A 56036-nucleotide genomic window follows, 5' to 3' on the forward strand; every position below is an offset into this window, starting at 1 on the left:
ACCCGCTGGACCTCAGCGGCGGACGAAGTCAAAGCCATCATCGCCCTGGTCCAGACCACCCTGGGCACCAACGACGACACCGCCACCACCGCCGCGACCTCTGCCCGCAACGCCGTGCAGAGCATCGGCTAACCCGGCAGCCTCTCACTCATGGCTGTGTGGAGTGTTGATGTTGGCACCGCGCGGGCGGTGATCTCCTCGACTGCCGGCTCTGTTTCGGCGTTGGAGGAACCGTTGACACGGTTGCGGGGCGCGGTGGAAGGAATCGCCGCGGCCGTGCCGTCGGCCCAGGTCCAGGAAGCGTTGGGGGCGTTGATCGAGAACGGGGTGGTTCCGGCCACCACGGATGTGCTCGAGCGCAGCACCGCGGCCCTGACCGGGACCTCCCAGGCCGTGGGCCATTACGCCAACGGTGACCTGGCCATGGCATCAACAGCGGCGTCCAGTGCCTCAACCGTGCACCTGTCCGTTTCGGCGTCAGGGCGGTAAGTATGGACTTCAGTCAGGTGTGTGTCGCAGGTCCGGGCGCGTCCGGGATCAGTGTTGACGGGCTCCCGCCGCTGCCGGACCCGGACGCCTTGGACAGCCAGGGCCAGGCCCTCGCAGCGTCCGGGAACGCCGTTCATTCCGGGGTCAACGACGCCGCAAAATCCTGGGCCGGTCTTTCCAGCGCCTACGAGGCCCCCGAAGCCGGGCAGGTCCTGACCGCTTTCAACCCCGTGTTCTCCCGCTCCCAGGAACTGGCCAACCTGACCAGCAACGCCGCGACCGTGCTGGCCGCGTACGCGGACCGGGCCAGGGAACTGAAACAACGCATCAACACCCTCCGTACAGAAGTCCATGCCCTGGACGAGCTCATCGGCGGTAACGATGACTGGCGCTCCAACCTCAAAATCGTGGACCAGCACCGTAACACCATGGACAAAGCCAGCGCCCTGGCCCAAGCCATCCTCGACTCCGACGCCACCTGCGCCACCGCCCTGGCCGCCCTGACCGGCGGGCAAAGCTACGCTCCCCCGACCATCCCCAGGGCGAACCTGAACAGCTCCACCGACTTCATCTCCAACGCCTTCACCCACGTCCAGCACTACCTGGGCAACGACGAGAAACTCCCCGACCTTCCCTGGGGACCACCGAACATCTCCGTCCGGCTGGCCGGGCCCGCCTCGGCCGCCCAAGGATTCACCAGCGCCCTGATCGGCGCCGGGCAAGGCCTGCACACCCTGCTGTTGACCACCGACAAAGTCAAACAAGCCCTGGCCTGGCATGGGATGTTCGCCATCGGCGCCGCGGCGCTCACCACCAGAAACGTGTTTGCCCGCGGTGGCAAAGACATGACCGCCGACGAGGCGCAAGCCATACTGACCACCGTCAACGTGGCCAAGGAAACCATCCACTACGACGAATGGGGCACCAACCCCGGCTATGCCATCGGCGCGACCACCTTCGACGTCGCGACGCTCCTGGCCGGTGGTGCCGGCGTCGGGGTCAAAGCCGGGTCGACCGCCGGGAAGCTGGGCCTGGTGGCGCAGCGACTCAGCACCGCAACCATAGACAGTCCACGGCTGGGAAGGCTTTCCTCGGCACTCGGTAACGCCGCCAACGGCCTCCACCGGACCGGACTGTTTCTGGATAAGCCCGGCTCGCTGGCACTGAAACTATCGGACTTGGTGATGCCATCCACCACGGCCAAGGTGCTCGACAAAATCACCCAAACGAAAGCGGCTTCGTGGGCCGCTCTCGCCAACGCGAAACTTGGCGCAGCAGATCTCATCAGTGGAGGCAAAAACCTCACTGCCGACGGGATGAGCTCCCTTGCCCAAGGCCTACGAAACGCCGACGCGAGCCTTCCCGCCACCTTTCACCCCGATCCCAGTGGCTTCCTGACACGGACCGCCGATAACACAGCAGTACCGAACTGGCTGGACAAGAACGCTGCAGACATCCGAGGGAACACCCCTCAGACACAGGGCGGCTCCGGTGCACTCGCTGAAAACGGCTCACGGGCGGCGCATGCACCCGTGGTCCCTGACCCTTTCCCGCCCCAGAACAACATCACCAACACCGTCATCCTTCAACACGGTCACGATTTCTTCCCGGTCAGCCGCAAAGACAACTTCGCAGCCAAGACCGGGCTGGAACCCAACACCTTGTACATCGTGGACAACCGCACCAAAATGCCAGATAGCACCGGCGGCCTCACGGCCGACAGTCTTGAACGGTTCTATACGGACGCCACAGGCCGGGTCGAACGCGTAGACACGTACGCTGGTGTCAAGGGTGCTTGGTCCGTTGAACTGAACAAGCGGATGCCCAATGTCACCTATAACGTCGTCGCGAAAACTGACGGTGGCTTGGAAAACCACTTCACGATCATCACCGATGACTTCGCCAAGCCCAAGAGCGTCGAAGCACACATCACCGGGTTGCTAAAAGGCGACATCAACCGCAGCACATGGCAGCAGATACTGGCCGGTATCCGTGTCGGCGGACGCGGCTACGAGGGCGGCCACCTCATCGCATCCCTCTTCGCAGGACCAGGAGAAGGCGCCAACCTCCTGGCCCAACTCATGTTCCAAAACCGCGGCCACGGAACCCCCAACGTACCCGCCAACACCCTGGCGTTCTACCAACTCGAACGAGACCTCATGACCAAGGCCCTCCACCGCGTCGACACCGGACAACCCCTAGACTTACACCTAAAGGTAGAAGCCGTCCCAGGACCAAAACCCGGGCTGCCCGACAGTATTGAAGTCACGCACAAGTTCGATTCAGAGACACCCATGTTTCACGAGTTTCCGAATTTGCCCTTGGACCTAGAGGAGACATCTTGAGTAGCGGCCAACTTGCGTGGAGCCCGTCCGTAACGTCTGGCCTCCGTCGCCTGCAAGCTGAAACATTCGAAGAAGGCGGCCTTGGCTCCTGCGCCCAGGAAGTCGTAAGCACCTCCGTGATCCATCAGGCATGGTCCAGGCGCACAGAGGAAATCTTGCGGGATGGTGTTTGGGGGGCGCGCAGTTTTTCCTTGGATTTCTCACGAGAGGCAATGAGTCAGTGGCTCAAGCAAATCCGCCGCGAGTCGTATGTGCTGGGGGCCGGAACGTGGACCAGCTGCAAGGTCCATCTCTATCCAGATTCGGACGGCAGACTTGAGATCTTCGACATGGAACTCCTCAGACCCGCCCACGAAACAACCATTCCTGATCGTCCGGCGGACGCACTGACATTGTTCCAAGACCTCAAAGCGTTCCCACGCACGCTGGACAACATCCCGCAGTGGATGTGGACGGTGTTCCGCGCCGAAGGCATCACACCCCCTGTCTACAACCCCCAACTCAAAATGGTCGAGTGGGCCAACAAACGCCTACCCGTCACCGAAACCGGCACCGACTTCTCCGCCCAACCCCAAATCATCGACCCATCCAAAGAACCAGGCGTCTTCGCGAAAATCAGCCGAAAGCTCTTCGGCTAGACAACACCAGCACCTCGAGCAGCCACAATCCAAACTCCCCAAAGAAGCGGAGCTGCGTACACCGTCGTCGAGGTTCACCTGCTCAAGGCGACATCAACCGCAGACCATGCCAGCAGATACTCGCCGGTATCCGTGTCGGCGGACGCGGCTACGAGGGCGGCCACCTCATCGCATCCCTCTTCGCAGGACCAGGAGAAGGCGCCAACCTCCTGGCCCAACTCATGTTCCAGAACAGCGGCCACGGAACCCCCAACGTACCCGCCAACACCCTGGCGTTCTACCAACTCGAACGAGACCTCATGACCAAGGCCCTCCACCGCGTCGACACCGGACAAACCCCAGACTTACGTGTAAAAGTAGAAGCCGTCCCAAGACAAAAATCCGGGCTGCCCAGTGGACTCAAAGTGTCCCATTCGTTTGACAAGGACTTGATTCAAGATAATTTCTTCCCAAATCTTGAGTCCCCGAAATAGTGAGGCCCTGATGCAAGATTCCGTGGTGGATAGCCCTCTAATTCGACAGGGACTAGCTCGCCTCCAGGAGCATACTTTCTCCAAGGCCGGGCTAGGCTTCGGCGCACAGGAAGTCATAAGCACCTCGCTGATGTTTCAAGATACATCGAGGCGCTACGTCGATGTTTGCCGCGACGGTCAGTGGGGTGGTCGGGACTGGCAAGCCGATTTTCCACCCGAGCTGCTTGACTACTGGCTGATGGAAGTCAGACGTGAACTCTATGTTCCAGGCCTCGGCACATGGAAAACCTTCAGAGTATTCCTTTTCCCGTCCAACGAAGGGCGCATAGAGGCATTCGACTACGAGATTCTGACTCGCGGCATGTTCGGTGATCCGAAAGATTCCACCGGCCCAGCATCAGGGCAGGCCGTCAAGATGGATCTCCTGACATTCCCCCGCACATTAGACAATATTCAGGAATGGATGTGGACTGCTCTGCGTACAGATGCTCAGACGCCCCCGTTGTACAACCCCCAACTGAATACTGTCGATTGGGACAACAAACGCCTCCCCGTCACCGAAACCGGCACCGACTTCTCCGCCCAACCCCAAATCATCGACCCATCCAAAGAACCAGGGGTCTTCGCAAAGATCGGCAAAGAACTCTTCGGCAACTAAACACACCACCACTTGAAACGAAGGCACCTGTCCGTAGCTGCATCGTCGTGCAGCACTCCGGAGGTCAGGAGAGAGGTTGACAATGACGGATCAAGAGATGTTCACCTCTGAGCGTGAGGTCTTCAATCCGGGCGAACTTCTGTACGTAGTGTTGTCATAGTGGGTTTCACAGATCCATTGAGTGAACTGGAATCACGAATTTGCGCGACCTCCCGCGAGGCCGGTATCGATGTCGGACAAAACCCCTTAGATGGCACATGGTTCTTCACGTCCGATGACGTTCGCTTGCATCTCAAGATTGAAAATGAGAGCTTCGTCTTAGGTGCCTCCGACAGGGGACAAGCGGAGAATCATGTATTCACGACACCCCTCCTGGAAGATATGGAGAAGTATCTTACCTACACGTTTTGCACTATATCAAGGTTCGATAAGCAGCTCCCAATGCTATTAGTTGTTCCCATCCCCGTCACCCTCGATAAAGTGGCGCCCGGCTTTCGAATCGAAGCTATAGGCAGGAATTCAAGGCTCATTCATCACTCGTCAGATATTGTCCGGTTAGGGAGTATTGTTGATCTCGTTGAATTTTCCCGCTATATCAATCTCTCAGGAAATGAACTGCGGACGGCTTGTATTGAGCCGAACGGCAAGTTGCCATTTTTTCCGCGATCGTAGGCCCTACGAGCCAGTGCTTGGAAGGAATCCCCAACCATGTGGAACCGCTATCCCGCTAACGACGGCGCCGTCCTCGACAGCCGTCAGACCCATGACCTACCCCAGTTCAGACACCAGTTCGGCGAAGTTCTCGACCGTGTTGGATTCGAAGACGGTTCGTATCTCTACGCACTCAAGGACGGCGACCCGGAAAGTTTCGAAGCTCGGTCGCTCCCTGTCAGTGATCTGGAGCTGCCATACGCCCGCTATCGCCTAGCGAATGAATGGCCCAACGGTGCTCGTGGGTGGCTCGTCGAGTCATCCGTTGCGGCGCCCGACTTCGGACGGCGCGGCGGGGCAACCCTAGTACTCTTCTTCGACGAACAGCATTCACTTCTGACTGTTGAAGAATTATTGAAGTCGGGAGTCCTGTCCTATGAGCAGTGAAATAAAGCCGATGATTGATCGGTTGCTGGCAACAATCAGCGCGGCCGGATACTCGATCGTTACGTCCCAGGATGAGCCGTGGTGTTTGTATAACCTCGGTGGTGAAGTCAAGATCTACCCTCGGTGGGTGGATGACCGTTATGAATTGAGTACTACGGAGCGCTCACGCGGAGAGCAGCTGTTGTTTTCATCTCCACAACTGGTCGATATTGAGCTGGTACTCCTCTACCGGTTCACGAATCTCTTCCGCAGCCGTGAGGGCATGAGGAACCTCATGCCAACAACGGTGCCTGTAACGGCAAGCAAGGCAGCTCCCGGCTACACAGTAACCAAGGACGTCAGCGGCACTTGGCTGCTCCAATCACCCAAAGGCCAGCCACGGACCGGCCGACAGATCACACTTATTGAGTTCTCTCACTTTGCAGACATGAGCCCTTACGAACTCTGGACGGCCATGAACGTGCAGGAGAATTCACCTTTCCGTGTCCTGACCTAGCGCCTGGCGGATTATTTGACAGAGCCCATCCGCTGATGTGCCCATTCAGGGAGTGTGCCAAGCTTTCGGATCCGACGCGTTTCACCGAGGCACGCGGCCTTCGTCGGCTCGGTGAGCCATTCCGGTTCTTTGTCGTAATTGAACTCGGTTTTGTATCTCCCGGGATCCGCTGGATTGAGTGTAATGGTGGCCGCGAACCACGTATTGCCTCCGGCGCCGCGCATGATGTTCCTGGCCTCAGACATCTGGTCAGCCAAGTGTGCTGGGACTTCCGTGGTGAACCGCGCCCCTGCCGTTTCGACGTTGAAGACGCATTCGCGATGAGAGCCGATTTCCCTGAATTCCAGCCCCGCCGAAGACCACGTCGGCGGGAGGGTGGGGAACAGTTCAACTAGAACAGCGGTGATGTTCTGCATGGCGTCGATGGAGCTATGCAGCCCACCCGGCGCCCCGGCGGAGGATGGTCCGGACCGCGCAACGGCTGCGGGCGTCAGAGGAGCGCGCTGGCGGAAACACCAAGCGGCCGCGACGGCCAGTAAGGGTCCAAGTATGTGCGCAAGGAGGGAGTACATAGGGTCGACGGTGCCTCTTCCTTGGGAGGAAATGGCGCTGACGATGAGCAATAAAACGATTCCAAGACCGATATACCCCTTGGTGCGCCTCGCCCATCTCCTCAAGAAGACGTAAATAAGAAAAGCAAGGAGAAGTGGCGATCCGATAACCCCCAGAAGGATTCCTCCCTGAATGATCGAGCCAATGACCATCGAGGCGAAGGCAGCGAGGGCAAGGACCGGCCCCAGCCATTCCGGTGGAACAGGGCCCGTCACCTTGCGGTCGGGCTGATCATCTGTCTCTTGCGCAGCAGAATTGGCCTGATTCTCCATGGTTGCCCCATCAACTGGATTTGGCCCTTTGAGTCTAGGCCAGCACCGTGAGCCGCCCAAGCCAACCACCCTTTCGGCCCAGAATCCCGCTACCATCCACATCATGGGCATCCGCATTGGCACCTCGGGCTGGAGCTACGACCACTGGGAGGACGTGCTGTATCCCCCGGGCCTTCCTGTGGCCAAGCGTCTGATCCGTTACATGTCGAGATTTAACACAGTTGAGCTGAATGCGAGTTTCTACCGATGGCCTCGCGACACTTCCTTCGCGAGTTGGAGGGAGCGGCTTCCGGCAGGCTTTGCCATGTCCGTAAAAGCGCCGCGAGGTCTTACGCACGGCAAGAAGCTCTATAGTCCCGAAGTTTGGGTGGAACGGATTGTGCGCTGCTGGCACGAACTCGGCGACAAAAGGGCTGTCCTGCTGGTCCAGCTACCACCCGATTTTCAAAGAGACGACGCCCGACTCAACTACTTCCTGGCCACCGTTCCCCAGTGGGTTCGCATCGCCGTCGAGTTTCGTCATGACAGTTGGGACCACCCGGACGTGTACGCTCTGCTGGAGCGTCGAGGCGCCGCCTACTGCATCATGAGCGGCGCCCATCTGCCCTGCATCCTCCGGGCCACCGCACCATTCGTGTACGTTCGACTGCACGGCCCGGACCATGAGCACCTCTACGGCGGCTCATACTCCGATGATGATCTGCGATGGTGGGCGGACCGGATTCGCGAGTGGGACGGCAACGGCAAGGACGTATACGTCTACTTCAACAACGACGGCGGTGGTAACGCCGTGCGCAACGCTGACACTCTGCGGTGGCTGCTTGGGGTCAGTTGACTCTCTACGCCAGGCGACCCCGGACGATCTCGCTGACAGTCTTGCCATCAAAACGGCCAGCAACCTTGGCGGTGACGGGCTTCATGACGGCTCCGATGGAACGCATGGACAACTCCTGGCCATCAGCCTTCAGAGCCTTGATGGCATCGTCAACGATTGCTTCCACTTCTTCCCGAGTGAGGGCTTTCGGCAGGTAGGCCTCGATGATTTCGGCCTCCGCCACCTCGGCTGCGGCCCGATCTGCCTCGCCCGCCTCGGTGTAGATCCGAGCCGTATCCCGACGCTTTGCGGCTTCCTTCTGAAGCAGCGAGGTGACCTGCACGTCGTCGAGCTCCACCGGGGTCTTGCCTGACTTCTCACGGGTGGTGATCTCACCCAGCACGTTGCGCACAGTGGTCAAGGCAACCTTGTTGCCTGCTTTCATGTGGTCAACGACGTCTGCTTTGAGGCGTTCTTTGAGTGTCATGATGCTCCTTGTTTGGGTTCCTCCTGTTATCTTCCCAGAATGAGTGCATGGGGGATGTTTCGCGGAGCCGAGCCGCGGGTGGTTGGGCTTTTCCTATGGCGCGCCCTCGCCGCACTAGTGCTCGTTGCCGCCGTAGTCGGTTCCTTCATTCTGGTATCAACCCAGATCCAGGTCGCCGCCAGCAGTGTCCACGTTCAGGACTCCGTGGCCAGCGGCAGTGCTGCTGATCAGCGGAGCATGTATTCACCTGCACTGGGCATCCTCGGCCTATAAGCAAAGTCGACTGGCGGTTTCTGCCAGCCGGGCATCACAATTGACCCAGCATGGCGAGTAACACCTCGGCCGGGACTCAAGTGCTGGGCGGATCCTGCTCCGTTGTTTCCTTCTCAGTGGGCCCGCTGACTACAACTTGTGCTGGGCTATGGAGGAGGTACCCGTTGAGCCAGGAGAACAAGGCACGGATTTTCTGTTGGAGGCCGGACAACAGGGCAAGGTGCACTAACAGCCAGGACAGGAAGGCAAGGATGCCCTGGAGCTGGAGCCGCTTGCGGCCCAGTTCTGCTACCGCAGCTCCGCGCCCCACCATCGCCATGTAGCCTTTGTCCACGTAGCGGAAGGGCGTGCGGTTGCCGCCGCTGAGGTCCGCAAGGACGTTCTTGGCCGCCCACTTTCCAGCTTGCTGAGCCACCGATCCCAGCTGCGGCAGTTTTGCCCCCGTTGAGTCCGTGATGTTGGCTGCATCTCCGACGACGTAGACGCCGTCCGCGTCAGGGGCGGTGAGGTCGGTGCGGACATCGATTCGTCCGCCTCTCCCCTGGGTGAGGCCCGAGCCGGCGATGAGGTCGCCCGCCTTCAGTCCACCGGCCCACACGACAATTTGCCCGGGTACGGAGTTCCCATCCGCCAAAGTCACTCCGTCCGGCCGGACCTCGGTCACGCCCACTCCCATGTGGAGTTGGACGCCCACCTTCTTCAAATGATCGGTGGCGTAGCTCTGCGACTTCTTGGAAAACATGTTCAGGACTGTGGGCACCATGTCCACCAAATGAACCCTGCAGCGTGCCGCGAGTTCCGGCGAGAAGTACTTGCTCACCACGTATTTGACGTTCTCGGCCATTGCCCCGGCAGTTTCAACTCCGGTGGGTCCGCCGCCCACCACCACTACATCCACGGACCCGTCGGGGTTTCTGTCGGCCTGGTCCAACAACCGGGTGAGGCCGGTCCCCAGCTTCGTGGCATCCGTGACGGAATACAGCGGGAAAGCATGCTCCTCGGCGCCGGGCGTGTTGAAGAAGTTCGGTACCGCACCCACCGCGATGACCAGGATTTCGGCGTGGAAGACGCGGCCATCAGTAGTCCTGACCACTCGCTCGGCGGCGTCAACGGAGTCCACTTTCGACGTCAGAACCTTCACTGTCTTGTAGCGCCGGAAAACGGAACGCAGTGGCCGGGCAATGGCCGAAACCCCAATTTGCGAGGTAGCCACTTGATAGAGGAGCGGCTGAAACTGGTGATAATTATTCGCGTCGATCAACAGGACGCTGACGCCCTTGCGCCCCAACTCCTTCGCTGCTGCTACACCAGCGAATCCGGCACCGACAATGATGACTGGGTATGAGTCCTCCATGCGAGCAACTTACTTCACTCCACGTCCGGACAACAGAGGCCCGTGACCCGCCGTCGAGCGTTTATGTTCTTCTCCTCTGGGTACGCAGTGGGTAGTGTTCTGCATTCGGCAACGCACGCGGAAGGGTGATCTTGTGAACGAGGACGGGCTGACGGACGCAGTGCAGGAAGCGGGTGCCGTGGAGTTGCTCCTGATCCGGCACGGCGAGAGTGAAGGCAACGTGGCCGCAACCGAGGCACGTTTGGCGGGCGCCGAAGTCATTGATGTTCCGGCCAGGGACGCTGACGTGAATTTGTCGAGCACCGGGCAGGACCAGGCGAAGGCCCTGGGGACGGCACTCGCCCGGATTGCTGAAGAGCTGAGACCGGACGCCGTGGTCTCGTCCCCCTACGCCAGGGCACGGCAGACCGCGGAAATCGCTGTCGAGGCGGCCGGCTGGCCGGTCAAGGTGCTCACCGATGAAAGACTCCGGGACCGGGAACTAGGCATCTTGGATCGGCTGACGAGCCTGGGCGTAGAGACCCGATATCCAGACGAGGCCGAGAGGCGGCTCTGGCTGGGCAAGCTGTACTACCGGCCGCCGGGCGGTGAATCGTGGGCCGATGTGGCGCTCCGCCTCCGCTCAATCCTGGATGAGCTCAACACCTTGGGTACAGGTCACCGGGTGATGCTGGTCTGCCACGACGCCGTCATCCTGCTGGTCCGGTATGTTCTTGAGGGCATGTCCGAGGAGGAAGTCCTTGACCTCGCAGCCACCACGTCAGTGCTGAATGCATCCATCACCCGGTACGTGCGGCCTACCGGCGCGGGGCCTTGGCAATTGGAAAGCTTCAACGTAGCGGACCACCTCACAGAGCAGGGTGTCACCATCACCGAGCACGCAGGAGACGCAAGTGTCCACCCACAGTGATTCCACCTCCCCCACACTGGTTACACCATCCCTTCTGCGTGACTGGCCATTGCCGGCTCCCGGAGACGACAAGTACTCGCGCGGTGCCGTGCTGGTCATCGGTGGAGCACGTTCAACCCCTGGCGCGGCGTTGCTGGCGGGGACGTCAGCACTCCGCGCAGGAGCCGGGAAAATCACCCTGGCTGTTGCCGAATCCGTAGCAGCGCAGGTAGGAGTCGCGCTGCCGGAGTGCGGCTCCATGGGACTGCCCGAGAACGCCGACGGTTCCGTGACCGGCGAAGGACTCCACCGCATCTCCTCCTACGTGGAGCGCGCCGACGCCATCCTGGTGGGGCCGGGCCTGGATGATCTTGACCTGACCGAATCTCTGCTGCGAGCGCTGCTGGAGCAGGAGGAATCCGGAACCGAAGGAGGTCCCGCCGTCGTACTTGATGCTTTTGCTTTGGCCGGGCTGGTGAAGATGGAGGATGAGGTGGCGCCGTGGCGGGGCAGGCTGATCCTCACCCCCAATCCGACGGAGGCAGGTATTCTGCTGGGCCGCGACGTGGAGGATCTGGGAGGTGCCGTGCTGGACATCGCAGAACGCTTCGATGCTGTGGTGAGCTGCCAGGGTTTCATTGCGGGGCCATCGCCCGCGAACTCCGGGGAGTCCCGGCTGTGGAAGATCACCACCGGCTACGGCGGACTGGGCACATCTGGAAGCGGCGATGTTTTGGCGGGCGCTATCGCGGGGCTCCGGGCGCGCGGCACCAGCGACGCCCAAGCTGCATGCTGGGGTACCCATCTTCACGCGGCGGCAGCAGACCGTTTGGCCAGCAAGCTAGGGCCCTTGGGGTTCCTTGCCAGGGAACTCGCCGACCAACTGCCCGCCCTCATGCTGGAGCTCAATACCTGATGCGAATAGGCTGCCTGAATGGGGACCAGGGGAAGCAGCACGCAAACATCACGCGTCATCGTCAGCATCGTTGGGCTGATGGCAATAGCGGCATACGGGCTCACCTCAGCGTTGCAGATCCTCGTGTGGAATCCGCTCGCCGCTGTGCCGGGGGCCACCTTGGACGAAATCCACGAGGGGCTGGCCCAAGCCAACGAGTCCGTCTCGTTGACCGCGGTGGTGACGTGGTCAAGCATTGGAACCCTTCTTGGTGTGCTTGTGGTTCTGCTGACGGCAACCCGGGCAATCTCACGGCTGAGGACGGTCGTGATTCTCCAACTCTTGATCCTGGTGCTGGGCGCACCCATGTATTTCTTTGCATCTTTCTCTGCCGGTATGGCCTTGGCAGATGCCTTTTTCATATCTGGTGGTGATTACACTCCATGGGGAGGTCTGCTGGGCTTGGTGAGCGGGGCGGCATTGATCGGCCTCCTGCTAGTGATGACCTTTCGTGGAAAGTCGGGGGTGGAACCGGCCCGCAGTTAAGCCGGCTTGAGCAATTCATGCTCGACGACGGCGGTACGGGACAGGGTCTTGTAGCCCTCCTGTTCGAACAGGACAGTCAGGACATCGTCCTCGTGCCGCATCACCAGGCCGGGACCCCACTCTTTGTGGATCACGGTGGACTGCAAGGGGAACTGATTCTCCGCAGCTGAGGCGGGCTGGCCGACGCGACCCGACCCGGCGGCGTCGGGCGTTTCCTCGCAAGCATCACAGTTGCCACAGGGCTCCGGAAGGTCTTCCCCGAAGTAGCCCAGCAGGAACTGACGACGGCAAGCATCCGTCTCCGCGTAGCCACGCATCATGGTGAGCCGGGAGTGGTCCACGCGTTGCCGGGCCTCAGCCAGTTCCACTGCGCGGTCCACCAAAGTGGTCAGCTTGGCCTTGGAACTGAGCCGCGCGCCGCGTTTTCCCGTGGTCACGGCGCCGGCTTCCTTCAACTGATTCACCAACGCTGTGACCCGGCGGGCAGGGAAGCCGGTGAGCTCCACCAATGCGGTCTTCGGAGCAGGCGCGCCAGCGTTCTTGACGACTTTCAGTACGGCTGCGAGGTCCGCAGCATCCGGAGACTGGGTGGCGAAAAACTTGCGCAAGCCAAGGTCCTCGGCGCGATAATGCAGAATCGCGGACGCCGCCCGGCCGTCGCGGCCCGCCCGGCCGATCTCCTGGTAGTAGGAGTCCAGCGACTCTGGAATGTCCGCATGCACCACGAACCGGACATTGGGCTTGTCGATGCCCATCCCAAAAGCTGTAGTGGCAACCACGACGTCCACTTGATCGTCCTGAAACCGTTCATGGATACTTTCCCGGTCTGCGTCAGAGCGGCCCGCGTGGTAAACCTCGGCACGCAGACCTTGCTCTGTGAGCTTGGCAGCGTACTTCTCGGTGTCCTTTCGGGTGGCGGCGTACAGCAGGCCCAGCCCCTCGGCCTTGGCAAGTGCCACAACCTGCTCCACAACGGCTTGCCGCTTGCCTCTATCCTCCTGATGCCGCACAACATCGAGGCTGATGTTCGGGCGATCAAAACCACGAACCAGGACCAGCGGCTCCGTCATGCCCAGCCGTGTGACAATCTCGTCGCGCACCGGCGGGGACGCAGTTGCGGTCAAGGCTATGACCGGCGGGGTGCCCAGGCGCTCGCGGACGCTACCCAGCTCGAGGTAGTCCGGGCGGAAGTCATGACCCCAAGAGGATACGCAGTGGGCCTCATCCACCACGAACAGTGTGATGTGCAGCCTGGCGATTCGTTCCACGGTTTCCTGCTTGGCCAATTGCTCAGGGGCGAGGAACAGGAAACTCGCCTTGCCGGATTCGACTGCCAGCCAGGCGGCCTCCACCTCTGAATCACTACGGGAAGAATTGATGACGACGGCGGCGCCCTCGCCTAAGTCCTCGGTCAGCCCGTCCATTTGGTCTTCTTGCAAGGCAATGAGGGGAGAAACCACGACGGCGGCTCGGCCCGTTGTGTTGTGAAGGTGCAGTGCTGCGACTTGATAGGTAGCGGATTTTCCGTACCCGGTAGGCATGACAGCGAGGACATCACGCCCTTGAACGAGGGCGGTCATACCGGCGAGTTGGCCGTCGCGCAGCTCAGGCAAGGAAAAAGAAGTGGCCGCCAGGGCGGTCAGGGCAAGGTCATCGGACATGAAGATGTGGCTCCGCGTTGTGGTTCCTGCGGCCACTTGCATCAGCCGAGGTGACCAGCCTAACGCGGGCGAGGCCCCGCCGTCGTACGCCGTTTGCCCGATTGTGGATAACCCCGGATTGGTGACGCTAGCGCGGGTCCCGGTCACTCACCTGATAGATCAGGTGAGTGACGCGGGTTCCTGGCACGATCACGGGATCGTCCAGCAGGATATCCGCGTCAAGGTCCGCGAACCAGCGAATTCCGCGTCCGAGCAGTACAGGTACCAAGTCAACCCGGAGTTCGTCCACCACTCCCAGGCGCAGGCATTGCTGTGCCACGTCCGCGCCGGCAACACCAATCTCCTTACCCGCCGCGAGGTGGGCGGCCCGTTCCAAGGCCGAATCCAGGTCCCCGACGAATTCGAACGGGACCCGCTGACCATCCCGCCGGACCGGTGGCCAATCCGACGGGGGTTCGCGATGTGTCAGAACAACTGTTGGTGACTCGTTGGGCGGGTGACCTCCCCACCCCTTTGTCATATCGAAAATCCGCCGGCCGGAGATGAACGCCCCTTCCCGAGGGAGTGATTTCCAATAGGCGGCATCTGCTTCGCTGAGGTGAAACGGCACGGGGTGGCCTGGCATCCAGGTTTCCACGGATCCGGCCTCATACCAGTCGAACAGCGGACCGATTCCGTCGTCATCCCGCGCGATGAATCCGTCGAGGGACATGGAAAACTGAGCTGACACGCGGCTGTTCCTGTACATGAAATCAGTGTGGTTACCCCACCCGGCTTGTCAAGAACACCGCCCAACGAATGGGGTAATCAGGCTACTTATCAACGGCGGCCAATGTGTCTATGCTGATCTCATGGAGCCCACTTCAGCCATCCTTCTAGTGCTTATCGGCGTGGTTGTCTGGCTCGCAGGCACCATCCTGCCGCTGGCCCTGCTTCCTTCCTCACGTGCAGAAGAGGAGCGCAAACCCAGGGCACGCCACCCCCGCCACCCGCGGGGTGAGCCTCGCGCCGTCCACCGGTTTCGGCCTTCCTCATTGAGGGTCCACTCGGCGCACCACACCCGGCCGCACAGCGCTTAGCCCGGGCACGGCCGGCTACAGAGGACTGCCAAACTCCCGAATGGTGATTCCGGAAAAGTTCGCGGCGCCCCCGTCCGAATAGAGCGAGAGCCCGGCATCGCCATCGGCGAAGTGAACCTGCTGCGAAATCACAGTGTGCCCGGAGTTCACAAACACCTCCACGCTCTGCTTGTCCACGAAGATGCGCAGATGGACCGACTGCGCGTTGGCATCTATAGGCGCAGCGGCCCGCGTGTAGGGCACCAGCGAATACCCTCCTTGGTCTGACGGCGCGCGGTCCACGTATAACTCGTCACCGTACTTGCCAATATTGGTATGGCGGAAGCCGTCAGGGGAACGGCCAACAGATACCCCGACGTTCGTGGCCACGTTCCATGAAATATCGAGCTCAAGCTCGTAGGCGCGGCCACTCCATGGCAGTACGACGCTGCCGTTAACCGTGTGGTCAGGCAGGGTGGTGGTGGCGGTAACGTAACCCTGCAGCGCCTCAACCGGGGAGCTGATCAAGCTGTACCAGCCTCCCGATTGGCGCTCCAACCGTAGTTCACGCGTGATGGAGTTTTGCCCGTTGTAGCCATCAGAAGCATCTGTGGGTACGTCGCGGGCAGCATACTTCCAGTTGTTCATCCAAGCGATGGCCAGGCGCTTGGTCTCGGGTGCTTCAACCGACGGCCACGTCACGGCGGCATACCAGTCCCATCCCCAGTCGAGCCACTGCGGCGTGAGGTCATCAGCAATGAAGGCTGCGCCGTTCCAAGTACCCGTCCAATAGGCAAAAGTCATTGGCAGATCAATGCTGTAAGCGTCCATGCTCGCTCCGAACACCCAATGCCGGGTGCCGTCTCCGGCCGTCATTTCGAACAGATCCGGGCACTCGATTCCGCCCAAGGCATGGTTCGGGTAGTCGAAGTTCGATTTCCAACTCCAATCCCGCAGGTTCGTTGAGGTGTAAAACGCCGCATAGCGTGCCCGTCCGATCACGCACACCCACTCATTGCGTACAACGTCCCAGTGGATCTTCGGGTCGCGGAACCATTCTGCGTTGTCAACCTCAGATTGGGTGGTTGCAGTTCGTCCGTCGGTATTCACGATCACCGGGTCAGGAAGCGCGGAGAACGTGTAGCCGCCGTCGGTAGACCAATAGAGGTATTGCTCCTGGAACTTTCGCACGCCGCCAGTCGGCTGAGTTGCCAGCGCGACTACCGCCCCGGCACCGAAACCAGCCGTATTCGCCGAGTCCACCACCGCCGATCCTGACCACACCGGGAAGTCGGGCTGCAGGGGGATAGCCACACCGTTGTGGGTGAAGGAGACGCCGTCAGTTGTGGTTGCGTGATCCCAGCCGCCCGGACCATTGTTCTGACCGGAATGGAGATAGTAGAGCTGGTAGGCGCCATTGGTATGGACCGGACGCTGCGGATCACAGAGCCAGCCCGAGGGCGGAGTCATGTGGTAGATGGCCCGAAGCGATGCCTGGGCGTGCGCAGCTGCAGGTACGGCATTGCTCAGGAACAGAGCGATGGCGCCAACTCCGACGCCTTGCAAGGCGGTGCGTCGAGAAATGTGATTCGTCATTGATTCGTTCCTCTCATCGTTTGGGGCAACAGCGCGCCAAACGTCATCCAGCGGGTGGGGGAAGCCGAAGCTATGCAGGACATTAGCCGCAGCGAGTTAGGCTGGTCAAGCGTTTTAGCAAGGGAAAAAAGAATTTTGCTAAAACGCTTGAACACGCTGGATTTCCACGCTAACTTACGAGTGATCAAACGCTTTAGCAGAATGGACATCAGCGCAGATGAAACGCTCAGTCTTCTTCCAACCAGCCGACGGCTGGGTTGGAGACCTCATCCCCTTCGAGAAGGACGGGGAGTTCTGGCTTTTCTACCTTCACGAAGACCGCTCCGACCCGAAGCCGGGCACCTCATGGAATCTGGTCACCACCAAAGACCTCACCCAGTTTGAGGACCACGGCGTTTCGCTGCACCACGGCAGCGAAACGGATCTCGACTTCAACGCCTACACAGGCAGCATCGTCACGGATGATTCCGGCGTCCATCACCTGTTCTACACCGGTCAGAACCCCCGCAACGTCGGGCCCGATGGGGCGCCGCTGCAATTGGTCATGCATGCCACCAGTACGGACGGCATGCGGACCTGGTGCAAGCACCCCGAACACACCTTCGGCGCGCCGGACGGCTATGAATCCGGTGATTGGCGCGATCCCTTTGTGTTCCGGGATGACAGCAAGAACCAGTGGAGGATGCTGCTCGCGGCAAGGCACTCCACCGGGCCCGAACGTCGCCGCGGCGTGATTGCACAGTGCGTATCCCCGGACCTGGCAATGTGGCAGCACACCGAACCGTTCTGGGATCCGCACCGCTACATCACGCACGAATGCCCGGACGTTTTCCAATGGGGCGACTGGTGGTACATGGTGTACTCCGAGTTCTCGGAATCGTTCACCACCCGCTATCGCATGGCCAAGAGCCCCGACGGCCCGTGGAGTGTGCCTGCTTTGGACAGCATTGACGGCCGTGCCTTCTACGCGTCAAAGACGGCAGAACGCGACGGGCGGCGCTTCTTCTTCGGATGGATTGCCAGCAAGGAAGGCAATACCGATCACGGTCCCTGGCAGTGGGCTGGAACCATGTCCGTTCTGGAAGCCCGCCAAAATCCCGACGGAACGCTGGGATTCTCCTTCGCGGAGGAGCTGGTGGAGAGCTTCTGGGAAGACGTCCCGGTTTCGCTGAACGGTGCCTTGCCGGCCCGGCTCGAGGTGCCGGACGGGTACACGGCGTTGGTGTCGGACGAGGAGCTGCCGCGGCAGTTTTACGCCAAGGCAGTGCTGGACATCGCCCCGGACACCACCGAGTGCGGCTTGCTGCTCCGCTCAAACCACGACGGCGACCATTCTTACGTACTGCGTCTGGAACCCAAACGTGGCCGGCTCGTCTTCGACCGCTGGCCGCGAGCGATCACCGGCGACGCGCAGTGGCACGTCTCCGGGGACGTGCCGTTCGACGTCGAACTTGAGCGGCCCTGCAACCTCACCCCTGGCGAGCACACCCTTGAGGTCATCGTCGACGGCGACACTTGCGTCGCCGTCGTCGACCATCAGGTGGCGCTCAGCGCCAGAATCTACGACTTCACAACCGGCCGGCTCGGCGTCTTCGCCGGAGAAGGAACCGCGACTCTTACCGAACTTGAGATACGCCAGCGTACCGACAACTGAATATCGCACCCCAACCTCTGTTCCAATCAAGGGAGATTGCCTCAATGAAGAAACTACTCCGAGCTGCCGCCGTGGCAGCCGTCACTGCCTTGGCACTGACCGCCTGTGGCGGGGGAGGAACCGCCACCGACCCCTCCAACGTCAGCCCTACCGGGGAGATCAAACCCCGTGAAATCTCATGGCTGCTCTCCAGGCCCGCCGATGGAGCTGTCATCAACATCATGAAAAAGCTCGCGGACGATTACGCCAAAGACCACCCGGGCTTCGCACTGAACCTCATCACCACCCCGGACCGCCCCTCCTACATTCAAAAACTCGAAACCCTGGCAGCAGCCAACAAGCTGCCGGAATTGTTCGACACGGATGCCACCCCCTTCGCTCAGGAACTTGCCAAGCAAGGAAAAATGGTGGACGCCGACAAGCTCCTGAAATCACTGGACGTCTACGACGACTACCGGCCCGGCGCACTGGATTACCAGCGCTTCGACGACGGCTCCCTGTACATGATTCCGTTCCAGTTCGAACTCGAATTCATCTGGTACAACAAGGCACTGTTCGAGAAGGCCGGCGTTTCCGTGCCGAAGTCCCTCGATGACATACCCGCCATGTGCACTGCACTGCGAAACTCAGGCATCACTCCGATCGCCATCGACGGGCAGGACCAGTGGCCGCTGGAACGCTACGTGGCGTACCAGCCGTTCCGTGAAGCCGGACCGGACTTCGTCCAGAAGCTGAAGAAGGGCGAGGCATCATTTACGGACGAGGCCGGTCAGAAGACCGTGAACTGGATGGCCGACCTCGGCAAGGCCAAGTGCTTCCAGGAGGGCTTCTCCGCCCAGGGCTACTCGGATGCGCAGAACCAGTTCACCTCGGGCCAAGCTGCCATGTACAACATTGGCACCTGGGAACTTCCGAGCCTCGCCACGGACAAGCTCAACCCTGAAGTCCGGGACGACATCGATTTCTTCACCTTGCCCACCACCGAAGGTTCGGCGACCTCTGCCAACGAGTTCGTCTCGCCGTCCGGCATCGGCATGGCCGTGAACTCCAAGACCTACGATCCGTTGGTCAGCGACTTCCTGAAGTTCGCCTTGGCGAAGTACCCCGCTGAGTACGCCGCCACCGGAGCCCTCTCCCCCACCACCAACGTGCAAACAGCCATCCCGGCCAACGCGACTCCGCTGTACAAGAAGGCCCTGGAAACGGCCACCACGCTTGGGGACAAGCAAGCCATGCCGTGGGATACCCAGCTGGACCCCACCACCAACGGCCGGCTGCAACAAGAACTTGTCCTGCTGGTCCAAGGCAACATCTCGCCCGAACAGTTCACCAAGACCATGGACGACGCCATCAAGCAGAACGCTCCCAAGTTCTTCAAGTAAACCGAAGCGGCGGGGGCTCCCGAGGCCCCCGCCCGAAAGGCCCACCATGCTACCCAACAGGTCACGGACCTCAGTCCTGGTCTTCCTGCTTCCACCACTGCTGCTCTACTGCGCAGCAGTACTCTTCCCGATTCTTCAGTCACTGTTCCTGAGCTTCTTCTCCTGGAACGGCATCAGCGAGATGGAGTTCGTCGGACTCCAAAACTACGTCCGGATGCTTACTGCGGACGATATTTTCTGGCGGTCCTTCTTCAACGCGCTCCTCTACCTGGCCATCTGCCTGGTGCTGCAGCTCGGCGGAGCACTGGTTGTAGCCAGCCTGCTCACATCACTGCGTCGGGGACGGGAACTCATCAAGACCCTGTACTTGCTGCCAGCGGTGATCTCCACCGTTGCGATTGCTTTCCTCTTTGTCCGCATCTACTCCATTGACCCGGTTGGCCTGTTGAATCAGCTGTTGCACTGGGTTGGCTTGGGTTCCCTTGAACGGGCTTGGCTCTCCGATGTGAACACCGTGCTGGCCGCCGTATCCGCCCCCGAAGGCTGGCGGTTCACGGGGCTTTACATGCTCATTATTTACGCGGCCTTGATCGCCGTGCCCAAGGAACTGGAAGAAGCGGCAGTGCTGGACGGTGCCTCGAAGTGGACACTCTTCACTAAGATCCGCTTCCCCTATATACGTCCTGTGTGGATCACCACCACCATCATGGCCACCACCTACGGCCTGCGGGGTTTCGATATCCCGTACCTCATGACCAACGGTGGCCCCGGGCAGTCCTCCGAGCTGCTCACCACCTACATGTACAAGACAGCCTTCACCAGTACGGACTTCGGCTACGCAAGTACCATCTCCGTCTTCATCGTGATCGAGTGCCTCGTCGCCGTCGGCCTCATCTTGTTCATGCTCAAGCGGAAGGCAGATTCATGATCACCCAGACAGCCCCGTCTACCCCGCGCGCGTCAGCTCCATCCTCGCCGGTACATCAACGACGCCGGCGTAAGCCGAGCCTGTACCGGACACTCTCGCGGGTCCTGATCATGCTCATCGTGATCGTTCAGGTCTACCCGCTCGCTTGGCTGTTCCTGACCAGCCTGCGGACAGAACAGGATTTTGCAACCGGCGATCCGTTCGCACTTCCCAGTTCGTTGACGTGGGAAAACTACGCGAGGGCCTTTGAAACAGGCGACTTGGGCCGGAATATCCTGAACAGTTTCATTGTCACTATGGGCGCCAACATCCTCATTGTGTTGTTCGGCATGATGGCCGCCTACGCCATTCAGGTTCTGGGATTCCGGCTGAGCCGCTTCGTCCGTGCCCTGTTCCTGATCGGGATCATTGTTCCGGTTCAGATCGCGTTGGTCCCGCTGTTCATCGACTACTCCGCCGTGAACCTGCTGGACACCTATCAGTCCATGATTATCCCCCTGGCTGGTTTCGCCCTGCCCATGTCCATCTACCTGTTCTCCTCCTTCTTCGAATACATTCCGCGTGAAACCTACGAAGCCGCATCCCTGGATGGCGCCGGACCCTACAGGATTTTTGGTCTGATCACGCTGCCGCTCTCACTCAACACCGTGGTCACTGTTGTGCTGGTGAACAGCATCTTCATTTGGAACGACTTCATCTTCGCCAATACCTTTGTCCTGTCCGAAGACCTGAAAACCATCCCACTGGGTTTGCAAAATTACATTGGCGCCATGGGAAAGGTGGATTGGACCGCCACGTTTGCTGCGGTGTGCGTGACCATCACTCCCTTGCTCCTGGTCTTCCTCGTCCTGAACAAGGCCATGATCCAAGGTCTGGAAAGCGGGGCGACCAAGGGATGACCACCACGGCAGACGGATATACTCCAGACGGAGGACAGATGATTTCGCAGGAGAAAAATTCAGGCAACCCGGGCATCCCGGCGGTTCACGCCAGAGCAGACCGCGCCCATCCGGTGACCCTCCGTGAAGTCGCTGAATTGGCTGGCGTTTCCACTGCCACAGTCTCGTTGGTCATCAACAAAAAGAAGAACGCGCGCATCGCGGACGAGACGCGTCAACGGGTCACGGAGGCCATAGCCAAGCTGGGCTACCGCCCAAATGCCATGGCCAAAACGTTAGTCAGTGGAACCTCAAAATTCATCGGGTTGGTAGCCGACGGCGTTGCCACTACGCCCTTCGCCGGCCAGATCATCCATGGGGCCCAGGACGAAGCGTGGAAACATGGTTACGCCTTACTGATCGCCAACACCGAAGGCAACAAGGACCTCGAAAAAGACGCAATCGCCATGATGCTGGAATACAAAGTACGCGGCATCTTGTACTCAACATGGTTCCACCGCCCCACTGACGTCCCGGAGACCCTTCGCGAGGCGGATTTTGTCCTGGTCAACTGTTTCTCCCCCGAAGCCGGTGCCGCCCGTGCCGTGGTACCTGATGAGGCACAGGGCGGACAGTCGGCCACGGAAATCCTGCTTCGCGAAGGCCACCGGCGAATCGCCTTCATCAACACCACCACCCCCGCACCTGCCAAGGACGGTCGCCTCCAGGGCTATAAGACCGCACTCGAGAGCGCTGGAATACCCTTCAACCCGGAGTTGGTGCTCGAAGCCTACCCGGATCAGGAAGGTGGCTACGGCGCCACCGATGACCTGCTCAAGCTCAAGGTCAGCGCCGTCTATTGCTACAACGACCGGATGGCGATGGGACTCTACGATGGCTTGAGGGAGAACGGCCTCTCCATTCCAGATGACATTGCCGTGGTGGGTTTCGACAACCAGGAAGTCATCGCGGCCCACCTGCGTCCTCCACTTTCAACGGTGTCACTACCCCACTACGAACTGGGCGCTGCGGGTGTTCGCATGCTGTTGGGCCTCGATGCGGCGCCCCTCGATTCTGCGGTGAAGATTGCCTGCCCTGCAGTTGAGCGCGCCTCTGTGGCAGTGCACCTACCAGCCTGAAAACCTCTTGACATTGCTTGTTGCCCGAGGGCCTGGATGGGCATAGCGTTGAGGTGGAAGCCCAGTGGTCCCCCATCACTGGGCTTCCCCTTGGAAACGTCAGCTCGCGGCGCTTCAGACCTTTACGGCACCATCCTTTACGAACGGAGATCGTCCTGATCAGCTTGCTCAAGGCGACCGCTGCAGCCGATGAGTTAACCGGGATTGTGGGAATCGCTGCGCAGGTCATCGAGGCCCTGGGTGAATGGGGCGTGGGCCTGCTGACGTTCTTGGAGACCGTGTTTCCGCCCATACCCAGTGAGGTGATCCTCCCACTGGCCGGATTCCTTACCCAACAGGGCGGCATAAACCTGATCCTGGTGTTTGTCACCAGCACACTGGGCGCCTATGCCGGAGCGATGCTCCTGTACTGGCTGGGCTACAAGGTGGGGCTGGAGAGGTCCATCAAGCTACTGTCGAAATTGCCCCTGGTTGATCGGGAAGATTTCGAGAAAGCCGCCGGATGGTTCGAACGCCACGGCAAGTCCGCCATCTTCTTTGGTCGGCTGCTTCCCGGCGTGCGCAGTCTCATTTCCCTCCCGGCAGGTGCCGAACGCATGAACCTGGTGACGTTCAGCATCTTTACTGTCGCGGGGACGGGCGTATGGAACGCCCTGCTCATTGGTGCGGGCGCACTGCTCGGCAAGCAGTATCACCTGGTTGACCAGTACTCGCGATTCCTCAATTACGCCGTCTACGCAGGGCTCGCCGCATTCGTGGTGTGGCTCATCATCCGGAGAATCAAGAAGCGCAAGGAAAGTTCTCGCTAGCTGAGCCCCTTCACCGGAGTCGGGCCCGAACCGTCGTTTTGTCCACCTTGAGTTCTTCGAAGAGAGCAGACACAGGATCGAGTTCTTCGCGATCCAGAAGCGCCACAAGAAGGTTAGATGTAGTGATCTGCCGGGACTTCTGATCCATTGCCTGTTTCACCATGTTTGCCATCACTTCCTTGGCGCCCGAACTAAACGGCGGCTTCCTCCCCTTTGTTGGCATCGTGGCCCCCTTAAGGTTCCTGGTTTCCAGCCCGATAGCCTTCAGCGCAGCTGCATCCAACCGGGACGCCGCGTTATGAGCATCGTCCAGAGTGATGCCGAGGACCGCGGCGGGCTCCGGTTCATGAAGCGCGCCCAAAAGCAGGTGCTCCGTTCCCAGTCGCTTATCGCCCCTGCCTCGGGCTTCTTCCATGGCGTACCCCACAATCCTGCGGGTATCGCGGGCAAATTGTTCGAACATGGCTCAACTCACTCCCGGTATTTTGCGTGTACTGATTGTCGGGAGACGCCCAAGGCGTCACCGATCTGCTCCCACGTCCACCCCTGCTCGCGGGCCGCCCTTACGTGGACCGCCTCAACCTGCTCGGCCAGGCGGTGAAGAGCTCCCACCGCGCGTAGGCCAACGGCGGGGTTTGTCGAATGGATCTGCTCGGATAGATCATCAGCTTCCATACCTGTCAGGCTAGGCTGACAGAAGTAGTTCTGTCAACCTAGCCTGACAAGCCATTTTGCTTGGATTTAGGGCTTACGGTCCCAGGGGATCCCTACGCCCTGGGAGCTTGGCGTTAGTGTGAGCACGTCGAGTGTTCGGAGGACGGGACGCCCTTGGTCGCATACGCCGCGGCGGCTGGCACTGGCGGCTCCCCTGCGTACTCTTTCCGGGCATCATGGACCACTGCGCCGTTGACGATTGTCAGGTCGGCCCGCTCGCCGAGGAGTTCGTCCGCTCCAAGTGCATACAAATTGGACGACCAGACCACGACGTCGGCCCTCGCGCCTACGCGGATGACGCCCAGTTCATCTTCTGCGTGCCAAGCCCAAGCGCCGCCGTGCGTGTAGGCGCGGATGGTTGTGTCCAGGTCAAGCCGCTCACCGGGGGTCCAGGACGAGGCACCATCGAGTCCAGCCCTTGTCAGTGCCGAGTAAAAGCCCACGATCGGGTCCATCTCTCCCACTTGCCAATCGCTGGAGAAGGCCAGGCGGGCTCCTGATTCGGCAAGGGATTTGAACCGCCAGGCACGGTCCCAGCGCTCTTCGCCTACGTTGTCCATCCACGTACCGGCCACCAGGTCAGGGGAACAGTGCCGCGGCTGCATGGCTGGAACAACACCCAATTGGGCGAACCTGGGCAAGTCGGCGTCGTCCAAGCACTCCACGTGGACAATCCCGTGCCGGCGGTCGGTGGTGCGGTTATGGTGCTGGGCCTGCTGGATCGCATCTAATGCCATCCGTACGCCCAGGTCTCCAGTTGCGTGCGTGTGCGTCTGGAAACCCATGCGGTCCAACTCGCCAAGCATTGCCGTGAACTCGTTGGGTGGCATGCTCGGGGCTCCTCGGTGGCCCGGCCTGTTGGCATAGTCGGCAAGCATGGCCGCGGTGTGCGGTTCGATCACATCGTCGGCGTAGAGCTTGACCGGCCCAAGCCGCAGCATGTCGTCCACGGGTGCACTGTCAACTGCCTCGCGCAGATCCCTGCGGAACTCCGCATCGGAACCAACGGGGTGGAAGAGTGCGGTGATCACACGGGAGTGCATTTTCCCTTCCCGACGCGCCCGGTACATCAGGTCAAGCTCCGCGAGCGGAACTTGGGGTTCCACCACCGTGGTGATGCCGACGGCTGCCGCCATTGCCAAACTTGAGGTGATCCGACGATAGCGGCGGTCAGGAGAATACATGGGGATGTCGCGCTGGAGTCCCCGCAAGCCTGCGCTGGTCATCGCGCTTGTGTAGAAGTCCGTGACCCAGCCGGTAGGCCTCCCATCGGCCCCGACCTCGGGACGACCCCAGGGGATGGAAGTGCCCCGATCAATTCCAAGCACCCGCAGGGCGGCGTCGTTGAGCCACACTGAGTGCTGGTCGTAGGTGGTGATGAACACCGGGCGGTCAGTCAGGCCCCGAAGGTCTCCGGCGTTGGGCCGCCGACCTTCCACTACCGAATACACGGCGTTCTCCGCGCACACCCAGTCCAAGTCCGGACGTTCGCTGGCGTGATCGGCGATCCGGTTGCGGACCTCCTCCAAGGAGTGGGCCCCCTCCAGACTGACGGCGTCGGGATCGAATCCGAGGAGCAAGTGGTTGTGGCTGTCGATGACGCCGGGTGTCAGCAGCCGCCCGCTCAGGTCGATCCGCCGTCGAGCCGCTGGAGCGTCACTGTCCGTTCCCACATAGGTGATGACGCCACTGGTAATGCCAACTGCCTGGGCCCACCCGGCCTCATCAAACGTGCGGACAGCTCCGTTGTGAAGCAACAGGTCAAGCATTGTGGTTCTCCTCGTCAATAACAGCGTCAAGTAACAGCAGGTGGGTCCCGCTCCGCGGCCGGAGATACAGGAAGTAGTAGATGAAGCCGGCAGACACGAAGACCAGCGAAATGCCCAAGCTCAGCCACTGCGCCGGATCCAGGATGGCCACGATGAAAACCAAGCCCAGTGCCGCAATACACAGGGCGGGAGGCAACGGCCACCACGGCATCCGGTAGCCTGTTCGATTCCGGTTTGTTCGGCGGTGGTTGATGGCGGCCAGCGCGATGAAGAGGTAGCTGAAAGTCAGTGTGGATCCTGTGGCGGTCAGGAGAACGTCGATCGGGACGAAGCACGCCACAAAGGCGAACACGCCCATAACGGCTGTGGCAACGACGGGCACCTGGCCCTTGCTGCTCACTTGCTGCAGCCCGCGGGAAAGACCTGCTGGCAGTGCCTGGTCACGAGCGGCTGCATAGAGCAGGCGGCCGGCCTGGAGGGTGATGGCAATGATGGCGTTAATGATGGCAAAGGCAACGGACAATAGGACCAGCATGGTCACGGCTTCCCCTGCGCGTTCGCTCAGGAAGGCCTCGACGGGGAGCTCCGAGCCGAATAATTCCTCTTGGGATGAGGCCCCCAGGAGGATTGCACCCAGCGGGATTATTTCTGCGGCGATAGTCACGGCCGCACTCCAGATCACCGCACGGGCCAACGTCTTTGTGGGGTTTTTGGTTTCCTCGGCAAAGTAGACCGCTCCCCCGTATCCATTGAAGGAAAAGATTCCCTGTGTCACGGCAATCATGAGCCCGGAGATGGCCAGCGGGGCCAAGGAGCCAGTGGCCGGGTCCAAAGCCTGGGCAGTGAAGAGAGACTCCACCGGGCGTTCAATGTGGACGAGGCCCAGGACCGCCAGAAGGACAAGTGCGGCCATTTCGATGAACAGGAAGACGCCCGTCAGCCAAGCGTTGGTACGAATGTTGAAGCAGGCGGTGACGGTGGTGAGAACCACCACCACCAGCGCCGTCTGTTGCGGTGAGAGCCCTGCGATGGCCACTCCGAGGTAGTCGGCCACACCCAGGGCGAAGACCGCCACAATCAGGGGCAGGGACACCAAACTGATGAAAAAGGTGGCGACACCAAAAGCCGGTCCCAACGCCCGGGACACCAGCGAATAGTCGCCGCCCGCTACGGGGTAGGCGGACGCGAGTTCCGCATAGCAAAAGGCCACAAGAATGCTGACTACGCCGGCTATGAGAAATCCCCACACCACCCCGGTGCCGAAGGCCGTCAGGGCGGCTCCGCCAAGGATGAAGACGCTGGAAGCAGGCGAAATCGACGACAAAGTGATGAGGATATTGCCGCCAAGCCCCAGACTGCGGGACAAGGAGGCGTCATAGTTTCCTGCTGTCCCGCTTACAGGTTCGGGAGGCTGCGCGGGAACGGAGGTGATGGGCTGTTCCATGGGAGTCCATTCAGGTCGATTTAGTTTTTTGACGTCAGCGTCAAATAACTATTGGAGTGTGGCAGTTCACATCGGATAGTGTCAAGAGCATGGCTAGACCCAACACGCAGGAACGGCGCCGCTCCGAGCTCGTCGAGGCAGCACTCAAAGAAGCCTCCACCCAGGGGCTTCGCTCTCTGTCCCTGACCGACGTCGCCAAAAGGGCCGGGCTGACCAGAGGGGCGTTGCTCTACTACTTCGACGATCTGGACGCTCTCCTGGTGGAGGCCCACCGTGCCGGAACGGAGCGTTTCTGCGACCACCGCGACAGCGTGGTGGCAGGACTCGAATCACCCGCTGAGAAGCTGCGGGCGGCCATTGCCGCCGGACTGCCCAGCGGACCCGATGACGCCCTCATGCGACTGCTCTACGAGTTCGACTTCATGGCCGGCCAGTCGGACCTGCACGACACCCTGGTCCAGCAGATGTACTTGAGGCAGACCGCCACATACCGCGCAATTTTTGAGGAAGGCAATGCGACCGGCGCCTTCATTATTTCCGCCGATCTCGATCAAGCCACCATGAACATGGTGGCGCTCGAAGACGCCTACAGCTTGCACATTGTGGCAGGAAACAGGCTCGTTACCGTCGACATGGCCCGCGAAGCAATGCTCGCGTTTGCCGAGCAAATAGGGTGCCGGACTTCAGCCTGAAAGGGGACGGCTCTCGTCAGTTCAGTCGCTGAGTGAGGTGAACTTCAACCGCGTCACCGTCGCCTTTACCAATAGCTTTGCGGACAGGAGCGGCCACCGGCAGCTTGTGCGTACCGTCTCCCAACGCCATGAAGGCTCCAGTGAACGGGTGCCCGTCTACTGTGCCGGCCACTTTGACCAGTCCACGGGTTCCAAAGATCTTCGCTGACTCAGGCAACTGGACGCAGGTCCAGGTATCCCCTGGGCGAACTTTGCCGAGCAGGGCAACAAAGGTGATGTCCAGTGGTTGTGGTTCTGCCATCTTCTCGTCCTTGTCACTGTGCCGAGGTGGACGCTGCCGCTTATTCGGGCAGCGTATTGACGGACACCCTGCCGTCTTGGCAATTCTGACAAGTTCGTGACGCGTTGCCAACGAACCATTAGGTGCTCATAGCTAGGATAAAGACGAAACTGAAGGTGCAACCCGCGCACCTGGCAGCGGGTTCCGCCTCCCACACCCTGGCACTACCAACTCACCATCCCGCACAACGAGAAATGAATATGGAACTTCTTGACGCCCACACAGTTGTGATCTCTGCCGTCCTTTTGGTGCACATCACAGGTGTGATGATCGTGGCCGCCTCGATCGCTGGCTTGGTGATCTCACTCTTTACCGTCGTACTCGCCGTGCACTCCGTCCGCACCACGTGGGAACTGACGCAAAACTGGCGAAGCAGAGGCCGCTTCGAAGGCAGTTTCAACAAGGTTCTTGGCTCGTTGAAGGCAGGCGTTCTGGCAGCACGTCCGTTGATTGCTGCGGCGCGGCGGCGGATCAGCCGGTTGTCATCGATCAAGCCAGAGTAAGGGCCGAACACGGCAAGGCTCAGCGGATAGCCAGACCCACCGCCGCCAAGCGAGCTCACCGGCGGCGACTTCTGATCAGCCGATCAACGCCGTGGCCGCAGAGTAGCGCGCCAGTGCAGTGTACGCAGTCTTTGTGCCGGTCACACGTACTTTGATGGCGCTACCCTTGTCCGCAGCGACCAATTTGTATGTCTGAGCGGTGGCGCCCGAAATGGCGGTGCTTCCGCGGTACCACTGGTAGCTCAGCGTCACGGGCGCAGGACCCCACGTGCCGGGGGTCGCAGTGAGCGTGCTGCCCACCGTGTTGGTGCCCGACACCGCAGGAACCGGAGCCGTTAGGGTACCGGCAGCGACAGCAGCAGTCGCAGCGGAAGTCTTCGCCGCCGTCGTAAAGCCGGCCTTCGACCCCGTGACCTGGACCGTCATGGTCTTACCCAAATCAGCCGCAACCAACGAATAAGTAGCTGACGTTGCACCCGTCACCGCAACACCGCTCCGGAACCACTGATACGCCAACGTCACAGGAGCAGGACCCCACGCACCCGGAACAGCCGTCAACACCGAGCCGACCTTCACCGTCCCGGAAATCGTCGGCACCGGAGCCGTCAAGGTCCCCACCGCCACAGCAGCCGTCGCAGCGGAAGTCTTCGCCGCCGTCGTAAAGCCGGCCTTCGAACCCGTGACCTGGACCGTCATGGTCTTACCCAAATCAGCCGCAACCAACGAATAAGTAGCAGCAGTAGCACCGGTCACCGCAACACCGCTTCGGAACCACTGATAAGCCAACGTCACAGGAGCAGGACCCCACGCACCCGGAGCAGCCGTCAACACCGAGCCGACCTTCACCGTCCCGGAAATCGTCGGCACCGGAGCCGTCAAGGTCCCGGCAGCGACGGTGACGGTGGCTTGGCCGTAATAGGGCTGCAGGGGCCAGTCGTGGACACTCAGCCGGGCAGTGACTTTCTTGCCGGCGTCGGAGGCTTGGAGGAGGAACGTCGGCCCGTTTGACCTGTAGTCCTGCACGCCGTCGACGAACCAGTCGTAGTAGGGGCCAAAATCGGGGGCGGGATTCAGGGTGCCGTGGTCAACGGTCAGAGTGTTCCCAGCGCTGGGCGTTCCCAGAAGGGTGAAGGGCTTGGACGCCGTGACGGCGTCGGCGCCCGATTTTCCGCCGTGTACCGAGGTGGAGTACGACGCATACCCGGTCTTGGTCCCGCTGACTTTCGCCCAGATGTCGTACCCGGCATCAGCGGTGGTGGGCACGTACGCAGTGGTGGTGGCGCCGGCAATGTCCTGAAGGGCCTCGCCGTCTTTGGACCGCTGCCACTGGTAAGCGAGGGTCACCGGAGCCGGTCCCCAGACGCCGGGATCAACGGTCAGTTTCTGTCCGGCCTGGGCAGAACCGTAAACGAACGGCCTGCCAGGTGCCAGCGACAGCCCTTCGACGTCCAGTTGCATGGTCAGCTTTACACGCTGGCCAGCAGCGGTTGCCGTCAGAACGGTGGCCGTGTCCTTGGTGGCCGTGTTGTCGTAGCATTCGGTCTTGTAGCGTTTTTCGCGGGGCGTGCCCTCGTAAACCGTGTCCGAGACGCAGAGCTTGTATTTCTTTCCGGCTGCCATGCGCCAGTAAATCTTGCCCTGCGCATCCGAGGTAAGCGGACCCATCTGAGGTCCGTCCCAGGCTCCCGTTGCGTCGTTATAGACCCACGGGACATACCCGACGTCGGCAATCGGCGCGCCTGCCGGATCGACGACAGTTGCTTCCATGATGGTTTCATCCTTGAGGACGAAGTTCACGTTGGTCCACTGCACACCGGGCGGGACGGTAGCCGTGCTGTAGGTATCCACAGTGCCGGTGCCGTTCCAATACTGTTCCAGGTAGAGACGCTGGCCCGACTCGTCCCGGACGCTGATGTATGCCTGGTTGGGCGGAATCTTGGTGACGGTGAAGTAGCCGTTGGCGTCGGGCGTGGTGCTGCTCACCTGTCCGCCGTTGTTGGGTGAAGCTGAGACGGATACTGCCGTCACCGGCTGGCCGGCCTTGTTGGTGACCCTGCCGCTCATGCTGCCGAACGCTTCCAGCTGGGGGTTGTACGTGGTGGTGGGAGCAGCATCGGTGACGGCAACCGGCGTCGAACCGTAGGAACTTGACTGGTTCACATTCCACTCACTGGCGTAGGTGGCGGAGCAGGGTCCGCTACTGCACGTGGTCCACAATTTGTAGCTGCCAGCAGCCGGCACGCTAAAGCTGTAGGAGCCATCGGGCGAAGACCACGCGCCGGCTACCAAGGAGGCGCGGTCGTCATTGGTGTACGCCCCCACCCACACGTCGCCAAGCGCAGTGGCCGTTGCGGTTGCTGTCAGTTTTCCTTTGACCACACCCTTGAAGGTGTAGGTTGCGGCCGAGGCGGGTGCCGCTCCGGCGAAAAGGCCCGCGGCCACCAGGACGGCGGTCACCAGGGCGGCCCACACCCCTTGCCGTGTCCTTCGAAGCGGATGGTGAGTGGCAGGTCGAGGCAACGGCATGGGTAAGGTCCTTTTCCCCAAGAAAGTGACTGAGCGGACCGAGCGGTCCCCTGTCATCGTAGGCGTGGGACCGCAGTAGTGCCATGGGGAGATCTGCCCAGTGCGCTGAGGCGAGGAACTCACGACGGCGGCACTCGGCCCGGTGGGGCCGGTTCAGTACCTCGCCGGGACGGGATCATTCGGATCTGCGCCGGTAAGCCCCATCCGACTCGCTAGGCTGGCCACATGCCTACTCGTCCTATCTAGCCAAGGAGGAACACCATGGGTGGAATCGCCGCCTGGCACGTCATCATTGCCGCGGTTGTCATACTCGTTCTCATCGTCGTGGGAGTGCTGATCTACGTCGCCAAACGCGGCATCCCAAGGGGCATCGCACGCCGTGTTGCTGCTCGCGGCAACACAAAACAAACCCACTGACGGCCCTTACACGCAGGAGCAAGAAGCGACGGAGAGATCCACAGTCGCCTTTGACTTCCCCGACCGGCTGTCTACCTCAGCTCGAATGACAGCCACGGCTTAAAGCGAAACGTTTACAGCGAATCCAATTGGAGCCCCAGGGAGAACCAAGCATTGCGGTTCACTTCAGAGGGGGAAGCTCAAGCCCGGCGCAACACGGTCCTCACCAACAGCAAAAGCCAAGGAGTACTACGTCGTACCGCTAACCCCTTTTGAAGTCATAGACCGCTGACAGCTTCAAGCTTGGTCTCTCGCGTCTGTCGTCGCGCCGGGACATCTGCAGGCGACATGACTCAGATCCGGGTGACCTTCCAAGGCTTGATGTAGGCAAACATAACTACCGTCCCGGCCGTCACCAAGACAGGAAACCACAGGAAGAACGCGCCGGCTCCCGTACTGAGACCCACAATCGCGATCCACCAGCAGAGCGCCGCGGTGAAGCTCATCAAGATCAGTACGGACTTGCGCTGCGCGCTCCAAGTAGTCCTTGCTTTCAGAGACGGTGCTCCGAGGTGGCGCGGCTGAGTGCGTCGGCGCCGCGTGGCTGCGACCACGATCCCGGTGGCCATCAGCGCTGGGACGGTCAAGAAGATCGCACCAGCAGGACTGTTCACGATTCCCAGGAGTGCGACGCACCAGCTGAGCGCTGCCGTGAACACTGAGAAGATCAGCAGGTTTGATCGCGCCGAACTCCGTGCTGGTCTCAGTGGTCCACCATGACTGCTCACACCCGCTCCCTAAGTGAAGTTCCTGCCCTCCGTTGACGCCGTAAGAGCACTTTCCGCAGGTTTTGGGGAGAGCGCAGGCTTGAGACCTTCCTACGGAAGCGTAGGCCGCATGAGAAGAAACGACGCAGATATTCTCATTTCAATCCACTTATGAGAAAATCAGAATTCAGTCTTCTCAAAGGAAACCATGGATTCCCGGAACCTTCAGCCCCGCGGCATCTCTGCGGGCGGAGAGTTTGCCGCCAGCGCACACGCCGAACCGGGTACCTCCCTGACCACTGGTGTCGGAGCCTGGCCCGCCGTCGGCTACGAGGCGCATCCCTGGGAAACCGATCCCGATCGGAGCGCCTCCCGAAGACAGCGGCTGCTGGCCCGCGGACCCTACGAGGCCGCAGTCGCCCAAAAGATCGCCAGGCTGAACCCGGCCATTGATTCCCGAACCCAAGCACTGGCAGAAGCGGCAACGGTTGAGATGGTGCGCTTCGACGCCGAGCTGGGCAGGGACACCACACCATTCGCGGCACTGCTGCTGCGCAGCGAGTCCGCATCCAGTTCCCAAATCGAGAACCTGACCGCCGGCGCCCGCAAAATCGCCTTGGCCCAGCTGGGTGACACCTCCAGCTCGAACGCTTCACTGATCGCCTCCAACGTCAGGGCCCTGCAGGCGGCGATCGACCTGTCCGAGAATCTATCCGCGCAGAACATTGCTGTCATGCACCACGCCCTGCTGAACGCCTCCGACGAAAGCATCGCCGGTGAGTACAGGGACGCCCAGAACTGGATCCGGGGCAACTCCCCACACACGGCCGAGTTCGTCCCGCCCCATCCCGACCGGGTGATGCCGGCGGTCGAAGACCTGGTGGCCTTCATGCAGCGGGACGACATCCCGGCACTGACCCAGGCTGCTATCGCACACGCCCAGTTCGAAACAATCCACCCGTTCGCTGACGGCAACGGCCGCACCGGGCGGGCGATCGTCAGCGCGCTGCTGCGAGCCAAGGGCATAACTGAGAACGTCACTGTGCCCGTGTCCTCGGGGCTACTGACGGACACCCGTCTGTACTTTGATGCCTTGGGCGCCTACCGCGAAGGGGACATCGAGCCGATCGTGGAGCGCTTTGCGGAGTCCGCTGTCCGTGCGGTCGACAATGGCCGGCAACTGGCTGCCGACATCGAGGCCGTAGAGGCAAGCTACCAGGAACGCCTGGCCGGTGGTCCCTCGTCCGTCCGCAAGGTCCTGGACCTGATACCACGTGAGCCGGCACTGACCGCTGAGATGGTCGCAGAACACACCGGGGCCTCCCTGGCCACCGCATACCGGGCAGTGGAACGGCTGGAGGAAGCCGGCGTCCTGGCATCCGCCGGAAAAATCCGCGGCACCCGTGTCTGGGTGGCTCCTGACATCATCTCAGCCCTGGATGCCTTCGCCGACCGGGCAGGACGCCGAAACAGGCACAGCTGAGCGGGAAGAGCTTGATTCCAGGCCGGTTCGTGTAGTGCCCTGCACTGCAAACACGAAAAACCCCTCCGTTCCGGGCAAAATCGCCGGAACGGAGGGGTTCGTGGAGCCCCCTGTCGGATTCGAACCGACGACCCCCGCTTTACAAGAGCGGTGCTCTGGCCAACTGAGCTAAGGAGGCACGCTTCGGTTACCCGAAGCAAAGCGCGAAAGAGCGCTAGATAAGGTTAGCCCAGACCATCCCCGTCAACGAAATTCGCTGCCAAGCAGCAGCGGCCGGCCACCCGCGAAGGGTGACCGGCCGCCGTCGTGCATTCCGCGGGGTTTAGCCCTTGGCGGTGATTGCCGTCTGGATCTCGGCGTTCAGGTCGGACCTGCCGTCCCACTGCTTGCCGTCGATGAACACTGTGGGCGTTCCGGTGACACCGATTGCCGCAGCTTCCTGGGTGGCAACCTTTACCCAAGGCCGGAACTGCTTGCTGTCGATGCAGGAGTCAATGTTGGCTGCACCGATTTCGGTGGCCATTTTCTTGAGGTCGTTGTCGGAGATGCCCGCTCCGCCTTCAGCCGGCTGACGCTCGAAGAGCAGGTTGAAGAATTCCGCGTACTTTTCCGGCGAGGAGTTCACTACGCAGGCGGCAGCGTTGGCTGCGCGTGAGGAGTAGTTGGTGGTGGACTGGCGGTCCAGGAAGCCGAGGGCACGGTACTCGACGGAGATTTTGCCTTCGTTGCGGAGGTTCGTGAGGGACTCGCCGTAGGCGGTCTCGAACTGCTTGCACACAGGGCAGATGAAGTCGATGTAGGCAACCACCTTGACGGGCTTGCCTGCCTCGGCTTCGGCACCCGGCGCGGTTACCGTAGCCGGCTTGGTTTCAAGGGGAGCCGGGACGTCGGCCACGTTGACGGTGGCAGGTTCCGATTTCACCACTTCGGTGTTGGCCAGCAACGTCACACCGCCGTGCACGTTGCCGTTGGCCGGCGTCGGACCCTGATCGGCCACAGGCGCGTTGTTCTGCACATTGCCAACAACCACATACGCAACCACAGCGATAATGACCAGCACGGCCGCCACGATGCCCCAGCCGACAAGAAGCTTGTTGCGCTTCTCCTTCTTCAACTGTTCTTCGCGGATTGCGCGCGCTTTCTCCCGCGCCTGGGCGGTTCTTTCGGCCTTGGACAGGCGTGATTCGTTTGCGGGGCTCATCAGTTCCTCGGGGTATTCGACGTCAACGTGCATAGCTTGGGGCAACGGGGCCAGTTTACGGGAGCAAACTTGAAGGTTTGCCCACGCCCATTGACCCTGTTGTTGAACGATCAAGTGCCTGGGATGATTCCGCTAGTAGGCTGGGAGTTGAGTCACAGCAACCCCAGGGAGCATTAATGCAGGATCCTGCAAGCGACAAACTCAGTACCGAACAAGGCACCAAGGCTTCTCCAACGAAGAAGCCCACGGCGAGCACGTTCGATTTCATGGTGGTCTCCAACAGGTTGCCGGTGGATCGCATCAGCGATGACAACGAAGAAAGCGGCTGGCGTCGCTCGCCCGGCGGCCTGGTCACAGCGCTCGCGCCGATGATGACAAAGTCCGACGGCGCGTGGGTGGGTTGGCATGGCGCCCCGGATGAGACTGTGCGCCCGTTCAGCCACGAAGGTATGGATCTCCTACCGGTTCAGTTGAGCAGTGATGACGTTGAACTCTTTTACGAGGGCTTCTCCAACGCCACCATTTGGCCGCTCTACCACGACGTCATCGCGCCGCCGGAGTTCCACCGGACGTGGTGGGATTCCTACCGCAAGGTCAACCGGAAGTTCGCCGACGCCGTCGCTCGCCATGCAGCGGACGGCGCCACTGTCTGGGTCCAGGACTACCAGCTCCAGCTTGTTCCAAGGCTTCTGCGCGAGTCCCGCCCGGACTTGAAGATTGGCTTCTTCAACCACATACCGTTCCCGCCGCCGGAGATCTTTGCGCAGCTCCCTTGGCGCCGCGAAATCATTGACGGTTTGCTCGGCGCAGACCTGTTGGGCTTCCAGCGCCCCAGCGACGCCGGCAACTTCATGCGTTCCGCACGCCGCTTCCTGGGCGCCAGCGTCAAGCAGCAGCAGGTCCACGTCAAGGGCGCCAACGGCCAGGTCACCCACATCGCACGGGCCCAGGCCTTCCCGATTTCCATCGATGTTGCCCAGATCCGTGAGCTCGCCGACCGGCCGGACATCATCGAACGCGCCCAGCAGATCCGCAAGGACCTGGGCAATCCCAAGACCATCCTCCTGGGCGTGGACCGCCTGGACTACACCAAGGGCATCAGGCACCGGCTCAAGGCTTTCGAGGAACTGCTGGCGGACGGCCACATCAAGGTGGAGGACGCCACCCTGATCCAGGTGGCGAGCCCCAGCCGGGAGCGGGTTGAACAGTACAGGCTGCTCCGCGAGGAGATCGAAGGCACCGTGGGCCACATCAACGGAACCTACGACACCATCCAGAACACGGCTGTCCGCTACCTGCACCACAGCTACCCGGTGGAAGAAATGGTTGCCTTGTACCTCGCGGCGGACGTCATGCTGGTTACCGCGCTGCGCGACGGAATGAACCTTGTTGCCAAGGAATACGTCACCGCGCGACAAAACGACGACGGCGCGTTGGTCCTCAGCGAGTTCGCCGGCGCTGCTGATCAGCTCAAGCAAGCGTTCCTGATCAATCCGCACGACATCGATGGCCTCAAGTCGACAGTCCTGAAGGCCATCACCTTGGATCCCAAGGAAGCCCGGCGCCGCATGAAGTTGATGCGCAAGCAGATCCTTGACCACGACGTCGATCACTGGTCAGCGGAGTTCCTGGCTGCCCTCGAAGAAAAGGTAGTGCGCGATGACAGCTGAGAACTTGTCCCTTTCGCCCGAACTCTTGGAAGCAGTCCGGCGCATTTCCAGCACGGAGCACCTCCTGGTGGCCCTGGACTTCGACGGCACCCTCTCCCCCCTCGTGGACCACGCGGAAGACGCACGCCCCCTTCCCCGTTCGGCCGCAGCTTTGGAGGCCCTCGCGGAACTTCCACGCACGACGACGGCGCTCATCTCAGGCCGCGCACTGGACAGTCTGCGGCTGGTCGCCTCGCCACCGAAGGACACGCTGCTGATCGGCAGCCATGGCGCTGAGGTCTGGCTTGGTGAGGGATCGTTGGGCCTGGAACTGGACGAGGAGCAGCGCACGAAGCTGGCCGCGGTCCGTGAAGTTCTTGCGGAAATCGTGAACATCGCTCCGGGAACGTTGCTCGAAGACAAGCCCGCCGGCGTCGTCCTCCACACAAGGCTGGCCGACGATGACGTTGCCGAAGACGCCGTCGAGGCGGCCACCCGGGTGCTCCGCGAGCACCCCGGGGTCTACCTGAAGACGGGCAAGCGCGTGCTGGAAACCTCGGTGGTCCACGCATCCAAGGGTGAAGCCGTGGAGTTCCTTCGCCAGGCCACGGGTGCAACGGCCATTCTGTTTGCCGGCGACGACGTTACTGATGAGGATGCCCTGGGCCACCTGATGGGCGATGACGTTGGCATCAAAGTAGGCCTGGACTTCACCCAAGCGCAGTACCGGGTGGAAGCCCCGGTGCACGTGGCGGAGCTGCTCGAGGCCTTGCTGCGCGAGCGGCGGCACGTCACCGCAGAAGCCTGACGAGTGACGAGCGCAACATGTGACGTTCGTAACATTTAGGTAGTTAGTCAAAAAGTCTGACATACTCTTGGATGTGATGTGACGCACAGTACCGTGCGGCGTCACGCGATCCTCCCCGGCCCTTGGCCGGGGAGTTCAACTGAAGAAAATGAACCATTCACAACGGATCGTCCGGCACGTACCTGCCGGTGAAGGGATTGATAACTGTGGCTACAGTTACTTTTGATAACGCTACGCGTCTGTACCCGGGCACAGATAAGCCCGCCGTCGATAAGCTCAACATCGACATCGCCGATGGCGAATTCCTGGTCCTCGTTGGACCCTCCGGTTGCGGTAAGTCCACCTCGCTGCGCATGCTCGCAGGCCTTGAGGACGTCAACGCAGGCCGTATCCTGATCGGCGATCGCGACGTCACTGACGTTCCGCCGAAGGACCGCGACATCGCCATGGTCTTCCAGAACTACGCCCTGTACCCGCACATGACCGTTGCGGACAACATGGGCTTCGCACTGAAGATCGCCGGCGTCTCCAAGGAAGAGCGCGCCGAGCGTGTCCGCGAAGCCGCCAAGCTCCTTGACCTTGAGGCTTACCTTGACCGCAAGCCGAAGGCTCTCTCCGGTGGTCAGCGCCAGCGTGTTGCCATGGGCCGTGCAATCGTCCGTAACCCGCAGGTCTTCCTCATGGATGAGCCGCTTTCCAACCTTGACGCCAAGCTCCGCGTCCAGACCCGTACGCAGATCGCATCCCTGACCCGCCGCCTGGGCGTCACCACGGTTTACGTGACCCACGACCAGGTTGAGGCCATGACCATGGGCGATCGCGTTGCTGTCCTGAAGGACGGCCTGCTGCAGCAGGTTGACACCCCGCGCAACCTTTACGACCGCCCGCAGAACGTCTTCGTTGCAGGCTTCATCGGCTCCCCGGCCATGAACCTGCTTGAACTGCCGGTGGTGGACGGCGGTGTCCAGTTCGGCGGAACGGTTTACCCCGTGCCGCGCGACGTCCTCGAAGAGGCTCACGGCCAGACCGTCACGGTTGGTTCGCGTCCGGAAGACCTTGAGACCGTCGGCAACGGCGAAGGCCTCCAGGTTGAGGTTGACGTGGTTGAAGAACTCGGTGCCGACGCTTACGTTTACGGCCACACCATCCTGGACGGCAAGAGCCACGACATCGTGGCCCGCGTCGACGGTCGCCGCCCTCCGATGAAGGGTGAGTCCATCTTCGTTCGTCCGCAGTCCGGCCACGTGCACCTGTTCGACACGAAGACCGGTCTCCGCCTGGGCGACTAGTCCCCGGCGCTGACGCGTCTGTACGTTCCGCATTTTGATAGCGGCCCGACCCCTCCCGGTCGGGCCGCTCTCGCGTTAACCTAACTCTGGCGAAAGAACGGCATGAACACCACAGATAACCTGATCCCCCGCCCCTCCCACGTCGCACTACTGGACGGCCCGGCTTTCACGCTCTCATCCACCGCCCGGATCGCCGCCGGCGACTCAGCAGCCCCCGTCGCGGAACAGCTCGCAGCGCTCCTGCGCCGCGGCACCGGTTTTGATCTGCCCATCGTGGAAGACAGCCTCCCCGGTGACATCTCCCTCGAGCTGGTGGAAGCGTTCGACGGCGGCCCGGAAGCGTACGCGCTCAGCGTCACCGAGGATGGGGTCAAGATCACGGCGTCCACCGCCGCGGGACTGTTCAACGGAGCGCAGACGCTGCGGCAGCTTTTTCCGGCGTCCATCGAGGGCCCCGGTCCCACCGAAAGCAACGGCACCGCAAGCAGCGGCACAGCAGGCACCGGGGTGATTCCCGCCGTCGACATTGCGGACGCTCCGCGGTTCGCGTACCGCGGCCTCATGCTGGACGTGGCCCGTAATTTCTTCACCGTGGAGGAGGTGAAAGAGCAGATCGACGTCATGACGCAGTTCAAGCTCAACGCCCTGCACCTGCACCTCACCGATGACCAATCGTGGCGCATCGAAATCCACGAACCGGAACACAACCCGTCCGGGTTGCCCTACGGCAAGCTGACAGAGATCGGCGGGCTGGGCGCGGTAGAGGTGCCCACCGCGGTCCCAGCCCGCGGACGGCATGGCTTTTACACGCAGCAGGATTTCAGGGACATCCAGGCCTACGCCGCCAGCAAGAACGTGCTGCTGGTGCCGGAGATCGACCTCCCGGGCCACGTCAATGCGGCCCTCGCGGCCATACCCCAGCTCAATCCTGATGGCCAGGCGAAACCCATGAGCACCACCTCCGAGGTGGGCTGGTCAACCCTGACCGCTGACCTGCCGGTCACCTACGAGTTCGTCCGCGAAGTCCTTGGCCAGCTCGCCGCCATCACGGTGGGCCCCTACGTGCACATCGGCGGCGACGAAGCCCATGTCACCGGACATGACGACTACGTGACCATGGTCCAACAATTCGTCCGGATCGGCGCTGAAACCGGCAAGACCGTGGTGGGCTGGAACGAATTCGCCGCCGTCGAGCTTCCGGAAGGTGCTGTGATCCAGTACTGGCACGGCGATTTCGAGCCGGTGGTACGGCAGGCCGGAGAAGCAGCTTCTCGGGTGATCATGTCCCCCGCGGCCAACACCTACCTGGACCAGAAGTACGCGTCGGACAGCCCGGTGGGACTCGAATGGGTTGAAGGTGGACCCTTCACTTGGTCCGAGTACTACAACTGGGACCCGGCCCAGGGTGGCTTGGCAGAGGAGCAGATCCTGGGCGTCGAAGGCGCACTGTGGTCCGAGACCATCCGCGACAACAAGCAGGCCCAATGGCTCCTGTACCCACGTGCTGTTTCCTTGGCGGAAGTCGCCTGGTCCGGCCCGGAGGTCCGCAACACCGGTGACTTCCGACGCCGGTTGGGCGTCTTGGGTGAGCGGCTCACCAAGCAGGGCGTCGTCTTCCAGGAAGCACCCGACGTCGAGTGGTCAGCAAAGCCGGAGTATCCCTTTGCTGAAGCGATAGCTGCCCCGGACTCCAAGTACGGAACAATTGAGGCATGAGCGAGCAAAACGAAGCCCAGTGGCACGACGAACCCACCGACTACGGGCAGATCGGCAAGCTCCCCCGCACTGAAGCCGCGAGTGCGCAGGACACCGCACCGCCGGCCAGTGTCATCGGTTCCCTGAATATCACCGCTGCTGCGGCTGATCCGGAGTTGCTGGATTTGCCGTGGCATATTGCCTTGGAAGACTGGCCGGCTGAGAACCTTGCTGCGCTCCCCCGCGGTATTTCCCGGCACATCGTCCGGTTCGCACATTTGGGTGGCTCGGTCATTGCCATCAAGGAAACCTCTGAGCACGTTGCCCGCCATGAATACCACATGCTGCGGAAGCTGGCGCGACTGGACGTTCCTTGTGTGGAGCCGGTGGCTGTCATCACGGGCAGGACCACCGCGGATGGCAGGCCGCTGAATCCGGTGCTGGTCACACGCCACCTGAAATTCTCCATGCCGTACCGTGCATTGTTTTCCCAGATGCTCCGCAAGGACACCCTGACCCGGCTCATTGACGCTCAGGCGCTGCTTCTGGTGCGCCTGCACCTGGTGGGCTTCTACTGGGGTGACGTTTCGCTGTCCAACACGTTGTTCCGCCGTGATGCCGGTGCCTTCGCCGCTTACTTGGTGGACGCCGAAACGGGCGAGCTCTACCCGGACCTCTCCATGGGCCAGCGGGAATACGACCTCGAAATCGCCCGCGTGAACATCGCCGGTGAACTGATGGACCTGCTGGACGGCGGCCTCATCGAGGAAAAGGTGGATCCCGTAGCCACCAGTGAGCTGATCATGGACAGTTACCGCCGGCTCTGGACCGAACTGACGGAGAAGGAATCCTTCGAACTCGGCGAAAGGTGGCGCGTGGCTGCCCGGATCCGACGCCTCAACGAGCTCGGCTTCGACGTGGAGGAGTACGCCATCAAGACCACGGCGGACGGCTCCACCATCCAGCTCCAGCCAAAAGTGGTCGACGCCGGTCACCACCAGCGTCGCTTGCTGCGCCTCACCGGCCTGGACGCCCAGGAAAACCAGGCCCGCAGGCTCCTCAACGACATGGACCAGTTCCGTGCGGACAACAACCCGGACCTGGACGAGGAAATCAGCGCCCACATCTGGGTCAGCCAGATCTTCGAGCCCATAGTGCGTTCCATTCCGCGGCACCTCGCCGGGAAACTGGAGCCCGCGGAAGTGGTCCACGAAGTCCTGGAGCACCGCTGGTACATGAGCCAGAAGCAGGACAGGTACGTCCCCTTGGCGGAGACCGTGCAGTCCTACCTGGATACGGTGCTGCAGCACCGCCGCGACGAGGCCGCCATCATGCTGAACCCGGATACGGAGTTGCTCAAGATCCTTGAGGTGGAAGTGGAGGAATCCGGCCGGTACGACGACGAGGACGAGTACCCGGACGCGGACGACTAACGAGTTTTTGTACAGCTAATGCCCCTAAGAGGGCTTCTAAAGGGCGTTAGCTGTACAAGAACTCACGGTTCCAGCGTCTCGGCCAGCCCGGCCAGAACGGGTTCGCGGCCCAGCTCGATGTGCGAGTACGCCAGCGAGTAGGCCAGATCCGGCTTACCCTTCAGGATGGCGTTGCACAGTTCGGTGTGTTCATCGCGTTGGAGCTCATTGCTGCGGTTGTGGGCCAGTCCAAAGATCCAGCGCATCCGCCCGAACAGGGGTTTCACGGATTCAATCAGCAGCCTGTTCCCGGACAGTCGCACGATTTCGGCGTGGAGCTCGGCGCTAATCAAGGCGACGTCGTCGGTCCGTTCGTCGTCGATGGCTGCTTTGGAGGCCTCCATGAGTTCTTCCAGCCGTCCGCCGTCGCTGCCTTCGGCTACACGTGTGGCGGCCATGCGCGCGGCAAACGTCTCAAGGCAGAGGCGCACATCAAAAAGCTCGTTGACATCCGTGAGGGTCAGCTGGCGCACCACCGCACCGCGGCGGGGGAAAGTTGCCACGAAGCCGTCCTGTTCCAGGCGCTGGATGGCTTCGCGCACAGGAATGCGGGAGACGTTATAGAGCTCTGAAAGTTCGCGTTCCCGCAACCGCATACCCTGCGCGTACGTGCCCGTGACAATGCCCTCCAACACCAGTTGGTAGACATTCTCCGCGCGGGCCTCTTCGTCGCGGCCATTCCCGGTTTCCGGCATCGCCTCAGCCACTGTCAAACTTCCCTTCATGCCAGTGTCCGCTCCCTGCGGCGGACGGCGCCGGTCAGCGTTCCAACCGAGCATACACGGGAGGAAACAGCTCATCCGCCGCACGGTTCCGGCTGTCCCGGACGCTGTAGGCGCGGCGCATCTTGTCAAAGAGTTCCTGGCCCTTGACGCGCCAGTAGTCCAGGTCCACTCCATCGATGCGCCCTTCGGCCATGATGGTTCGTCCGGCTACCACTGAAAGCACGGCCTGGCGGGCTGTGCCGTTGAGGAGCAGGGTGCGGAACGGGTCGTCGTGGACACCGTCCCGGAAGTCCCCCAGGGAGAAGGCCACGAGGTCGGCTTGGGCGCCTTGCTGCAGCCGGCCAAGGTCCGGGCGCCTCAAAGCATGCGCACCGCCCAGGGTGGCGGCGTCGACGTATCCGGCGACGTCGCCGGCGTCGTTCCTCCCGGCGAGGATCTTGGCAAGCTGCACTCCCGCGTCCATGCCGCGGATCAGGTCCGGCGGGAAGGAGTCGGTACCCAGCGAAATGTTGACCCCTGCTGCCTTGTAGGCATTGAAGGAATCCAGCGTGCTTCCGTAACGCATGGACGTCAACGGGCAATGGATGATGCTGGCACCGCTTGCTGCCAACCGGGCGAGGTCGCCGCGGTCCTCCCCAAACACAGCAGGATTCCTGTCCATGTAGGTGGCGTGCGGGATGAGCAGGCGCTCGTTCAGCATTCCCACTTGGTCCAGGAGCTCCAAGGGTGTGACTCCGTGCCAGTCCAGGATGAGCTCGCGCTCCACGAGGCCCTGCAGTGAGTGCAGGCGCACCAGCACGTCCCGCTCGCTGGAAGCCGCCGCTGTCGCCTTGAGCAGCTCGATGTCCAGGGTTTCGATCCGGCACGGGAGCAGAACACCGTTGACCAGCGGATCGTTCAGCTCCGTTGCGTGGTCAATGAAGCGCAAGGCGTCGGCGAGTCCCTCACGTCCCCTGCCGTCGTCGAACATTACCGAGCGTTCGCCGTTCGCCAACACGACGTTCACACCGGATCTGTAGGCGGGGCCCAAATAGCCGCGCAGGCCCAAGCGGCGGCTGGTGTCCGCCATGCCCACCAGTTCCTCGAAAGGCTCAGCCCACTCCGAGTGAACTTCCGAGGCGATGGGCATGTAAGTGGTGATGCCGTGAAGTATCAGCTGGATGAGGGCGTACTCGCGGATCTCCTGGCGTTCTTCTGCTGTGAAGACGTCAGCGCGGCGGTGCTGGAAGTAATCCTCGGACCACTGATGGCCCTTGGCCTGCTCCGGACCTGCCCAGCTGTCCAGAATGAGGTGGTCTATGTCCGTCAACGCGTCGAGGTCGATCAGGCCGGGCATCAGCAGCGCTTCGCCTACGTGGACTTCCTCGTCCACCGGCCCGGTGTACTCGTATCCCACGTAGTCGATGGTGTGGCCACTGTAGACCACGCACGCATTTTCGAGCAGAACGTGGCGGCCGTTCTGATGCCCCAGCACGTAGCGGGCGGTGACCTTGGTAGGCACGGCGACTCCTGTTTCCTGTCCGCGAGGGACAGCTCGTATTACTCTCTGGTATTCCAAACAGTACATTATTTGTGATTTACATCGCATCAATCCTGCTCTAGTCTATTTTGGTATACAAGAACTCCGGAGCCAGCTCCTGATCATGAAACGAGCAGAACCGTTGACCCAGATACAGTCCGTCGAACCAAGCATCGGCAGCCCGCCGCTCCCTCCGGCAACGTCGCCGGAGGCCAAAGCTCCTGCCGAAGCACGTTCCCTCCTCGCCACGGCCTGGATGAGGATCCGGCGCAGCAAGATCGCGCTCCTCAGCCTGTGCGTGGTGGTTGCCATCCTGCTGTTCGCCATCCTGGCTCCCGTCCTCAGCGCCATCTCTGGCAACGACCCCTACACGTCCAACACCAGTCCCGAGGTTCTGGATGACTTCCAAACCCCCGGCCTGCCTCTTCCCGGCTACATGTATCCCTCGGCCCAACACTGGTTGGGCGTCGAGCCAGGATTGGGACGCGACCTGTTCGCCAGGCTCGCCTACGGCGGACAAGTGTCACTGACCATCGCGCTGCTCTCCACGGTGGTTTCAGTGGTCCTAGGAACTGTCCTTGGCGCGGCAGCCGGCTACTTCGGCGGTAAGACGGACGCCATCATCAGCCGCATCATGGACTTGTTCCTGGCCTTCCCGCACCTTCTCCTGGTGCTCTCCCTGACACCCATCCTGCAGTCACGGCTAAGGGACACGCCGCTGGGCGAAGGCAGCTTCCTGCCCACGGCCTCCCTGGTGATCATCCTGGGCTTCTTCGGTTGGGCGTACCTCGCCAGAATCGTCCGAGGCCAGGTGCTGAGCCTCCGCGAGCGCGAGTTCGTCGAAGCAGCCCGATCCTTCGGCGCCTCACACCTGAGCATTCTCTTCCGGCAGATCATCCCCAACGTCATGGGAGTGGTCCTGGTGTACGCCACCATGCTGATCCCCACCAACATCTCGGCCGAGGCAGCCCTCTCCTTCCTGGGCGTCGGCGTCAAGGACCCCACACCGTCGTGGGGCCAGATGCTCAACGCCGCCCAGTCCGGCAACTGGTACCTCAGCGATCCGTGGTTCCTCGCGGTCCCCGGCATCATGCTCGTCATCACCGTCCTGGCCTTCAACCTTCTGGGCGACGCCGTCCGGGATGCCCTGGACCCCAAGTCCTCCCGCTAGCAAATTTCGCACTAACCCTCATCCCCGCATCGCCTGTCACCCCTCACAAGGAGCATCATGAAAACCCCTGCAAGAGCTCTGGCACTTTCGGTGCTGATCGCCATGGCCGCTACCGGCTGCGGCGCCGGCCAAAGCCAGCCCAGCAGTTCCAAGCCCGCCGGTTCGGTCACGGAGTTGGCCCCCAACGTAGTCAAGTCCGGCTTCACCGCCAAGGGCGGCAACATCAACGTGCTGATGTCGTCCGATTTCCAGACGCTGGATCCCGGAAACAGCAACTACGTTCAGACCGCGAACGTGGGCCAGCTCTACTACCGCACCCTGACCATGGCCAAGGAAACAGCGGGCCAGCCGCCAACAGTGGTCCCGGACCTCGCAACGGACACCGGCAAGGTCTCCGACGACGGTCTCAGCTGGACCTTCACCCTCAAGGAAGGCGTGAAGTTCGAGGACGGAACGCCCATCACCTCGGCGGACATCAAGTACGGCGTGGAGCGAACCTTCGCCCAGGATGTCTTCACCCAGGCGCCGCAGGAGTTGAATGCAGCGCTCGACGCCGGCGGGTACAAGGGGCCGTACAAGGATCCTTCCGCTGTGCTCAAGGCGGTTGAAACACCCGACGAGCGCACCGTGGTCTTCCACCTGAAGAAGCCTTTTGCGGAGTTCCCGGCCCTGGCGTCCCGTTCCAATACGGCGCCGGTCCCGAAGGCCAAGGACACCAAGCTCGACTACACCAACCATCCGGTGTCCTCCGGCCCGTACATGGTGGAGTCCTACAACCGCGGCAAGTCCCTGAAGCTGGTCCGTAACCCGCACTGGGACCCCGCCACGGACCCCAACCGCTCGGCCCTTCCGGACACTTTCAGTTTCTCTCTCTCCACCTCCCAGGCCACCATCAGCCAGCAGCTTTTGGCTGACTCTGATCCGAATGCCATCACCCTTGATTCCAACGGCGCACTCCAGACCTCGGACTCGGCCAAGCTGGCGGATGCCAAGGTCAAGGATCGCGTTGCCTCGGGCCTCCTGGGATGCAACGACGTCCTGAGTTTGAACACCCAAAAGATCACGGACCCGGATGTCCGCAAGGCCATCGCGTTGGCGCTGGACCGCCAGTCCATCCTGGTCCAGTACGGTGGACGACGCTTCGGCGAGATCACCCAGAGCCCGCTCAATGCCAAAATGCGCGGCTATGTTGAAACCGAACTGGAACTGGATCCCACCGGTAAGCCGAAGCTGGAGGAAGCCAAAAAGCTCCTTGAAGGCAAGGACTTCCCCAAGACCCTGACGTACGGGTATGCCAACAATCGGGATGCCTTCAAGAACACCGGCACCGTTGTCCAGCAGAACCTCAAGGCCCTGGGCATCGAGGTTGAGCTGGTTCCGATCCCGGCACCCAACTACTACTCCGTACTGGCCAGCGAGCAGCTGCCGGACATGGGCCGTTCCGGCTGGTGCGGCGGTGCCGACCCGGCGTCGATCCGCACCTCCGCGGATCCCCTGCTGGGACCGAACAACGAGGGCACCAGTTACGGCTTCTCCAACACCTCCCGCTACTTCGATCCCGTAGTTTCCAAGGCCATGTTCGATCTCCGCAATACGGACGGCACCTCCGAGGAACTGGGCAAGAAGTGGTCCGAGGCGTTCGGCTCAGCTTTGAAGACCTACCCGATCGTCCCGCTCATCCGCAGCCACACCAACAGCGTGGTGGGTTCCAACGTCCGCAACGCCCAGGTGGGCTACTTCTTCGGCGGCATCGATCTCTCGATCGTCGGCGTCGAGCAATAACCGGGCTTCGAAAACTATTCGGGCATAGTCCAGAAGGAGAAGCGGGCCGCCTGCATCAGCGGGCGGCCCGCAACCACCAACCATGATGACTTTCATTCTTCGCCGGACCGGTTCGTTGGTCCTGCTTCTCGCCGCGGTCAGCTTTATTACCTTCACGCTTTTCCAACTCGGCCCCTCTGATCCCGCAGCCGCTGCTTGCGGTCAGGAGTGCACACCCGAGCGCGTGGCCGAGGCCCGTGTTGCTTTGGGCATGGACCAGCCCTTCTTCGTCCAGTACGCCGATTACATCCGCGGGCTCTTTTCCTCGCGAATGATCGGCGCCCCGGGTGCGCAGACTCTTTGCGAATGGCCGTGCCTCGGAAAGTCCTTCCAAACCAATGAGAACGTAGCCGACATCATCGGCCGCTCACTCCCCTACACCTTCTCCATGGCCATCGGCGCACTGGTGCTGTGGACCATCACCGGCGTCGGGCTTGGTCTTCTGGCCGCCCTCCGCAAAGGCTCACCCGTGGATAAGTTCATTGTGGGTGCCGCCTCCGTTGGCGTTTCACTGCCCATCCCCGTCACGGGCCTGTTCCTGCTGCTCCTGTTCGTCAACCAACTGCACCTGTTGCCCTTCACCACCAACGAGATCAGCAGTCCCTTCGGCCCGCAAGGACCCGGGGCGTGGGTGGCCAACTACCTGCTGCCTTGGATTGCGCTGGCTGTGCTCTTCAGTGCTTCCTACATCCGTGTCACCCGGACCAACATGATCGAGACGTTCGGCGAGGACTTCATTAGAACGGCCCGCTCCAAGGGTCTGGCCCCGCGGACAGTCACCTTCAAGCACGGCGTTCGGGCCGGCATCACACCGGTGGTGACCATGCTCGGCATGGACATAGGCCTGTTGCTGGGCGGTGCAGTTCTCACCGAGCAGATCTTCTCCGTCCCCGGTCTGGGCTTCACCGCCGTACACGCCGCCATTTCCGGCGATCTCCCCGTCACCATGGCCATCACCATGTTGGCCGCGTTCTTCGTGATCGTGGCGAACGTTGTGGTGGACCTCGCCTACGCCGCCATCGATCCCCGAGTGAGGCTCCAATGACCCAGTTGAATATCACCGCCAAGACGGCGAGCGCCCCGGCCGGCGGTACGGCAGGTGGAACAGCACCGTTCCTTGAGGTCCGCGGCCTCACCGTGAAGTTCCCTACGGATGACGGCGTTGTTTCCGCAGTGAACGGCATGGACTTCTCACTGGAACGGGGTCAGACCCTTGGCATTGTGGGCGAGTCCGGTTCGGGAAAATCCGTGACCAGCCAGGCGCTGATGGGCCTGCTCAAAGGCACGTCCGCCCAGGTCACAGGCCAGGCGATGTTCCAGGGCAAGGACCTGGTCACCCTGCCCGAGTCGGCCATGCGCCCTCTCCGTGGCCGCAACATCGGCATGATCTTCCAGGATCCCCTTTCAGCGCTGCACCCCTTCTATACGGTGGGTCACCAGATTGCCGAGGCGTACCTGGTCCACAACAAGGCGAGCAAAAAGCAGGCCCGGGCTGCCGCCGTCGACATGCTGGGCAGGGTGGGTATCCCCAGCCCTGAGCAGCGCTACGACGAGTACCCGCACCACTTCTCCGGCGGCATGCGGCAGCGTGCCATGATCGCCATGGCACTGATATGCGAGCCTGAACTGCTGATTGCCGATGAACCAACCACTGCGCTGGATGTGACGGTCCAGGCCCAGATCCTGGATCTGATGTCCGAGCTCCAAGAAGAAACCAATTCGGCGTTGATCCTGATCACACACGACCTCGGCGTGGTTGCCGAGGTCTGCGACAACGTGCTGGTCATGTACGGCGGCCAGTGCGTTGAGTCCGGGCCGGTGGACGAAATCTTCTACGATACCCAGCACCCTTACACCCTGGGACTGCTCAATTCGATGCCTACGCTCAACAGCGCGTCGAGCCGGCTGAACCCCATACCCGGCCAGCCGCCGTCGCTCCTTGACCTGCCCCAAGGCTGCATCTTCAGCGCACGGTGCCAGTACACGGAACTCGCCGGCGACGGCATCTGCGTCAGCCAGCGGCCGGAACTGCGGATAGAGGACGGGCACGGCAAACGCTGCCACTTGAGCGGCCCGCAGATCATCCCCATCCGGAATTCGCGTTAGGACCCGCCATGGAACATCAGCCAATTCTCCAGGTGGAGAACCTGCAAAAGCACTTCCCGCTGAAGGGCGGCATGCTTCCGGGTGCCCCTAAGCGCTCGGTCAAAGCGGTCGACGGCGTATCGTTCAGTCTCGCCCGTGGCCAGACCTTGGGGCTCGTAGGTGAGTCCGGGTGCGGTAAGTCCACCACCGGCCGGATGGTGGCCCGCCTCATGGACCCGACGGGCGGAAGGATTCTGGTGGACGGCGAGGACATCAGCGGGCTCCGCGGCAAGGATCTGTACAACTTCCGCCGTAAAGTCCAGATGATTTTCCAGGATCCCTTCGCTTCGCTGAATCCGCGTCAGACGGTGGGTACGGCCATCGCCGCTCCCATGGTGGCGCAGAAGATCAATCCGCCGGGTGGGCTCAAGAACCGGGTCAAGGAACTCCTGGACCAGGTGGGGCTCAAGCCGGAACACTACAACCGGTTCCCGCACGAGTTCTCCGGGGGTCAGCGTCAACGTGTGGGTATAGCCCGGGCGATTTCCCTGAACCCGTCGGTGATTGTGTGCGACGAACCAGTGTCCGCACTGGATGTCTCCGTGCAGGCGCAGGTGGTGAACCTGTTGCAGCAGATCCAGCGCGACACCGGCGTTTCCTACATCTTCATTGCCCACGACCTCTCGGTGGTCCGGCACATTTCCCATGAAGTGGCAGTGATGTACTTGGGCAAGATCGTTGAGCAGGGGCCTCGTGACGCTTTGTTCAGCGACCCCTTGCACCCTTACACCAGGGCATTACTTTCGGCAGTGCCCCTTCCGGATCCCCGGACCGCCCGTGAACAGGTGAAAATCCGGCTGCGTGGAGACCTTCCCTCGCCGGCTAATCCGCCCAGCGGCTGCGTCTTCCGGACCCGGTGCCCGCTGATCGGCACGCTCCCGGAGGAACAGCGTCAACGCTGCATCAACCAGATCCCCGCGCCCGCCCAGCCCGCTGAGCCCGCCTGCCACCACACAGGTATGGCCGCAACGGTCTTGGCAGGCGTGCAATAGAGGCATGCACTAGATTCACTAGCAAAAGGAGCAACCATTGAATACCCTGATCCGCGCCGTCCGCCCTTGGGGGCAAGCGCTCAGCGACGTCACCCTCGTCGCTGGCGAAGCAGGCGGCAAGATCACCGCCGTCGAACCACACAACCCTGCGCGCGTGGTCCCGGATGGCGTCACTGTTGTCGAAGGACGTGGGCGCCTGCTGCTGCCGTCGTTCTCGGATGTCCACGTTCACTTGGACTCCACCCGGATCGGCCTCCCGTTCCGGGAACACACAGGCGGTCCCGGCGTGTGGACCATGATGATGAACGACCGTCAAAACTGGCGGAACGCCGAAGTTCCCCTGCAGGAACGCGTGAACGACACCCTGGCCCGCATGATCGCCCGGGGCACCACCCGCGTTCGCTCCTACGCTCAGGTGGATGTGGACTGCAAGCTGGAGCGTTTCGACGCCGTTGCTGCTGCCAAGGAGAAGTTCTCCGGCCAGGCTTCCGTGGACATCATCGCCTTCCCTCAGGCCGGACTGTTACTGGAAGAGGGCACGGTGGAGCTCATGGAAGAGGCGTTGAAAGCCGGTGCCAACGTGATGGGCGGGATCGATCCTTGCACGCTGGACCGCGATCCGGCGAAGCACCTGGACATCGTGTTTGGGCTGGCTGAGAAATATCAGGTTCCCATCGACGTCCACCTTCACGAGCCCGGTGAGTTGGGCGTCTTCAGCACCGATTTGGTGCTGGAACGCACCCGCGCGCTGGGCATGCAGGGCAAAGTCACCATGTCCCATGCGTACCAGCTGGGCAGCGTCAACGAGGCCACCACGCGCAGGCTCATTGAGGCCTTCGCGGACCTCGATGTCTCCCTGGCTTCGGTTGCTCCTTCCGCTGCAGGCCAGTTGCCCATCCCGCTGCTCACCGAAGCCGGTGTTCGTTTGGGCCTCGGCGAGGACGGCCAGCGCGACTACTGGTCCCCCTACGGCAACACGGACATGCTGGACCGGGCTTGGCAGCTCGCCTTTACCCACGGCTTCCGCAAGGACGAACTCATCGAGCACTGCCTGGCCATCGCCACGATCGGCGGAGCGAGCATTCTTGACCCCGGCGCGACCAGGCTGAAGGACACCGCCCACCGTCCCGGCGTCGAGGTCGGTGACCCCGCTGAGCTGCTCCTGGTGGACGGCGAAACGGTAGCCTCCACGGTGATGGACCGTGGCAAGGACCGCACTGTGATTCACGCCGGCAGGGTGGTGGCCGAGCAGCTGGAACTCGTCTAGCGTCAGCAAACAACCCGCCCTTGTTCGAACTCCGCGCCGTACAGCGTGAGGACGTCGAACGAGGGCGGGTTTCGTCGTTAGGAGTTATTCGCTGCGCGCCGTGGGCGCATCATCCAACGGCGACCACCACGTCACAGCTGGAGTGACCGTGAAGCGGCGCCCGGTCACTTCGCTCGGAGTGATGCGGATGAACTGGTCCTTCTGCCCCGCCTCCCAGGGGAACAGCAGGAGGCCGACTGTATCCAGCACGTCCTGGGTCAGCTTCACAGCGGACGCCTGGCCCTTGACCACCACGCTCCATGCCACCCCGGTATCGGCATTGACGCCATCCGCTTCGATGGCCACCGGAGCGTCGCCGAGAGCTGCATGAAGCTTGGTGCCTTCACCGGTCCGGAACACCATGGTTCCGTGATCCACTTTGTAATTCACGGGGAAGATATCCGGGTGATCGTCCACCACAACGGCGAGCCTGCCCACCGAGACCCCACGCAGGAGCTCCCAACACTCGTTGGTCTCCAGGATTTCAGTAGCTGGCGTTTCCGGTTGATTGGTACCTGTTGCTGCTGAGTTGGTCATATGGCCGAGGATACGCCGCCGAGTTGCTGCGCGAACAGGCCCCACCCGTTTTCCGGACAAGCGGACGCGGTGGCGCTCACTTCCCCTTGCCTCGAATGGCCGGATTATCGAACGGACGTGGCCTTGGAGCCGTTCGTAGTTGCTTGCTCAGGCGGCGCGGTCGCCTCTGTTGCCTCCGCGCTGACGAGGGGTCCACGGATGGCAAAGAAGCCTGCACCTGCCAGCACTACGGCTTCTGCAGCGAGCATGCAGAACGTCACTTCCCAGCCACCGGTCATGGCATGCAGCAACCCGGCGCCCAGCGGGCCAAGGGACGCCAACGCGAAACCGAATCCTTGGCTCATGGCCGATAGCCGACCTGCGGACTGGGGCCCAATTGATCGGATCACCACCAGCGCCATCGCCAGCCCGAATCCGGCACTCTGGACCACGCCCAAGATCCCGACCATGAGGAACTGCAGCTCAACCGGTGCCATCAGAACTCCCAGCAGCGCAGCTGCCACAGACAGGCCAAGTCCGGGCGCCATGATCCTCAAGATCCTGGGCCGGCCGGCCAGCACAGGTGCCAGCAAGCTGGCTGGCAAGCCCGCCAGGCTAAACCAAGCAAGCAAGGCTGCGGCATCAGCGGGCGCGAGTCCACGGGATACCAAGTACACAGCCAGCCAGGACGTGATTGCGAAGTACAGCATGGCTTGGAGCCCGAAGAACGCCGTCACGGCCCACGCGGTGCGTTGCCTCCGGAGCGGAGTGGCCGCATCAGGGGCCCCGGTGATGGTGGGAGTAGCGCTGGCGGCCGGGCTGGTAGCCGCGCTGGACGCCGTGGTGGGTGCCGTCGGGCGTCCTCCGGATCGGTGGATCAGGAACGCTCCCAGTAACGCCGGTACCGCCCAGACGGCCAAGGCTGAGGGCAGGTTGCCGCCGAATGCTTGCTCAAGTGGTTGGACCAGCCCTGCCCCAAGCGCGGCTCCGAGCCCGAATCCCATGGTGCACAACCCTGTCCACCAGCCTGTGCCGCGGTTTGCCTTGACGATCTGAGGCACCAGGACGCTCGCGGTCATGATCGCCATGCCCGCCAAGAACGTACCTGGAAGCAAAAGTGCCGGAACTGTCGCCCGAACAATCAGGGCAGCAGCGAGAACCAACAACGCCACGGCGACGGCGCGGCCGGTCCCAAGACGCCGGGCCAGCCAGGGCCCAATCGGCCCCGAAATACCAAAAGCCAGCACCGGCAAGGTCCCCAGCAACGGAAGAAGCGACGGATCCAAACCGAAGACGCCAGGCACCTGGTTCATCACCCCGGCAACAGTTGTTATGGCAGGCCGAAGATTGATGGAAACCATGACGAGCGCAAGCAACACGAGCCCCGCCATCAGCCTCGGACTCGGTCCCACTCCAGCCTGCCGCTTCTCGCGCACGTCATTCCCCTCATAGCAACTTTGGTATACCAAGTTAGACTATGAGGAGAATGACGGAATGTAAATGCGGATAAACAAGCAACATGGATGTGACAGGCCTTAGACGCGACAAGTCTTTGGAATACCAAGAAGTGCTGTGCGGATCTGCCAGAGGAGCGCAAGTGATAGAGCGTCACACCCAAACCCGAGGGACGTGATAGAGCGTCACACCCAAACCCGAGGGACGTGATAGAGCGTCACACCCAAACCCGAGGGACGTGATAGAGCGTCACAGGTGCGCACCGGCCCGCGGTGTCGGAACGCGGCAGCGCGCGTCTAAGGTGGGCCCACGGCGGCAGGGGTCCCCGACCGAGCTTGCGAGGTTGGGGTGCCGCCGGGGAGGGACGACCGAGCGCGCCGAGCGTTGCGGCCTTCGGGCCGCCCACCCACGAAGAGCCAGCCTTAGATGGCCTTCCCCGGGTTCAGAATCCCCTGGGGATCGAACAGTTCCTTGATCCGCCGCTGCAGCTCACGCACCGGCTCGGGCTGCTCGAGGCCGAGCCAGCGCAGCTTGTATTGCCCCACCCCGTGCTCACCGGTGATGGTTCCGCCCATTTCCAGTCCTACCCGGATGGATTCGTCCAGGGCAGCGTTGAGTCGCTGCAGGGCGTCGGCGTCGCTGGTGGGGTCCACACGGTCCATCCAGAAGGTGGGGTGCAGGTTTCCATCGCCGGCGTGGGCCACCACCTTGAGCCGCACCTGGTATCGGGCGGCCATTGATTCGAGTTCCGCCACGAAGTCCACCAGCCGCGAGCGAGGGACGGCAATGTCTTCGCCCACCCTGAATTCGTCGTCCACCTCTACGCCGCGGCTGTTCCGCCGGAGTTCCACCAGCATTTCGGCTTCTGCGCTGGCTTCGGTGGTCACTGTGGCGCCGCCCTCGGCGAGTACCTCCCGGACGACGTCGGCTTCTGCTGCGGCACCGAACCCATCTGTCTGGATGAGCAACAGTGACTTGCCGCGCTTTTGCAGGTCGCCGCCGTGCAGTTCGTCCAACTGCACCAGCGTGCCGTTGTCCAGCAGTTCCATGATGGCGGGCTGTACGCGTGCCCTGCCGACGGCCAGTACGCCGGCGGCTGCGCTGCGGAAGTCCTGATAGAACGCGGCGATGGTGTGGATTTCGCGCGGCAGGTACTTCAGGCGAACCGTCACTCCCACCACGATCCCCAGCGTTCCTTCCGAGCCCACCAGCAGCGCGGTGAGGTCATAGCCTGCCACGCCTTTGAAGGTCTGGTGACCGGTGTGCATGAGCGTACCGTCGGCCATGACGACGTCCAGTGCCAGCACGGAATCGCGTGTGACGCCGTATTTGGCGCACCTCAGTCCGCCGGCGTTGGTGGCCACGTTGCCGCCGATGGTGGACATCTTGTAGCTGGCGGGGTCCGGCGCGTACATGAGACCGTGTTCGGCGGCGGCTGCGTTGAGGTCGGCGTTGATGACGCCGGGCTCGACGACGGCGGTCTCGTCGTTGGGGTTGAGGTCAAGGATGCGGTTCATCCGTTCCAAGCTCAGGACGATGCAGCCTTGGGTGGCGTGCGCACCTCCGGAGACACCCGTGCCGGCACCCCGTGCGACGATGGGCACCTGATGGGCCGCGCAGATGCGAACGATGTGCTGGACATCCTCAACGGACCCGGCCCAGACCACAGCGAGTGGCAGGTGCCTGTCCAGTAACGGGCCCTGATCGGCCGAGTATACGGTGAGGGTCTCTTCATCGTTCGCAATTTTCCCGGCAGCAAGTCCGGCTTCAAGTTCTTGCAGGAAGGTCCGCTGCGCGGCTGAGGGCTGGGCGTCTTCGCCACGGCCTATGGTGCGTTCCTTGATGTTTTCCTCTGATGTTCCGGCAACGGCCGTTTCGTCCGACAAGGCTTTCCCTCCACATGAGCTCCGCGGACACGCCAAACCGGCAGTCTTCGCAGTCTTTTCAGTGCCAGTCTAGCCAGCGCCGCACTTCTCCGGTGGCACGGGATGTCCTCCAGCAGGCGTCCATCACTGTCCCGGGAATCGCCCACATTCCGGTGGAGCGGCAGTTCAGCCGCAAGCGCTTCCACACTTTGTGAGCATCGTCGCAGATCCAAGAAACCTGCCTCGCAAAAGTACCGCAAAGACAGCACCCTTAGGACTGGAAACGTTTACACTTTTTGGAAAACTCTTCTACGATGTGTTTCATGTCC

At 61.7% G+C, this 56036-nt stretch carries 55 protein-coding genes and 1 tRNA gene (1 of these 56 running past the window's edge); 35 read left to right on the forward strand and 21 right to left on the reverse strand.

Annotated elements, in window-relative coordinates:
- Positions 1–150: 150 nt before the first annotated feature.
- The 3 genes from ACIQH5_RS20680 (at position 151) to ACIQH5_RS20690 (ending at position 3472) form a co-directional block, all read left to right on the forward strand.
- The gene (locus tag ACIQH5_RS20680) at positions 151–489 is read left to right on the forward strand and encodes a DUF6507 family protein (protein ID WP_400407205.1); all 339 of its coding nucleotides are present in this window, start codon (positions 151–153) and stop codon (positions 487–489) included.
- Positions 490–491: 2 nt separating this feature from the next.
- A complete protein-coding gene (locus ACIQH5_RS20685) occupies positions 492–2834 on the forward strand; it encodes a DNA/RNA non-specific endonuclease (RefSeq protein WP_400407207.1) in 2343 nt (780 codons plus the stop codon).
- A gap of 212 nt (positions 2835–3046) precedes the next feature.
- A complete protein-coding gene (locus tag ACIQH5_RS20690; protein WP_400407209.1) occupies positions 3047–3472 on the forward strand; it encodes a hypothetical protein in 426 nt (141 codons plus the stop codon).
- A gap of 74 nt (positions 3473–3546) precedes the next feature.
- On the opposite strand, the gene ACIQH5_RS20695 is transcribed toward ACIQH5_RS20690, so the two are convergent.
- Positions 3547–3807 carry a hypothetical protein gene (locus ACIQH5_RS20695; protein ID WP_400407211.1) on the reverse strand — a complete coding sequence of 87 codons (261 nt, stop codon included), beginning with the start codon at positions 3805–3807 and terminating at the stop codon, positions 3547–3549.
- 148 nt (positions 3808–3955) lie between these two features.
- On the opposite strand from ACIQH5_RS20695, the gene ACIQH5_RS20700 reads away from it, so the two are divergent.
- From ACIQH5_RS20700 to ACIQH5_RS20715, 4 genes are all read left to right on the forward strand, one after another.
- Positions 3956–4603 (forward strand): hypothetical protein, encoded by a 648-nt coding sequence (locus ACIQH5_RS20700; protein WP_400407214.1) that lies wholly within the window; start codon positions 3956–3958, stop codon positions 4601–4603.
- Between the two features lie 159 nt (positions 4604–4762).
- Entirely contained in the window at positions 4763–5275 is a 513-nt protein-coding gene (locus tag ACIQH5_RS20705; protein WP_400407217.1) for an Imm61 family immunity protein, read from the forward strand.
- Positions 5276–5311: 36 nt separating this feature from the next.
- Positions 5312–5701, forward strand: coding sequence for a TNT domain-containing protein (locus ACIQH5_RS20710; protein ID WP_400407220.1), 390 nt, complete (start codon positions 5312–5314; stop codon positions 5699–5701).
- A complete protein-coding gene (locus ACIQH5_RS20715) occupies positions 5691–6197 on the forward strand; it encodes an Imm61 family immunity protein (RefSeq protein WP_400407223.1) in 507 nt (168 codons plus the stop codon). Before ACIQH5_RS20710 ends, ACIQH5_RS20715 begins: the two co-directional genes overlap by 11 nt.
- A gap of 11 nt (positions 6198–6208) precedes the next feature.
- Here ACIQH5_RS20715 and ACIQH5_RS20720 read toward each other — a convergent pair whose 3' ends face one another.
- Positions 6209–7081 (reverse strand): hypothetical protein, encoded by an 873-nt coding sequence (locus tag ACIQH5_RS20720; RefSeq protein WP_400407227.1) that lies wholly within the window; start codon positions 7079–7081, stop codon positions 6209–6211.
- Positions 7082–7184: 103 nt separating this feature from the next.
- Here ACIQH5_RS20720 and ACIQH5_RS20725 point away from each other — a divergent pair, with 103 nt between their 5' ends.
- A complete protein-coding gene (locus ACIQH5_RS20725) occupies positions 7185–7916 on the forward strand; it encodes a DUF72 domain-containing protein (protein WP_400407230.1) in 732 nt (243 codons plus the stop codon).
- A 4-nt stretch (positions 7917–7920) separates the two neighbouring features.
- On the opposite strand, the gene ACIQH5_RS20730 is transcribed toward ACIQH5_RS20725, so the two are convergent.
- Positions 7921–8382 (reverse strand): GatB/YqeY domain-containing protein, encoded by a 462-nt coding sequence (locus tag ACIQH5_RS20730; RefSeq protein WP_062070544.1) that lies wholly within the window; start codon positions 8380–8382, stop codon positions 7921–7923.
- 54 nt (positions 8383–8436) lie between these two features.
- On the opposite strand from ACIQH5_RS20730, the gene ACIQH5_RS20735 reads away from it, so the two are divergent.
- The gene (locus ACIQH5_RS20735) at positions 8437–8655 is read left to right on the forward strand and encodes a hypothetical protein (protein WP_400407233.1); all 219 of its coding nucleotides are present in this window, start codon (positions 8437–8439) and stop codon (positions 8653–8655) included.
- A gap of 76 nt (positions 8656–8731) precedes the next feature.
- On the opposite strand, the gene ACIQH5_RS20740 is transcribed toward ACIQH5_RS20735, so the two are convergent.
- Complete coding sequence (locus ACIQH5_RS20740) at positions 8732–10009, reverse strand: NAD(P)/FAD-dependent oxidoreductase (RefSeq protein WP_400407236.1); 1278 nt, start codon at positions 10007–10009, stop codon at positions 8732–8734.
- 133 nt (positions 10010–10142) lie between these two features.
- On the opposite strand from ACIQH5_RS20740, the gene ACIQH5_RS20745 reads away from it, so the two are divergent.
- Genes ACIQH5_RS20745 through ACIQH5_RS20755 form a run of 3 tightly spaced genes read left to right on the forward strand, consistent with a single transcriptional unit; the run spans position 10143 to position 12339 of the window.
- Positions 10143–10919 (forward strand): histidine phosphatase family protein, encoded by a 777-nt coding sequence (locus tag ACIQH5_RS20745; RefSeq protein ID WP_400407239.1) that lies wholly within the window; start codon positions 10143–10145, stop codon positions 10917–10919.
- The gene (locus ACIQH5_RS20750) at positions 10903–11814 is read left to right on the forward strand and encodes an NAD(P)H-hydrate dehydratase (protein WP_400407242.1); all 912 of its coding nucleotides are present in this window, start codon (positions 10903–10905) and stop codon (positions 11812–11814) included. The genes ACIQH5_RS20745 and ACIQH5_RS20750 overlap by 17 nt, the downstream gene beginning before the upstream one ends.
- Positions 11815–11832: 18 nt before the next feature.
- Positions 11833–12339: a hypothetical protein gene (locus tag ACIQH5_RS20755; protein WP_400407244.1), complete on the forward strand. Its 507-nt coding sequence runs from the start codon at positions 11833–11835 to the stop codon at positions 12337–12339.
- Here ACIQH5_RS20755 and ACIQH5_RS20760 read toward each other — a convergent pair.
- Positions 12336–14000 (reverse strand): RecQ family ATP-dependent DNA helicase, encoded by a 1665-nt coding sequence (locus ACIQH5_RS20760; protein WP_400407335.1) that lies wholly within the window; start codon positions 13998–14000, stop codon positions 12336–12338. The two genes, ACIQH5_RS20755 and ACIQH5_RS20760, sit on opposite strands and share 4 nt — an antisense overlap.
- 127 nt (positions 14001–14127) lie before the next feature.
- On the reverse strand, positions 14128–14730 hold the full coding sequence (locus ACIQH5_RS20765; protein WP_400407247.1) for a dihydrofolate reductase family protein: 603 nt from the start codon (positions 14728–14730) through the stop codon (positions 14128–14130).
- A gap of 121 nt (positions 14731–14851) precedes the next feature.
- Between ACIQH5_RS20765 and ACIQH5_RS20770 the strand changes: the two genes are divergently transcribed.
- Positions 14852–15079 (forward strand): hypothetical protein, encoded by a 228-nt coding sequence (locus ACIQH5_RS20770; RefSeq protein WP_400407250.1) that lies wholly within the window; start codon positions 14852–14854, stop codon positions 15077–15079.
- Between the two features lie 15 nt (positions 15080–15094).
- On the opposite strand, the gene ACIQH5_RS20775 is transcribed toward ACIQH5_RS20770, so the two are convergent.
- Positions 15095–16654: a glycoside hydrolase family 32 protein gene (locus tag ACIQH5_RS20775; protein ID WP_400407253.1), complete on the reverse strand. Its 1560-nt coding sequence runs from the start codon at positions 16652–16654 to the stop codon at positions 15095–15097.
- 217 nt (positions 16655–16871) lie between these two features.
- Between ACIQH5_RS20775 and ACIQH5_RS20780 the strand changes: the two genes are divergently transcribed.
- The 6 genes from ACIQH5_RS20780 to ACIQH5_RS20805 all read left to right on the forward strand — a co-directional run bounded on the left by ACIQH5_RS20780 (position 16872) and on the right by ACIQH5_RS20805 (position 23444).
- Positions 16872–18308, forward strand: coding sequence for a glycoside hydrolase (locus ACIQH5_RS20780; protein ID WP_400407255.1), 1437 nt, complete (start codon positions 16872–16874; stop codon positions 18306–18308).
- Between the two features lie 44 nt (positions 18309–18352).
- Positions 18353–19690, forward strand: coding sequence for an ABC transporter substrate-binding protein (locus ACIQH5_RS20785; protein WP_400407257.1), 1338 nt, complete (start codon positions 18353–18355; stop codon positions 19688–19690).
- 46 nt (positions 19691–19736) lie between these two features.
- On the forward strand, positions 19737–20618 hold the full coding sequence (locus tag ACIQH5_RS20790; protein ID WP_141285739.1) for a carbohydrate ABC transporter permease: 882 nt from the start codon (positions 19737–19739) through the stop codon (positions 20616–20618).
- Entirely contained in the window at positions 20615–21517 is a 903-nt protein-coding gene (locus ACIQH5_RS20795; protein WP_400407260.1) for a carbohydrate ABC transporter permease, read from the forward strand. Before ACIQH5_RS20790 ends, ACIQH5_RS20795 begins: the two co-directional genes overlap by 4 nt.
- A gap of 38 nt (positions 21518–21555) precedes the next feature.
- Positions 21556–22635: a LacI family DNA-binding transcriptional regulator gene (locus tag ACIQH5_RS20800; protein WP_400407262.1), complete on the forward strand. Its 1080-nt coding sequence runs from the start codon at positions 21556–21558 to the stop codon at positions 22633–22635.
- Positions 22636–22799: 164 nt separating this feature from the next.
- Positions 22800–23444 carry a DedA family protein gene (locus tag ACIQH5_RS20805; RefSeq protein ID WP_400407264.1) on the forward strand — a complete coding sequence of 215 codons (645 nt, stop codon included), beginning with the start codon at positions 22800–22802 and terminating at the stop codon, positions 23442–23444.
- A 10-nt stretch (positions 23445–23454) separates the two neighbouring features.
- Here ACIQH5_RS20805 and ACIQH5_RS20810 read toward each other — a convergent pair whose 3' ends face one another.
- The 4 genes from ACIQH5_RS20810 to ACIQH5_RS20825 form a co-directional block, all read right to left on the reverse strand.
- On the reverse strand, positions 23455–23907 hold the full coding sequence (locus ACIQH5_RS20810) for a Clp protease N-terminal domain-containing protein (RefSeq protein WP_400407267.1): 453 nt from the start codon (positions 23905–23907) through the stop codon (positions 23455–23457).
- 8 nt (positions 23908–23915) lie between these two features.
- On the reverse strand, positions 23916–24119 hold the full coding sequence (locus ACIQH5_RS20815; RefSeq protein WP_024819718.1) for a helix-turn-helix domain-containing protein: 204 nt from the start codon (positions 24117–24119) through the stop codon (positions 23916–23918).
- Between the two features lie 113 nt (positions 24120–24232).
- Positions 24233–25927, reverse strand: a complete 1695-nt coding sequence (locus ACIQH5_RS20820) for an amidohydrolase (RefSeq protein WP_400407272.1) — start codon at positions 25925–25927, stop codon at positions 24233–24235.
- A complete protein-coding gene (locus ACIQH5_RS20825) occupies positions 25920–27371 on the reverse strand; it encodes an APC family permease (protein WP_400407274.1) in 1452 nt (483 codons plus the stop codon). The genes ACIQH5_RS20820 and ACIQH5_RS20825 overlap by 8 nt, the downstream gene beginning before the upstream one ends.
- An 89-nt stretch (positions 27372–27460) precedes the next feature.
- Here ACIQH5_RS20825 and ACIQH5_RS20830 point away from each other — a divergent pair, with 89 nt between their 5' ends.
- Positions 27461–28063: a TetR/AcrR family transcriptional regulator gene (locus ACIQH5_RS20830; RefSeq protein ID WP_400407276.1), complete on the forward strand. Its 603-nt coding sequence runs from the start codon at positions 27461–27463 to the stop codon at positions 28061–28063.
- Positions 28064–28079: 16 nt separating this feature from the next.
- On the opposite strand, the gene ACIQH5_RS20835 is transcribed toward ACIQH5_RS20830, so the two are convergent.
- The gene (locus ACIQH5_RS20835) at positions 28080–28364 is read right to left on the reverse strand and encodes a DUF1905 domain-containing protein (protein ID WP_142936526.1); all 285 of its coding nucleotides are present in this window, start codon (positions 28362–28364) and stop codon (positions 28080–28082) included.
- 239 nt (positions 28365–28603) lie between these two features.
- Between ACIQH5_RS20835 and ACIQH5_RS20840 the strand changes: the two genes are divergently transcribed.
- On the forward strand, positions 28604–28906 hold the full coding sequence (locus ACIQH5_RS20840) for a hypothetical protein (protein WP_400407279.1): 303 nt from the start codon (positions 28604–28606) through the stop codon (positions 28904–28906).
- A 75-nt stretch (positions 28907–28981) separates the two neighbouring features.
- Here the strand turns inward: ACIQH5_RS20840 and ACIQH5_RS20845 are convergent, their stop codons facing one another.
- Positions 28982–31432 (reverse strand): carboxypeptidase regulatory-like domain-containing protein, encoded by a 2451-nt coding sequence (locus ACIQH5_RS20845; protein ID WP_400407282.1) that lies wholly within the window; start codon positions 31430–31432, stop codon positions 28982–28984.
- 261 nt (positions 31433–31693) lie between these two features.
- On the opposite strand from ACIQH5_RS20845, the gene ACIQH5_RS20850 reads away from it, so the two are divergent.
- The gene (locus tag ACIQH5_RS20850; RefSeq protein ID WP_400407285.1) at positions 31694–31849 is read left to right on the forward strand and encodes a hypothetical protein; all 156 of its coding nucleotides are present in this window, start codon (positions 31694–31696) and stop codon (positions 31847–31849) included.
- A 332-nt stretch (positions 31850–32181) separates the two neighbouring features.
- Here the strand turns inward: ACIQH5_RS20850 and ACIQH5_RS20855 are convergent, their stop codons facing one another.
- Positions 32182–32616, reverse strand: coding sequence for a hypothetical protein (locus ACIQH5_RS20855; RefSeq protein ID WP_400407287.1), 435 nt, complete (start codon positions 32614–32616; stop codon positions 32182–32184).
- Positions 32617–32803: 187 nt separating this feature from the next.
- On the opposite strand from ACIQH5_RS20855, the gene ACIQH5_RS20860 reads away from it, so the two are divergent.
- Complete coding sequence (locus tag ACIQH5_RS20860; RefSeq protein WP_400407290.1) at positions 32804–34078, forward strand: Fic family protein; 1275 nt, start codon at positions 32804–32806, stop codon at positions 34076–34078.
- 101 nt (positions 34079–34179) lie between these two features.
- Here ACIQH5_RS20860 and ACIQH5_RS20865 read toward each other — a convergent pair.
- Positions 34180–34256, reverse strand: a tRNA-Thr gene (locus tag ACIQH5_RS20865).
- 144 nt (positions 34257–34400) lie between these two features.
- The gene (locus ACIQH5_RS20870; protein WP_400407337.1) at positions 34401–35279 is read right to left on the reverse strand and encodes a DsbA family protein; all 879 of its coding nucleotides are present in this window, start codon (positions 35277–35279) and stop codon (positions 34401–34403) included.
- Positions 35280–35455: 176 nt separating this feature from the next.
- Here ACIQH5_RS20870 and ACIQH5_RS20875 point away from each other — a divergent pair, with 176 nt between their 5' ends.
- From ACIQH5_RS20875 to ACIQH5_RS20895, 5 genes are all read left to right on the forward strand, one after another.
- The gene (locus ACIQH5_RS20875; RefSeq protein WP_400407293.1) at positions 35456–36949 is read left to right on the forward strand and encodes a trehalose-6-phosphate synthase; all 1494 of its coding nucleotides are present in this window, start codon (positions 35456–35458) and stop codon (positions 36947–36949) included.
- Positions 36939–37736 (forward strand): trehalose-phosphatase, encoded by a 798-nt coding sequence (gene otsB, locus ACIQH5_RS20880; protein ID WP_400407296.1) that lies wholly within the window; start codon positions 36939–36941, stop codon positions 37734–37736. The genes ACIQH5_RS20875 and otsB overlap by 11 nt, the downstream gene beginning before the upstream one ends.
- A 206-nt stretch (positions 37737–37942) precedes the next feature.
- Complete coding sequence (locus ACIQH5_RS20885; protein ID WP_062070492.1) at positions 37943–39025, forward strand: ABC transporter ATP-binding protein; 1083 nt, start codon at positions 37943–37945, stop codon at positions 39023–39025.
- Positions 39026–39127: 102 nt separating this feature from the next.
- Positions 39128–40741 (forward strand): beta-N-acetylhexosaminidase, encoded by a 1614-nt coding sequence (locus tag ACIQH5_RS20890; protein WP_400407298.1) that lies wholly within the window; start codon positions 39128–39130, stop codon positions 40739–40741.
- Positions 40738–42153: a DUF4032 domain-containing protein gene (locus tag ACIQH5_RS20895; protein WP_011773665.1), complete on the forward strand. Its 1416-nt coding sequence runs from the start codon at positions 40738–40740 to the stop codon at positions 42151–42153. Before ACIQH5_RS20890 ends, ACIQH5_RS20895 begins: the two co-directional genes overlap by 4 nt.
- A 62-nt stretch (positions 42154–42215) precedes the next feature.
- Here ACIQH5_RS20895 and ACIQH5_RS20900 read toward each other — a convergent pair whose 3' ends face one another.
- Both ACIQH5_RS20900 and ACIQH5_RS20905 read right to left on the reverse strand, forming a co-directional pair.
- Positions 42216–42917: a GntR family transcriptional regulator gene (locus tag ACIQH5_RS20900; RefSeq protein WP_258142172.1), complete on the reverse strand. Its 702-nt coding sequence runs from the start codon at positions 42915–42917 to the stop codon at positions 42216–42218.
- A gap of 34 nt (positions 42918–42951) precedes the next feature.
- A complete protein-coding gene (locus tag ACIQH5_RS20905; RefSeq protein ID WP_400407302.1) occupies positions 42952–44418 on the reverse strand; it encodes a chlorohydrolase family protein in 1467 nt (488 codons plus the stop codon).
- 142 nt (positions 44419–44560) lie between these two features.
- Here ACIQH5_RS20905 and ACIQH5_RS20910 point away from each other — a divergent pair, with 142 nt between their 5' ends.
- The 6 genes from ACIQH5_RS20910 to ACIQH5_RS20935 all read left to right on the forward strand — a co-directional run bounded on the left by ACIQH5_RS20910 (position 44561) and on the right by ACIQH5_RS20935 (position 51832).
- Positions 44561–45607, forward strand: coding sequence for an ABC transporter permease (locus ACIQH5_RS20910; RefSeq protein WP_400407305.1), 1047 nt, complete (start codon positions 44561–44563; stop codon positions 45605–45607).
- A gap of 57 nt (positions 45608–45664) precedes the next feature.
- Positions 45665–47389: an ABC transporter substrate-binding protein gene (locus tag ACIQH5_RS20915; RefSeq protein WP_400407307.1), complete on the forward strand. Its 1725-nt coding sequence runs from the start codon at positions 45665–45667 to the stop codon at positions 47387–47389.
- An 82-nt stretch (positions 47390–47471) separates the two neighbouring features.
- Positions 47472–48473, forward strand: coding sequence for an ABC transporter permease (locus tag ACIQH5_RS20920; RefSeq protein ID WP_024819679.1), 1002 nt, complete (start codon positions 47472–47474; stop codon positions 48471–48473).
- Positions 48470–49534, forward strand: coding sequence for an ABC transporter ATP-binding protein (locus ACIQH5_RS20925; protein ID WP_400407310.1), 1065 nt, complete (start codon positions 48470–48472; stop codon positions 49532–49534). Before ACIQH5_RS20920 ends, ACIQH5_RS20925 begins: the two co-directional genes overlap by 4 nt.
- A gap of 8 nt (positions 49535–49542) precedes the next feature.
- Positions 49543–50565, forward strand: a complete 1023-nt coding sequence (locus ACIQH5_RS20930; RefSeq protein ID WP_400407313.1) for an ABC transporter ATP-binding protein — start codon at positions 49543–49545, stop codon at positions 50563–50565.
- Between the two features lie 37 nt (positions 50566–50602).
- Positions 50603–51832, forward strand: coding sequence for an amidohydrolase family protein (locus tag ACIQH5_RS20935; protein WP_400407315.1), 1230 nt, complete (start codon positions 50603–50605; stop codon positions 51830–51832).
- A gap of 84 nt (positions 51833–51916) precedes the next feature.
- Here ACIQH5_RS20935 and ACIQH5_RS20940 read toward each other — a convergent pair whose 3' ends face one another.
- The 3 genes from ACIQH5_RS20940 to ACIQH5_RS20950 all read right to left on the reverse strand — a co-directional run bounded on the left by ACIQH5_RS20940 (position 51917) and on the right by ACIQH5_RS20950 (position 55728).
- Positions 51917–52408 carry a pyridoxamine 5'-phosphate oxidase family protein gene (locus tag ACIQH5_RS20940; protein WP_400407318.1) on the reverse strand — a complete coding sequence of 164 codons (492 nt, stop codon included), beginning with the start codon at positions 52406–52408 and terminating at the stop codon, positions 51917–51919.
- Positions 52409–52512: 104 nt separating this feature from the next.
- Entirely contained in the window at positions 52513–53766 is a 1254-nt protein-coding gene (locus ACIQH5_RS20945; RefSeq protein ID WP_400407320.1) for an MFS transporter, read from the reverse strand.
- Between the two features lie 498 nt (positions 53767–54264).
- Complete coding sequence (locus tag ACIQH5_RS20950; protein WP_400407322.1) at positions 54265–55728, reverse strand: FAD-binding oxidoreductase; 1464 nt, start codon at positions 55726–55728, stop codon at positions 54265–54267.
- Positions 55729–56030: 302 nt separating this feature from the next.
- On the opposite strand from ACIQH5_RS20950, the gene ACIQH5_RS20955 reads away from it, so the two are divergent.
- Positions 56031–56036 carry the beginning of a glycoside hydrolase family 13 protein gene (locus tag ACIQH5_RS20955; RefSeq protein ID WP_400407325.1) on the forward strand. The gene runs 1722 nt beyond the window's last position, so the window shows 6 of its 1728 coding nt (coding positions 1–6); the start codon lies at positions 56031–56033; the stop codon falls past the right edge of the window.

Origin of the sequence: Paenarthrobacter sp. NPDC091711 (genome assembly GCF_044756605.1) — a bacterium.
Taxonomy (GTDB): domain Bacteria; phylum Actinomycetota; class Actinomycetes; order Actinomycetales; family Micrococcaceae; genus Arthrobacter.

Excerpts from the sequence above, each read along its gene's own strand:
- ACIQH5_RS20680 (WP_400407205.1), top strand. The coding sequence starts at position 151 with ATGGCTGTGTGGAGTGTTGATGTTGGCACCGCGCGGGCGGTGATCTCC.
- ACIQH5_RS20685 (WP_400407207.1), top strand. The coding sequence starts at position 492 with ATGGACTTCAGTCAGGTGTGTGTCGCAGGTCCGGGCGCGTCCGGGATC.
- ACIQH5_RS20690 (WP_400407209.1), top strand. The coding sequence starts at position 3,047 with ATGAGTCAGTGGCTCAAGCAAATCCGCCGCGAGTCGTATGTGCTGGGG.
- ACIQH5_RS20700 (WP_400407214.1), top strand. The coding sequence starts at position 3,956 with ATGCAAGATTCCGTGGTGGATAGCCCTCTAATTCGACAGGGACTAGCT.
- ACIQH5_RS20710 (WP_400407220.1), top strand. The coding sequence starts at position 5,312 with ATGTGGAACCGCTATCCCGCTAACGACGGCGCCGTCCTCGACAGCCGT.
- ACIQH5_RS20715 (WP_400407223.1), top strand. The coding sequence starts at position 5,691 with ATGAGCAGTGAAATAAAGCCGATGATTGATCGGTTGCTGGCAACAATC.
- ACIQH5_RS20720 (WP_400407227.1), bottom strand. The coding sequence starts at position 7,081 with ATGGAGAATCAGGCCAATTCTGCTGCGCAAGAGACAGATGATCAGCCC.
- ACIQH5_RS20725 (WP_400407230.1), top strand. The coding sequence starts at position 7,185 with ATGGGCATCCGCATTGGCACCTCGGGCTGGAGCTACGACCACTGGGAG.
- ACIQH5_RS20730 (WP_062070544.1), bottom strand. The coding sequence starts at position 8,382 with ATGACACTCAAAGAACGCCTCAAAGCAGACGTCGTTGACCACATGAAA.
- ACIQH5_RS20735 (WP_400407233.1), top strand. The coding sequence starts at position 8,437 with ATGTTTCGCGGAGCCGAGCCGCGGGTGGTTGGGCTTTTCCTATGGCGC.
- ACIQH5_RS20740 (WP_400407236.1), bottom strand. The coding sequence starts at position 10,009 with ATGGAGGACTCATACCCAGTCATCATTGTCGGTGCCGGATTCGCTGGT.
- ACIQH5_RS20755 (WP_400407244.1), top strand. The coding sequence starts at position 11,833 with ATGGGGACCAGGGGAAGCAGCACGCAAACATCACGCGTCATCGTCAGC.
- ACIQH5_RS20760 (WP_400407335.1), bottom strand. The coding sequence starts at position 14,000 with ATGTCCGATGACCTTGCCCTGACCGCCCTGGCGGCCACTTCTTTTTCC.
- ACIQH5_RS20770 (WP_400407250.1), top strand. The coding sequence starts at position 14,852 with ATGGAGCCCACTTCAGCCATCCTTCTAGTGCTTATCGGCGTGGTTGTC.
- ACIQH5_RS20775 (WP_400407253.1), bottom strand. The coding sequence starts at position 16,654 with ATGACGAATCACATTTCTCGACGCACCGCCTTGCAAGGCGTCGGAGTT.
- ACIQH5_RS20780 (WP_400407255.1), top strand. The coding sequence starts at position 16,872 with ATGAAACGCTCAGTCTTCTTCCAACCAGCCGACGGCTGGGTTGGAGAC.
- ACIQH5_RS20785 (WP_400407257.1), top strand. The coding sequence starts at position 18,353 with ATGAAGAAACTACTCCGAGCTGCCGCCGTGGCAGCCGTCACTGCCTTG.
- ACIQH5_RS20790 (WP_141285739.1), top strand. The coding sequence starts at position 19,737 with ATGCTACCCAACAGGTCACGGACCTCAGTCCTGGTCTTCCTGCTTCCA.
- ACIQH5_RS20795 (WP_400407260.1), top strand. The coding sequence starts at position 20,615 with ATGATCACCCAGACAGCCCCGTCTACCCCGCGCGCGTCAGCTCCATCC.
- ACIQH5_RS20800 (WP_400407262.1), top strand. The coding sequence starts at position 21,556 with ATGATTTCGCAGGAGAAAAATTCAGGCAACCCGGGCATCCCGGCGGTT.
- ACIQH5_RS20810 (WP_400407267.1), bottom strand. The coding sequence starts at position 23,907 with ATGTTCGAACAATTTGCCCGCGATACCCGCAGGATTGTGGGGTACGCC.
- ACIQH5_RS20815 (WP_024819718.1), bottom strand. The coding sequence starts at position 24,119 with ATGGAAGCTGATGATCTATCCGAGCAGATCCATTCGACAAACCCCGCC.
- ACIQH5_RS20820 (WP_400407272.1), bottom strand. The coding sequence starts at position 25,927 with ATGCTTGACCTGTTGCTTCACAACGGAGCTGTCCGCACGTTTGATGAG.
- ACIQH5_RS20825 (WP_400407274.1), bottom strand. The coding sequence starts at position 27,371 with ATGGAACAGCCCATCACCTCCGTTCCCGCGCAGCCTCCCGAACCTGTA.
- ACIQH5_RS20830 (WP_400407276.1), top strand. The coding sequence starts at position 27,461 with ATGGCTAGACCCAACACGCAGGAACGGCGCCGCTCCGAGCTCGTCGAG.
- ACIQH5_RS20835 (WP_142936526.1), bottom strand. The coding sequence starts at position 28,364 with ATGGCAGAACCACAACCACTGGACATCACCTTTGTTGCCCTGCTCGGC.
- ACIQH5_RS20840 (WP_400407279.1), top strand. The coding sequence starts at position 28,604 with ATGGAACTTCTTGACGCCCACACAGTTGTGATCTCTGCCGTCCTTTTG.
- ACIQH5_RS20845 (WP_400407282.1), bottom strand. The coding sequence starts at position 31,432 with ATGCCGTTGCCTCGACCTGCCACTCACCATCCGCTTCGAAGGACACGG.
- ACIQH5_RS20850 (WP_400407285.1), top strand. The coding sequence starts at position 31,694 with ATGGGTGGAATCGCCGCCTGGCACGTCATCATTGCCGCGGTTGTCATA.
- ACIQH5_RS20860 (WP_400407290.1), top strand. The coding sequence starts at position 32,804 with ATGGATTCCCGGAACCTTCAGCCCCGCGGCATCTCTGCGGGCGGAGAG.
- ACIQH5_RS20870 (WP_400407337.1), bottom strand. The coding sequence starts at position 35,279 with ATGAGCCCCGCAAACGAATCACGCCTGTCCAAGGCCGAAAGAACCGCC.
- ACIQH5_RS20875 (WP_400407293.1), top strand. The coding sequence starts at position 35,456 with ATGCAGGATCCTGCAAGCGACAAACTCAGTACCGAACAAGGCACCAAG.
- otsB (WP_400407296.1), top strand. The coding sequence starts at position 36,939 with ATGACAGCTGAGAACTTGTCCCTTTCGCCCGAACTCTTGGAAGCAGTC.
- ACIQH5_RS20890 (WP_400407298.1), top strand. The coding sequence starts at position 39,128 with ATGAACACCACAGATAACCTGATCCCCCGCCCCTCCCACGTCGCACTA.
- ACIQH5_RS20895 (WP_011773665.1), top strand. The coding sequence starts at position 40,738 with ATGAGCGAGCAAAACGAAGCCCAGTGGCACGACGAACCCACCGACTAC.
- ACIQH5_RS20900 (WP_258142172.1), bottom strand. The coding sequence starts at position 42,917 with ATGAAGGGAAGTTTGACAGTGGCTGAGGCGATGCCGGAAACCGGGAAT.
- ACIQH5_RS20910 (WP_400407305.1), top strand. The coding sequence starts at position 44,561 with ATGAAACGAGCAGAACCGTTGACCCAGATACAGTCCGTCGAACCAAGC.
- ACIQH5_RS20915 (WP_400407307.1), top strand. The coding sequence starts at position 45,665 with ATGAAAACCCCTGCAAGAGCTCTGGCACTTTCGGTGCTGATCGCCATG.
- ACIQH5_RS20920 (WP_024819679.1), top strand. The coding sequence starts at position 47,472 with ATGATGACTTTCATTCTTCGCCGGACCGGTTCGTTGGTCCTGCTTCTC.
- ACIQH5_RS20925 (WP_400407310.1), top strand. The coding sequence starts at position 48,470 with ATGACCCAGTTGAATATCACCGCCAAGACGGCGAGCGCCCCGGCCGGC.
- ACIQH5_RS20930 (WP_400407313.1), top strand. The coding sequence starts at position 49,543 with ATGGAACATCAGCCAATTCTCCAGGTGGAGAACCTGCAAAAGCACTTC.
- ACIQH5_RS20940 (WP_400407318.1), bottom strand. The coding sequence starts at position 52,408 with ATGACCAACTCAGCAGCAACAGGTACCAATCAACCGGAAACGCCAGCT.